Here is a 54,480-nt window from a genome sequence, read left to right on the forward strand (position 1 = left end):
GGGTGTCCTTGCCGAGCTGGGCGGCAGAAGGTGGGTTAGGGTTATGCTGCCGCGTCAAAGGTTTCGGCGTAGGCGATGAGTCTTGCTCTTACCGTCTCCGCGTCCTTTTGCGCCGCCTCTAGAGTTTCGTGATAGCCGCCATAGAAGAATTTCCCGCGGCACTCCATCTGGACGTGCCACCGATTCTTTCGCCCGTCCCAATAAACGCCGTGCGTGCCGCTCGCGCCGCGCCCTTGACTGCTCCTCGCACCGTACTCACGATTGCGGCAGTTCTGAGATGGCGTGACCTCTCTGAGGTTTTCCCATCTGTTGTCGTCCTTGATGCGGTTGATGTGGTCAATCAGTAGGTCGTCGGATGGGTGGCTGCCCGTCATGTAGAGCCACGCAAGCCGGTGTGCCTGGTGCTTGACGCGGTCTACGGCGATTGTGATGTAGCCGTTCTTGTCGAAACGCCCAATTCGCCTTTTGTGGTTGGGTGGGGTGCGAGTGAAAGCGCCTGTTTCCGGGTTGTAATGCAGCTTTTCCAGCAGGCGAGCGTGTGTCAGTTCTCGCGTTTTCATAGGCGAAATCGTCCTCGCCCGCCGCTCACCGGCAGGCATATGGTTAAATAGGAATAATTCTTGTGTGTGAGGTGGGTAATGGAGAGGATTATTCGAAGCCCTTTATTTGCTATCGGGGCGCCGCTTACGATTTGTGGTTTTGGAATTGGCCTCAACTACCTGCTTAGGCAAGGGACCTTCGGCTGCATAGCTGTAGGCCTGCTGGTCGCCGGGCTCGCTTTCATCCTGGTAGGTTGGTTACGGTCGCGCGCATAGACCCGCCGCTCACCGGCAGGCATGTAGGGGGGATTGGGGTTAGACGAGTTCGGCGGGGATATCGATGACGTCGCCCAGTGCGGAGACGGCGATAGCGCGACAAGCTGCAATGCTGATGGTTGGCCCGCCGGCGGTCACCTCTCCGACCCTTGCGGACCATTGATGGCCCGGCATCCGAACATCGAATCGCACGCGGTGCCACAGTATCGCCAGCGTCCCTGCCTTTTCGTCAGTTGCTGGATTGATCTTTCCGAAAGTGCTGCCGCCCAGCGCCAGGCGAACCCCGCTTTTGGTGATCCTGGCCTGCTTTCCTTCGGCCAGGGCCATTGCCCAGTTCAGTGCTTGGCCGGTCAGCTCAGCTGTATTCACTCGGACGTGTTGATTCATGGCCTGGGCCCCTTGTAGATGAACACGTAGGCGAACCAGAGGGTGGCGATCATGGCGTCACCCGCTTGAACTCGACCACCCAGACCCACGGGTTGGCGCTCCAGTCGCCACCGACGCTTTGCCATAGATTGCCGAAGGCGTTGCGGGCCGAGTCGAGGCACTGCTCGTGGCTGGTGGTCCTGTCCCACATCCAGCCATTGCGCTGCGGGTGATGCATTTCGGGGGCCGGGCATTCGCCGACCTCGGTCCAGCCTTTCCCGGAGTGACCGCACTTGCGCCCGTAATCGGTGAAGAAGCAGCCTTCGGCCTGGGCTTGGTCTTCGCTGATGTCCTGCAACCGCTCGACGCGCACTTCGGTGATCTCCAGCAGGATGCGGCAGGCGGCGCGTGGCATATGAATGCTGGGCTTGTACTTCAAGCCGAAGTCTTTCCTTGCCTCGTCGCTGTGCGATCCGGGGCGGCAGTCTGCAGCGTAGGCGTAGCGCTGAAGCGGGCCGTCCGGGTCTGGGCGATGCTCAACACCGGTACCGCGCAGATCAATGAATGTCTCGCGCACCCACATCCGATCACCGCGCCGCCCATATGGGCAGGTGCGGTTGGCAGTTGAGTTGTACGCCACCGAGCAGGGCTTCCAGATCGAGGAGCCGACGTACTCCAATGAGCCAAATGGCCGGCGCACACGGCTCAACCGAGATACGCCCGGCCTGCGGATGCGGCCGCCACCGTATGCGCCGAGCAGGACGCAGTTCGCCGATTACCTGGTGATGCGCGGGCTCACTGTCGTTAATGTGACGAGAAGGAATTGAGTCGAACTCTTTCCCGCTGGTATAAAGCTCTTCTTTCCTGAGGAGCTGAATATGAAAGGGATTGCTGGAGTTGTTCTGCTAGCCCTATGCACAATTTGCGCAATGCTTGGGCTGACTGTTGGCATCACAATGAATCCCCAATCCACAGTAAGATATGTCTGGGACTGGGGGGTCGCTGGAGGCTGGGTGTCGGGTTTGGGCGCAATGCTTGCAGTGGGTTTTGCACTTTTGCAGTCACACAAGCAGCAAATGAAAGAGATGCCTAAAGTTAGCGTAATCCACCGATTCTCTCCTGATGAGTGGCTGGTTCGTGTTGTTTCGGAAGGCGTTGTTCCAGAGAGCATCCTTGCGGCTGACCTCATTATTCATGAGGACGGGTCTAAAATTGACCTTTTTGGCTTCAGTAATATAGCGAAGGGCGGGCGTGACACGAAACTTCAGAGAGGTGACCATCTCGACGTCATCTCCGTTAACAGACAAGGAATCCGCAGGATTGCGGAGCAATGGGTCGCTCCGACAATTGCGAGGTTATTGCGCAATAACATATCTCCTGGAAATTATGACTTTAAACTCGACAAAAGGTTTTTTGACGCTCTGGACGAGCTTTTTGCCCAGCGCAGCTATGTCCTCATAAGGCTAGTTAGTAAAGACTTAGTTATTGAACTGGACGCGAAGTTTGTCTCTTTTGTATCGGAGTACATCTCCAGCACGAGGAAGGCGGAGGAAACTTTACGTATTGCCGCTTTCAGCCCTGATGCTCAAAGAAGGATGGATGCTGGACAGTATCTAGAATTTGGCGATCCACAAGCGTAGAAAACTAACTCAGCAATATCGAACCGCCCAAGAGGCGGTTTTTTTATGCCTGCAAAGCGGGCCGACCAAACCCAAGGGGTGCACCAAGTGGCAGACGAAAACCAGATTGATCTTGAAGACCCGGCAGTTCAGACCGCCATTGCTGCAGCCGTTGAGGCTGCAACCCTGGGCCTCAAGAACAAAAACACCGAGCTTCTTGGCTCGCTCCGGACCACCAAGACCGAGCTGGACGGCTTCAAGTCCCAGTTTGAAGGCCTGGACATCGCTGCCGTGAAAGGGCTGCTGACCAAGGTTGGCCAGGATGAAGAGACCAAGCTGATTGCCGAGGGCAAGCTGGATGAGGTCATCACCCGCCGCACAGAGCGCCTGCGCACCGACTACGATACCAAGCTGGCCGCCGAGAAAGCCCGTGCCGACAAGGCCGAGCAGTTCGCTGCCAAGTACAGCGACAAGGTCCTAGCCGATTCCATTCGCGCTGCTGCCATCAAGGCCGGCGCGCTCCCCGAGGCTGCCGAGGACATCATTCTGCGCGCCCGGGGCACTTTCAAACTCAGTGAAGACGGCGAGGCGATTGCCACCGACCGTGACGGCGAGGTCGTTTACGGGAAGGACGGGAAGACCCCTCTGTCGCCGCTCGAATGGGCGGAATCGCTGCGCGAAACAGCAACACACCTGTGGCCAAGGGCCCAGGGCGCCGGGCAGACCGGCGACAACGGTGGCAAGGCCACGAAAAAGTGGGGTGAGTACACGGAAACCGAGCGCGCTGCAATCGCCCGTGACAACCCTGAGCTCTTCAAGAAAATCCAGGCCACCAAAGGAAACTAATTTATGGCAACTACCCAACTGACCGACATCTTCGTCGGCGACTACTACGCCTCCCTGGCGCCGGTTAACAGCCCGGAAAAGACCGCAGTATACGAGTCGGGCATTGTGACCCGCTCGCCTGTGCTGGACGCCATCGCCTCCGGCAGCCAGGGCACCGCCGAGATCAGCTACTGGCAGGATCTCAACGCCGATGAAGCCCCGAACATCAGCAATGATGACCCGAACGACCAGGGCGAAGTCGGCAAAGTCACCCAGGACAGCATGCGTGCCCGCGTCCTGTACCTCAACAAAGGCTATGGCGTTGCGGACCTGACCGCTGAGCTGGCGAACAGCGAGCCTCAGCAGCAGATCCGCAACCGCTTCGGCACCTACTGGACCCGCCAGTGGCAGCGTTACACCCTGGGCGCCGCTCGCGGCATCATCGCCTCGAACATCGCGAACAACGGCGGTGACATGGTCATCGACGCGGGCGCGACCATCAGCGCGAACGCCTTCCAGGATGCTGCGTTCACCGCGGGCGATGCGGCTGACCAGTTCGGCGCGATTGGCGTGCACTCGGTGGTGATGAACCAGATGGTCAAGCAGGATCTCATCGAGTACCTGCGCGACTCCGACGGCAAGATCATCCTGGCCACCTACCTGGGTAAGCCAGTGTTCATGGACGATGCCCTGGTATATGGCGCGGGCAAGTACCTGTCCGTGTTCTTCGGCCAGGGCGCGTTCGGTTACGGCGAAGGCACGCCGAAGGTGCCGGTAGAGCTGGAGCGTAAGCCGGGCGGCGGTAACGGTGGCGGTGCCGAGGTGCTGTGGGAGCGTAAAACCTACATCCTCCAACCCGCCGGCTTCAGCTGGAAGGGTTCCGAGGCTCAGAACCTCAGCCCAACCGCGACTCAGTACGCCTCCGCAGGCAACTGGGAGCGCGTGTTCAACCGCAAGCAAGTTCCGTTCGCCGCTGTCATCAGCGGTACCACCACGCCGTAATCCGGCCCACACAACCTGGCGCCCTTATGGCGCCGGGAAGCTTTTGAGGTGACTCATGAAAGTGATCTACACGGACAAGCCGGGCAAAGAGCGCGGCGTGTGCTACCGCTTGCTGAGCGAATTCTTCGGCGTCATCGGCTCCGCGACCGAGGTGGTCGTCGATGGCGATGCGCCGGATATCTTCGATGCTTACCAGGCCGCCGGCATCAAGGTTTCCGACGGCAAGGAGCAGGAAGCACCTGAAACCGACCCTCTGAAAATGAAGGTCCCAGAGCTGAAAGAGTGGCTGAACGCGAAAGGCATTACCTTTGACGCGACCGCCAAGAAAGAAGACCTGCAGGCCCTGGTGCCGGCGGAATAAGGACAAGCATATGACCGACTTCATCACCGTTGCCGATGTTGACGCCTCTCTGGGTCCTGGCTGGGCCGGTGCCGGTGATCCGGTCCTTGCTGTGACCATGGCAAACGCCTGGCTCACGGCCAAGATTAAGCGGGCTGTTCCCGATCCGGTTCCGGCCGAGATCAAAACAGCCGGCGCCCAGGTCGCCAAAGAGGCGGCGGCGGGCAAGCTGTACACAGCAACGCAGAAGGAAGTGCAGAGCAAGACCGTATCCGCGCAGTCCGGCACGTCGGTGAGCAAAACGTACGTGGCAGGCTCTACCGAACAGTCGGCGGGCGTCAACTTCGCCCTTGCGCTTCTGGAACCTTGGATCAAGCGCTCTGGCGTGATGATGCTGAAAAGGATCTGATCATGGGCATGCGCGAAGAGATCCAGGCTGAATTGGCCGAGGCGTTCGACGATCCCGATGGGCTGGCCGACGCGGTTAAGCCCGTGACGGGCGCGCGCAAGGTTGCAGGCGAGTATGACCCTGACTTGGGCGGTGAAACGCCTGAGACCACCGTCAATTACATTGGGCGCGGTGTTCTGGGCAGCTACATGTCCAAGGAGATCGACGGTTCGCTCATCCAGACCACCGACAAGAAGCTGCTGGTGTTGCAAAACGAGCTGTTCGTGTCGGAGGCCGGCGTTCCGACGGCGGTACCGGCTGCCCCGGCCATTGGCGATATCGTCAACGGGCTGCGGGTGATGAACGTGTCTGCGGACCCTGCTGATGCAACGTGGACAGCGCAACTGAGGAAATGACATGGCGACCCAATCCGGCAGCTTCGCCCTGAGCCTGGCCGAGTTCGCCGCCCAGGCCAGTGAGGCAATCGACGCGAGCCTGCGCGAAATCATTATCGAGATTGGTAGCAGCATCATCCGCATGTCACCGGTGGGCAACCCTGAGATATGGGCTGCCAACGTTGCTCATCGCGAGGCCAACTCCCGCGCTGCCGATGACTACGACTTCAAGGTCGCCGTACGCAATACGCTCATCAACCTAAACGAATCGAATTTCACGAAGGCGGGCAACCTCAAGCGCGGCGTGAAATATGCCAAACCGCTAACGAAGACCGAGCGCGATCAGAACTTCAGCGTGAATGGCTTGGTGGCTGGCCGGGACTATGTTGGCGGTCGCTTTCGGGCGAACTGGAATTTCTCCATCGGTTCTGTCGACAACAGCTTCCGTATTCACCCAGACCCGACAGGAACCGAGGCAACCGCAAGGCTTGTGGCGGGCGCTATTGAGTTCAAGGCCGGGCAGACAGCTTTCATCGTTAACAACTTGCCCTATGCAATCCCGCTGGAGTTCGGCCATTCCACCCAGGCCCCTGGCGGCATGGTCCGGGTAACCGTGGCTCGCTTTCAGCAGATCGTGCTGGAGGCCATCAGGAACAACCAGATATGAGTCACGCACGAGCCCGCCAGGCCATTGAAACGAAGCTGGCCGCATGGGCGGCTGCGCGCCCGATACGAGTGGCCTACGCAAACCAGCCTTTTACACCAAGCACCTCTGAAACGTACCTGCGAGCCTACCAGCTGCCGGCCAGCACCACCTGCCGCTATCTCGGCGGGGAGGCTTACGAGTACGCCGGTATTTATCAGGTCAGCATCGTCTGCCCCTCTGCGCAGGCCATGGCCACCGCCGAGACGCTAATCGATGAGTTGACGCGGCTGTTTCGCGTCGACACAGCTCTGACCCGCAATGGCTTCGAAGGCTTGATCACCGAGCCATTAGACCAGGGACCAACCATCACAGAGTCGGCGACCTACACGGTCCCGGCCAGCTTCACCTATCTGGGTGTCGCAGACCAACCGCCCGCTGGGGCATAACCTACCGCCGTCAGGCGGGCACTCAAGAGGAAATACACCATGGCCGCACGCTTCCCGCTGCCGAACGGCGCCGTACTGGAGATCGCCAGCGTTATGGGCTCCGCAGTCGCTTTTACTGCCTTGACCAATGCGAAACCGCCAGTCGCTGCGTCCGTTGGGCACAGCATTGAAATGGGCGACGTCTTGTTAATTAACTCGGGCTGGGCGCTGATTAATGATCGCGCCGTGAAAGCGTCCGGCGTAACTGCAGACGCCTTTGCCTTGGCTGGCCTCAATACCACCAACACCGACAAGTACACCGTGGGTGCCGGCGCCGGTTCGGTAATCCCAGTTTCGGGTTGGACGCAGATCTCGAAAGTGACGTCCTTCACATCTTCCGGCGGCGAGCAGCAGTATCAAACTGTCGGCTACCTGGAGGATGACGACGACAAGCAGTTCCCCACCAACCGTAACCCCACCACGATCACTATCGTAGTGGAGGATCAACCCACGGCGCAGTACGTCGAAACCGTCGAAGGCTACGACGACACCAAGGAGCTGGCTGTGGTCCGCATGAAGCTGCGTAACGGCGATCAGATCCTCTATCCGGGCTATGTGAGCATCACACCCGACCCGACCATGGAGCGCAACAACGTCATGACGCGCACCATCAGTATCGGGCTTTCCGCTCGTTCGCTTCGCTACCTGGCTGGCGCATAAGGACTTCCCATGGCAAAGATCAGGATCGCCCAGAACCCAACATTCAAGGCATTCGTGTTGATCCCGATAGTTGGGGAGGAGCCCGAGAAAATCGAGTTCACCTTCAAATATCGGGATCGCCCGGGACTTGCAGCCCTGTTCGATGATTGGAGCGCAAAGGGAAAGGAGATGCGCGCCAGTTTCGGTGAAGGCACCACTCTATCTGATGTCGTTTCGGCCGAGACCGAGCTTCAGGTGCAGCAGATCAAGGATCTCGTTGTTGGCTGGGGCTTTGATGACAAGTTCGACGACAAGAGCATCCAGGCTCTTGTTAAGTCGTGCTATGGCACCGCCGAAGCGGTCGTGAACGCCTATCAGAGCGCTTTTAGCCAGGCCCGCCTGGGAAACTGATATCGGCAGCCAAAGCCATGTACGAAAGTGGCCCATCTGCTGAGCAGTTGGGTGTTCTCGGGCTGACGGCTGCCGATCTTGATGATGAAGATGTCGAGGTCTGGCCCTGCAACTGGCCGGCCTTCCTGCTTTTCAACCGCATGTCCACCCAGTGGCGAGCAGGCTCCGGCGGCGCTATCGGCCTCGACTACAGCAGTATCCGCGACGTGGCCGGCTTCCTCGGCATCAAGAAAAAGAAACTCGCTGAAATCTTCCCTGACCTTCAGGTGCTGGAAGGCGAAGCCCTGCGCGTTATGGCGGAGGAAAGGGAAAACAGCCCGTAACCACGGGCACTTATTCAAGGTGAGTCGATGAACATTGCAGAACTCGGCGTCAAGATCGACTCGGCCGATGCAATCCAGGCAAAAACGAGCCTGGATGAAATGGCGAAGGCAGGTGGCCGGGCCGAGCAGTCCGCCGTTTCGCTGATGAACGAAATGCAGGCGCTGGAAAAGTCACTTTCCACCAGCGCCAAAACCACCCAGGACCTGGCGAAGCAGCGTGACGCTCTCGCCAAGCTGACCAAGACCGGCGCCTATGGCGAGGCCGAGGCGGCGAAGATCTCCGCTCAGCTGGACAAGCAGCAGATCGCCCTGGCCAAGTCTGCCCTCGACGAGCAGAAGGCCCTGAACAGCCTGCTGGGAGCCATCGACCCAGCTCGCGCTGCCCTCGCCAAGCTGGATACGCAGGTCGAGCAGCTTGGCAAACACCTAGATGCCGGCCGTATCAGCCAGGACCAGTACAACAGCGCCCTGGGTAAGATCGACAAGGATTACGCCAAGCTCGAAAAGACCACCACCGGTTTCGACAAGCTGCGCCTCGGTACCCGCCAGGCGCAGGAAAACGTCGTGCAGTTGGGTAACGCGCTGTCGTCGGGTGATTGGGGTAGTGGCGTTCGCGCCGTCGCTCAGTTGGGCGCCGGTGCTGGCGCTGGTGCTGCTGGTCTGCTCGCCATCCTGGCCCCGCTGGCCCTGGCTACTGCCGCCGTGGGTGGCCTCGCCGTTGCCTACTACAAGGGCAGCGAAGAGCAGGACCGCTATAACAAATCACTGATCCTTACTGGCAACTACGCCGGCGTGAGTGCCGGGCAGTTGGGTGACATGGCGCGGCAGGTCAGCGCTACCGTGGGCACCACAGGCCAGGCCGCTGCAGTGCTGGCGATGCTGGCTGAAAACGGCAAGATCGCCGGCGACAGCTTTACCGGCATCACCCAGGCCGCAGTATCAATGCAGGAAGCCACGGGCAAGGCAGTAAGCGAGACGGTTGCTGAGTTCGTCAAGCTCGCCGATGACCCGGTAAAGGCATCTGCTGCGCTGAACGAGCAGTACCACTACCTCACCGCTTCGGTTTACTCGCAGATTGCTGCGCTGGAAGAGCAGGGTGATCACGCGGGCGCCGTGAAGCTGGCCACCGAGTCCTACGCCGACGCAATAAACGAGCGCACTCCGAAAATCCTCGAAAACCTCAGTTTTTGGGAAAGGGGATATAACGCCGTAGCGCGCGCTGCCGACAACCTCAAAAACATCGGCCGTCCGGACATTGGCGCCGATATCGAGCAGGCCCGCCGTGACCTGGCAGAAGCGCAGAAGGGCAACGTTGGCGCCTTCCAAAACAAGCAAGTGATGGTTGATTACTACACCAATCAACTGAACATGCTGGAAGATCAGCGCGACGCCGAAGCCGATATCGCCAAGCAGGAAGGAGAGCGTGCCAAGGCGCAACAATCTGCGATCACCTCTATGCAGAAGGTGGACGCGCTCACCAAGTCCTCATGGACGAATGAGCAGAAGCGAACCGAGGCGATCAAGGATTACAAAAAACAGCTCGACGACATCCGCAAGGTGGCGCCGAGCGACCCGCGCCTGGCCCAGGCTACGGTCGACAAAAACATCTCCAACATCAACGACAAGTTCAAGGATCCCAAGGCCGCAGGCACGCAGGTCGACCTGACCAGCTTCAACGACGCCAAGAACGACCTGGCGGCGATCACCGACACCTACAAAAACTACCAGAAGGAACTGGAAGCGGCTCAAAAGGCCGGCCTGCTGTCCGAGGAAGACTATCTGCTGCGGCGCCAGGCGCTGATGGGCAACCAGCTCGACCAAACCACGGCGGCCTACGAGGCTGAGATTGCCGCACTGGAGGCAGCCAAGGGCAAGAAGACTACTTCGGCAGCGCAAAGCATCCAGCTGGACCAGAAGATCGCTGACGCACGCGCAGGGATGGTCAAGGCGCAGAAGGATGCCGACAGTCAGCTTGAAGTGCTGGCTACCAACGAGACCGGCCGGCTTGCCAAACAGGAGCGGGCGATCAGCACTTACGTGCAGGCGCTGGGGCAGCAACAGCGGGCTTTGGAACTGGCAGGTCAGCGTGCAGTTCTCGGCGTAGGGCAGGGCGATCGCCAGAACGCGCTCAGCGGCGAGCTGAACAGCCAGCAGGACCGGTTTGCTCAGCAGTCGCTGGAGTTGGCCAACCAGAAGTCCGACCCGTCGCGCAACATGTCGGAAGAGGAGTTCAAGCGAAAGTCGCAGGCTCTTGCAGACGCGAACAAGGCCGCTACGGACCAGATCCGGCAGAACTATGCGGATGTGGAGAATGCCCAGGGCGATTGGACCAAGGGCGCGACTGCGGCGTGGGAAAACTACCTGGATTCGGCGCGCAACATTGCTGGCCAGACAAAAAGCCTATTCGGTAACGCCTTCAGTTCCATGGAAGACTCGATCGTCAATTTCGCGATGACCGGCAAAGCGTCGTTCTCAGATTTCGCCAAATCGATCCTGGCGGATATGGCGCGTATCGCTACCCGTCAGGCGAGTTCGGCTTTGTTGGGCAGCTTGGTGGGCGCAGCGGCCAGTTACCTCGGCGGAAGTGCTGCAGGTGGCGGCAATGGCATGGCTGCCGGGTCTGCCGGTGCCACGTCGTCGAACCTCGGGGCGTCATCAGCCGGTTATTCCAGTACCTACTTCCCGCAAGCGAAGGGTGGCGCCTGGTCGGGTGGCGTGCAGATGTTTGCCGACGGCGGCGCCTTCACCAACTCCATCGTCAGCAAGCCGACGGCGTTTGGCATGGCCAACAGCAAGACAGGGGTAATGGGTGAGGCAGGGGAAGAGGCGATCATGCCGCTTACCCGGACGTCCAGTGGCAAGCTTGGGGTTATGGCTGCTGGCGGCGGATCTGGATCAACGCAGATCAATGTCGAGGTGCACATCGATGGCGAGGGCAACGCCTCGTCTTCGGCTGATGCTCCAGGCTATGACCTGTTCGGCAAGGAACTGGCCGCGTTTGTTGAGCAGAAGTACCAGCAGATGCGCAACAAGGACATGGGCCAGGGTGGCGTCATCAACAAAGCAATTAAGGGGCGCTGATGGCTATCGAACGATTCACCTGGGCGACAGAGAAGGGCGCAGAAGGTGATATCACCCAGCGCGTTCGCTCCAAGCAGTTCGGCGATGGATACGAACAGTCGTTAGAGGACGGCCTCAACAACCGGTCGCAATCCTGGCCCGTGACCTTCACGGGCATGAAGGGGCGCATCAAGGACATCATGGACTTCCTCGACCGACACAAGGGGGCGAAGGGCTTCCTGTGGGAGCCGCCCCTGGGTGAGCTTGGTCTCTACAAGTGCAATGGCTACAAGCCCGTGCACCGCGGCGGCCAGGTCTACGCCATCACCGCAACTTTCCAGCAAACCTTTCATCCCTGAGTAACCGCCCATGGCACTTATCACGGACATCCAGAAACTGGAGCCCGGCGGCGAGATTCGCCTGTTTGAAATTGATGGGACTGAATACGGCGCCGATTACCTTCGCTTCCACGGTCACGCCATCCCGCACACGCCAGAAGAATTGCTGGCCTATGAGGGCTCGGAAGAGGACCTGCCCGCCAAGTCGATTATCTGGCAGGGGCATGAGTACGCAGCCTGGCCGGTGCAGATTGAGGGTATTTCCTCCAGCAGCGACGGCACCGCCTCTAGGCCGACTTTTGCGGCCGGCAACGTCAACGGGCGCGTCACAGCGTTGTGCCTGGCCTTCGAGGACATGCTCAAGTTCAAGCTGACGGTTCGCGAGACCCTGGCCCAGTACCTGGACGCGGCTAACTTCCCTGAGGGCAACCCAACTGCTGACCCAACCCAGGAAGCGCTGGAGATCTGGTACATCGACCAGAAAACCAGCGAGGACGGCGAGGCGGTGGTGTGGGAGCTGTCTTCCCCGGGTGAGATCGATAACCACGGGCTGCCTGGCCGGCAGATGACGACCTTCTGCCATTGGGCCATGACCAATGGCTACCGGGGACCTGATTGCGGCTATACCGGTGCAGCGATGTTCGACGACGAGGACAACCCTACGGATGACCCGGCCCTGGACCAGTGCAAGGGCTGCCTGTCGTCCTGCAAGTTGCGCTTCGGCGAGAACAACGAACTGTCCTTCGGTGGATTTCCCGCCGTTTCCCTGATCGCCCGGAGCTGAGCATGCGTAAGTACATCATCGCGGCCATCCAGGCGCACGCGGCGGCCCAGTATCCGAATGAATGTTGCGGCCTGCTGCTGGCCGTCGGTCGAAAGCAGAAGTACTTCCCGTGCCGAAACATCGCCACGGAGCCGAGCGAAGAGTTCAGGCTCGATCCCGAGGACTACGCCGCGGCGGAAGATTTAGGCGAAGTGATCGGCATCGTTCACTCACACCCGGACGCCACCAGCAGGCCGTCACCGCATGACTTGGCCATGTGCGAGGCTACGGCCTTGCCCTGGCACATTCTGTCGTGGCCCGAGGGCGACATGCGCACGATCACGCCAACGGGCAGCACGCCGCTGCTCAAGCGCCCGTTCGTGCATGGGGCCTGGGATTGCTGGCAGGTGTGCGCTGATTGGTACGCCCGCGAGTGGGGTTTGGAGTTCGAGCCATTCCAGCGCGCCGATGGCTGGTGGGAGAGTGCGGAGAACGCAAGCCTGTACGAGCAGCACTACGAGGCGGCCGGGTTTGTGCGCGTAGACCGACCGCAGCGCGGTGACATGATCGTTATGCAGGTTGGCCGGACGGTTCACCCGAATCACGCCGGGATTTACCTGGGCACTGATCCGGCACTTCCTGGCGAAGAGTCGGGCGTGTACGGCCCCGGCCCGTTCCTGCTGCACCACCTGTACGGCAGGCCGTCCGAGATCATCGTCTACGGCGGCCCTTGGCATGACCGAACGTGCCTGATCCTCAGTCACAAAGATGCAAGAAAACCAAGATGACGCGGCATGGCCGCAGGAGTAACTGATGAAAGGTGTAATTGAGTCTGAAGCGAAAACCGCCAGTGGCGAGCCAGTCTGGCGGCTTACCAAGGGTTAATTGCCTTTGTTTTCCAGCAGTTTTTCGATGTCTGCCACGCTTCTTTGTACAACGCTCAGTGGCCATTCATAGGCGTCGAAATCGTCGCCGTCACTGCATCCTCTGGCTGGTATGTCGACGAAAAACTTAGCCGCAGCGTCGAGCGCAGAGCTGTCAAACCCAGGTGATTTTTTCAGAGCGTAAGTTAGGGATGCCAAGGCCATCAGCACCCCATTCTCGAAAGGCTTTATCTCGTATGCCACATTGACCTCCAGGTCATAAACGCGCCGATATTGGCGCAACCCCAGTCCTTGGGCTTGCAGGCGTAGGACTGAGGGAATCCTTGCATGAAGGCATGAGGCTACTATCGGAGCGCGGCGAGGCGTTACTGAGGATTCGTACAGCTAGACGCCCATCGGGCGAGGGCCGTATATTGGATTTAAATCCACCAGTATCGAGGTTAATTCAATGGGTTATGGTAGTGATTTGATGGTGGAGCAGGCTGAGGAAGAGGCCGAGGAGAACCGCGAAAAGTGGATTCGTTCCCAATCTCGTCTCGGCGTGATGAGTACAGACGATCTCCAGCAGCTCTACCACGAGATGCAAAACGACAGATATTCGGGGGATGCGGATATGGAGTTTAGTGACCCCACTATCAATGATCGCCTCGCCTCCCTGAACCAGGCGCGTGCGGATCTAAACGCCAAGAGACGAGCTAAGCGTGCAGCAAAAAAAAATCAAGAAGACGACTTGATCGAATATTAGTCTCTGCTTCGAGGCCCGGCCCAGCGCCGGGCTTTTTTGCATCTGCACGTCCCAGTGCTACAGTCCCGCCAAACCAAAGAGGGAACGACATGCGGATTTTGATAGCGGCGGTAGCGGTGGCGGTTCTGGCGGGATGTGCGTCTTCCGCAATTTCAGTGCGTGACGCGAAGCCGGTGCCTGCGGATGAGGTGTATGCATTCCAGTCCAAGCCAGCCGGTGAAAGCGGAAAAATCACCGTGGTGCGCGACTCCGGCGCGGTCGGCTCTGGTTGCGACATTGTTGTTTATGTCGACGGCCGCAGGGCTGCAAAAATCGGTACTGGTCAGCGAGCTACATTCTACCTTCCGCCGGGATCGCCAAATCTCGGCGCCGGCCTAGCGGGCTCAGGCTTGTGCGCAGGCGCCGCAATTCGAACCATCGCGGCTACGGTGCAGTCAGGCAAGGAAAGCCTATATCGAATCAGCGGAGATATGGCCGGCTTCTACATTGGCCCCTATGTCGACTACAACTGAAAGACGAAAATCATAAAACCGCCTCCGGGCGGTTTTTTATTGCCCGGAGAAAAAGATGCAGGTGTCAGCGATCAACTACCAACCAATGACTACCGTTCGACTGCATGGACAGCTACGTCAGTTCGGGAAGTCCTTCAGACTTGCGGTAAAGTCACCGGCCGAGGCCATCAAGGCGCTGTGTATCCAGATTCCCGGCTTCGAGAGGTTCCTATCGAACGCCAAGTCGCGAGGTCTGGAGTTCGCAGTCTTTCGCGATAAGCGCAATATCGGCGAGAAAGAGCTGAGCTACAGCGGCGCCGGCGACATTCGGATTGCTCCTGTGGTGGTGGGTAGCAAGCGTGGCGGGATCCTTCAGACCATCGTCGGCGCGATCCTGATTGTTGTCGGGGTTATTTTCTCGGCAACTCCGTTCGGCACCCCGTTAATTGGAGCGGGTATCGGACTGGTCGCCGGCGGCTTTATCCAGATGCTCAGCCCGCAGGCCGGCGGCCTGAAGACCAGCGCGGCACCAGAGAACACCCCCGGCTATGCCTTCGGCAGCGCCAAGAACACCACTGCCTCCGGCAATCCTGTGTCGCTGTGTGCCGGCCGCCGGCGCTGGGGTGGCGCGATCATCAGTGCCGCCATTTACGCCGAAGACCAGATGTAGCCAACACCCGAAAACTGAATCCGCCCAAGAGGCGGTTTTTTTATGCCTGGAGAAAAGCATGGGCGCAGCACGCAAGATCGATGTTTATGGCGCCAAGGGCGGTTCCGAGAAGCCTAAAACCCCAACCGAGGCACCAGACAGCCTGCGCTCCGTCGCCATTGCGAAAATGCTTATTGCTGTGGGTGAGGGCGAGTTTGACGGTGCTCCTACCGCCAAGGACATCTTTCTCGACAACACGCCGCTGCAAGACCCGCAGGGGAACATGAACTTCCCGAACGTTAAGTGGGAGTGGCGCAGCGGGGCTGTGGACCAGTCCTATATCCAGGGCATCCCATCGGTCGAGAACGAAACAACCATCAGCACCGAGCTGCGCAGCGGCACGCCATGGGTTCGAGCGATCACCAATACCCAGCTCTCAGCTGTACGGGTGCGTTTTGCCTGGCCTGCGCTCCAATCGGTGGACTCCGGCGGCAACATCAACGGTTACGCGATCGGCTATAAGGTCGAGCTGGCAACGGATGGTGGGACGTACCAGGAGGTTTTGAACGAGGCCGTGTCCGGCAAGACCACCAGCCTGTACGAGCGAACCCGGCGAATCAATCTGCCGCGCGCGACAACCGGGTGGCTGTTGCGCATCACTCGACTGACTGCAAACCAGAACAACAATAAAATCTCCGACACCATGCAGATTGCCGGCTTCACTGAGGTGATCGACGCCAAGATCCGGTATCCGAACACCGCGCTGCTTTACATCGAGTTTTCTGCGGAACAGTTCCGCAGCATCCCAGCAGTGACGATCGAGTGCGATGGTCGGAAATGGCAGGTGCCGAGCAACTACGACACCAGGTCGCGCACCTACACGGGCGTCTGGGACGGAACGTTCAAAGAGGCCTGGACCGACAACCCTGTTTGGCACAATTACGGCATAACCACGAACGACCGTTTCGGCCTTGGCCGTCGTATCAAGCCGTGGATGGTGGACAAGTGGGAGCTGTACCGGATCTCGCAGTATTGCGACCAGCTGGTGCCGGACGGAAAGGGCGGCATGGAGCCGCGCTTCACCTGCAACCTGAACCTGCAAAGCAAGGCCGACGCCTGGTCACTACTGCGCGATATCTCGGCGATCTACCGCGGCATGACCTACTGGGCTCAAGGCCAAGTATTCACGCTGTCGGACATGCCGCGCGCCACCGACTTCGACTTCGCGTACACCCGGGCGAACGTGATCGATGGCAAGTTCACTTACTCCAGCGCATCGGAACGCACTCGTTACAGCCGCGCGCTGGTCAGCTACGACAATCCGCTGAACAACTACGACACCGATGTCACTGCTGTGACTGACGCCAAACTACAACGGCGCTACGGCGACAACCCGTTGGAGATCAGCGCAATTGGTTGCGACCGTGAGTCGGAGGCCCAGCGCCGTGGTAAGTGGGCGCTGCTCACGAACTCGAAGGACCGGGCTGTCACCTTCAAGGTCGGCCTCGATGGGCGCATCCCGCTCCCTGGCTACGTGATCCCGATCGCTGACGAATTGCTTGCTGGCCGGCCGGTCGGCGGGCGCATCTCGGCGGTGAGCGGCAAGGTCATCACCCTGGACCGCGACACCCAAGCCAAGCCCGGCGACAGGCTGATCCTCAACCTGCCTGACGGAAAGTGCGAGGGCCGTACCGTGCAACTGGTCAGTGGCCGGCAGGTCACCGTGACCGTGGCTTATTCCGTGCCGCCGGAGCGTGAACTCGTGTGGGCGCTGGATGCTGACGACCTGGCCATCCCGCTTTATCGTGTCGTAAGCGTGGCCCGGCCGGAGCCAGGCGTGTTTGAAATCTCGGCCGTTCAGTACGACCCGAGCAAGTTCGATCACATCGACACCGGCGCCCGGCTGGAAGAGCGGCCAATCAGTGTTGTGCCGATCACCGTCGTTCCGGCGCCGGCGAGTGTCGACATCACTTCGAACTACTCCGTTGACCAGGGCCTGGCTATCAGCACCATGAATATCTCATGGCCTGCCGTGGCTGGCGCTGTCGCCTATGACGTGGAGTGGCGCAAGGACAGCGGCAACTGGATCAAGCTTCAGCGCACGGGCGCGACAAGCGTTGACGTCACCGGAATTTACTCGGGCGCCTACGTGGCCCGCGTTCGGTCGGTGAGCGCCTTCGAGATATCTTCCATCTGGAAGAGTTCCAACCTGACGAACTTGGAAGGGAAGGTCGGCTTGCCGCCGGCGGTGGCGTTTCTGTCCACCACCAGCGAACTGTTCGGCATCGGCATTCAGTGGGGTTTCCCTGCTGGCGCTGAGGATGCCCAGCGCACCGAGTTGTGGTATGGCCAGGCCAATGACCTGTCAGTGGCCACCAAGCTGGCCGACCTGGCGCACCCCCAGGCGAATTACAGCATGCAGGCGCTCCAGGCCGGCACGCAGTTCTTCTTCTGGGCGCGCCTTGTGGACCGCACCGGCAACGTGGGGCCGTTCTATCCGGTCGGAAACGGCGTGATGGGTATGGCGAGCGCCGATGCGGCGCCAGTGCTGGACTTGATCGCCGGGCAGATCGGCCGCACGGAGCTTGGCCAGGACATCGTCGACGAAATCGACAAGATTCCAGGCCTGCAGGCGCAGATCGATGCGCTCGATGGCCTGTCTGCCTATGACCCTGACTCGGTCTACGCCGAGGGCGACCTGGTGGTGGTCGGCAAGCGGATCTATCAGGCGACCCAGTTGGTGCCGGTGGATACCTCGCCGCCGAACGCCGCGTATTGGGTGGACGTGGGCCAGTTGCTGGTCACGGCAAACGGGCTGGCGCGTCAGGTAGAGCTCAACACCACCAGCATCACCGAGTTGGATGGTGTGGTCACGGCCCAGGCGTCGAGCCTCCAGGCCTTGCAATCGGCCTACAGGGACGACACCGGCGAGGGTGATCTTGCTGACGCGCTCCAGGGCTACAACGCCTCGGCAAGTTTCGCGCAGGAAGTGAAAACGCGTGCCTCGCAGAACGAGGCCATGGTGCAGCGGCAGACGGAACTCACCGCTTCGGTGGGCGATGTCGCCGGCAGCGTGACTGATCTGGAAAGCGTTGTGATCACCGACCGCGAAGCAACCGCCCAGGCCATCCAGCAGATCGGCGTGAAGATCGACGACAACTCGGCGGACATTCAGACGGTGAGCCAGGCCCAAGCCGACACCGATGGCAAGCTCTCGACAATGTGGTCCGTGAAAATGCGCCTAAATCAAAACGGCCAGTACGTCGCAGCATCTGTTGGGCTCGGTATTGAGAACGTGGACGGTGAGTTGCAAAGCCAGTTCTTGGTGAGCGCGGACACCTTCGCGGTCGTGAACGAAATCAACGGGGTTCTTTCGTCGCCATTCACGGTGCAGAACGGGCAGGTCTTCATGCGCTCGGCCTTCATCCAGGACGGCAGCATCACCATGCTGAAAATTGGAGAGGCGCTGCAGTCGGATGACTTCACTGCGGGAGTAAAGGGATGGCGCCTCGATAAGGCAGGCAATCTTGAGTTCAACGGCCCAGCGCCCGGCGGTGGCCGGCTGACCATGACGAACCGCGCTATCAAGGTCTACGACGAAAACAACGTTAAGAGGGTCCAACTTGGAGATCTAACTGCATGAGCTTCGGCATGAGGATATGGGGGCCAACAGGGAAGTTGGAACTGGATGAGAACTCCTTCACCGTAAGGATCATTTATTCAGGCGTTGTCGCGTTCATCACGGGAGGGAACCGGTACATCAATATTTCTATCCCTGGAGTTTCGCCGTCAACACACTCCGCAATCTGCATTCCGATTGGTGCATACCCCCAAGATCCAAACGCTCAGAACAACTATGCGGTTCAGTACGAGCCGGCGGTTTACTCTGGTGGCGTGACTGTATGGTTTGGGAATCGGACTGGAGCGGTGAATGCCATTAACGGACTTGGCCCTCAGAGGCTATTGGTTATGAAGGATAGGTAGATGACATTTGGTTTGACGTTTACCAACAATAACGACGTGGTTACGCTCGACTCTGAATTCTCTAGGCTGGTGATTGTGCAGTCTGGGAGATACTCGGGCGGCGCCGCGTTCTCCCCAGCCATCACTACTGCCGAGCCTCCCCTGGTTTTCGTGCGCCCGGACGGAACGACGACTTTCCAGTACACAACTATCAGTGGCGGCCCTGGAAACTGGACTGGCTTTTCATTCTTGTCGGCTGGATCTGGCAATTACTTTTGTGCTGCGTTCAAGTCACGCGAGCTTGCAACATATGGGCTTAGGCTGTGGGACGGCGAAGCGAATCTGCTATTTGATAGCGGAACGCCTTGCGCTCAGTTCACACGCACGATAACCAGCTGGACATATACAGGTTCAAGTCAAACAGGGCAGGGCACAACTAAGTCGAATTGGACTGCTTATTCGCCGCTGGATACCGGCGACTACATGCTAGTTAATAACATCGGCATGGATGTTGGTGGTAATTCGACGAGAGCAGCAAAGCTTTATGTTGTTTGGAATTACGGTAATAACAGGCTTGAGCCTTACATTATAGGTGTAAATAACTCGGTCAACTTCTTCATTCCCATCGTGTTTGCCAAGCCTATTTCTTAGGGGATTTATATGACCTGGTATAAAACAGGCACAGTTTCTGTGACGCCTGGAAGCAATGCCGTGCTCGGAACAGGAACATCCTTCATTGCCAACTCGCGCGTTGGCGATGCCTTCCGCGGGCCTGAACGGTGAGTGGTATGAAGTAACCAACATCGCCAGCGATACGGCCCTGTCGATCGCACCAGATTACCAGGGCGCAGAAGTGTCGGCAGGTGCTTACTCGCTGGCGCCGATGCAGGGTTACGTCAAAGATTCGGCTGACGCTCTGCGGGCAGCCACACAGGTGATCGCCAGCGGTGTTGCTGACATGCAGGAGCAAGTGGCGGCTGCAACCGAAGCGGCAACGTCTGCCGGCCAGTCCAAGACGGCTGCAACTGAGCAGGCGGTTATCGCAACCGCTGCTGCGGAAGTATCCACTGACAGCAAGGACGCTGCTCAACTGGCCGCTCAGCAAAGCCAGGGCTCGGCACAGACATCTGGTGTGGCGGCTGAACGATCGGAAACAGCCAGGGATTCGATTATTCAATCCGAACAGGCAGCCGCGGCCTCAGCAGCAGCCGCGGCTGATTCTGCTGAGCAGGCGGAAGCTGTCACTGTGGGCAAAGCTGCCAGCGGCGACAACAACGACATTACTTCACTGCGCGCGCTTACTGCTGATGGTTTTGACAGGGTCAGGCAGGGGCTGGCGCCACTCGTGGGTGCAACGGCAAGTGTCGCAGGCGTGAAGGGTTTGGTTCCGGCTCCATCAATCGCTGACCGGCTGAAAGTTTTGAGTGGCGCAGGTAGTTGGGTTGCTCTTCCAACAGGCGCAGCCTGGGGCTCAATTAATGGAACCCTATCTGCCCAGACGGACTTGAAAGCGGCCCTTGATGCCAAGTTGGACGCATCTCTGGTTGGATTCGCTTATGCATACCCAAACGGCGGCTCGGAAGCATCGCCAGCGAATATTTCCGCCAATCAGCGTTATATAGTTGCTAACCCATTTCTAGGTAAACCGGTGGTTTGTGTGGTCGAGGTTCTTTATGCGGGTAACTGGGGCGACCCAGCTTGGGCTTCATTCCCGAGTAATTCGAACTATGGTGCCCGTGCCGGGCAGTTAACCAACTCTGCTGATGGCACGGACGTTCTAATTGTTAAAACTGGCGTTAATGCCGTTCTTATTGCCGGTGAAGCTGGATCGCCTCATTCGAGCGCGCCATCAGCTGGAACGGCATTGCCTGCTCGGGTCAAAGTCTGGAGGTTAAGGGGATGAAGTACTACGCGGAGCCTGGGCAAAACTTGCAGATGGTCGACGATACTGATTTTGGGTGCCCACCCGGATGGATTGAGATGTTGGATGCACGGCCAGAGGACGAAGACACTTTAGACTACACCGCACAGATGGATGGGACCTGGAAAATCACCAAGGACACGCTAAAGGCAAAATTGGTGCCTATCGAAAATGCCTGGCGTGAAAGCGAAATGCCCAAGGCCCAGCAGAACGTCACTGCCATAGAGTACGGAGAGGAAGATATTCCAGGCACCGCCCAGCAATGGCAAAAGTACTGGCTGGCCCTGCGCAAGTGGACTGCCGATAATCCCAACTTTCCCGACAGCAGCAAGCGCCCAGTAGCGCCAAGCTGATCTGCTACCGAATACTGATGCCCGCCATGAGCGGGTTTTTTATTGCCTGGAGAAAGCCATGCCGATCAGCGAGCAGCAGTTGCTGCAGATCCTACCGAACGCCGGTCGCAATGCCGGCGTTTTTGTTCCTGCTCTAAACAACGGCATGAACCGCTACGGCATCGTGGGCACCGCGCGCGCCGCGGCATTCATTGCCCAGATCGGACATGAGTCCGGCCAGTTGCGTTGGGTTCGCGAGATCTGGGGGCCCACGGCGCAGCAGGCCGGATACGAAGGGCGCGCCGACTTGGGCAACACCGTCAAGGGCGACGGCTACAAGTATCGCGGTCGTGGCCTGATCCAGATCACCGGACGCGCGAACTATGCGGCGTGCGGGGAAGCGCTGGACCTGGACTTGATCGGCAAGCCGGAGTTGCTTGAGCTGCCCCAGCACGCGGCGATGTCGGCTGCCTGGTTCTGGTCGACTAAGGGCTTGAACACGCTGGCGGATCAAGTTGAGTTCGTGAAGATCACCCGGCGAATCAACGGCGGGATAAATGGGTTGGTCGAGCGCGTTGCCTTCTATAACGCTGCGCTGAAGGTGCTGACATGAGAGCGATCTGGCTGAAAGCCGTTCCGTTTATAGCAGCAGTGCTGCTGGCCTTTGGTGCGCTGTACGGCGTCTACCACCATGGGGTGTCTGTCACCAACGACGACTGGCAGGTCAAGTGGAGTGATCGCGATACCGCCGATGCGAAGGCAAAAACAGAAAACGAGGCCGCCGAGCGCGCCAAAGAACAGGCCTGGCAACTCAAACTCGACAAGGTGACGGAAGATGGACAGCATGCGATTGATCAAGCGACTGGTGATGCTGTTGCCGCTCGCGCTTCTGCTGACAGCCTGCGCGGGGCGGCAGACGGCCTTGCCGCTCGACTCGCAGCCAGTCAAGCCGGCGGCCATTCCTGCACTGCCGCAGCAAGCGCGGCAGCTTCCCGTGCCGTCATGGTGCTTGCCGACGTGCTCAAGCGCTCTGATGAGATATCGGGCGATCTGGCAGGGTATGCTGATCAAAGCAGGGCCCGAGGAGTGACATGCGTTCAAGCTTATGATGCACTCGCAAGGTGAGCCTACCTAGTATGGTTTGAACTCTTTTAGGCGTGGATGTATCGAAAGCAGGTACAATTACCTGCCCTTGATGATCAAAAAAGTCATAAGGCCTGGATGCTCAATATGACTACCCCAAAGAGCCAACTCATGATCGACGCACAAAATACCAACTTTCGCCATGGTCTTGGAGACTGGCGCTTATATTTAGCTGTTTCACTCCTAGTTATTGCATCTGTGCCACTGCAGATTTTTGCAGTTCCGGGGTTTGAAGTTACTCCTGCCTTGGTTTTGGCGCCGCTGGGATTGTTGCTGTTTAAATCGGATGACAAGCTTAGTCTGTCAGTGATTTTGTTTATGGCGTTCTCTGGGGTTTTAGCCCTGATAGGAACGACAGGGCATGACGGTATTTCTAGAAACTTATTGGGGGCGGCTAGCTTTACCAGTGGCGCCCCTTACTTCCTTGTTGGTATGTTGCTCGCAAATAGGCTGTTCGCATTGGAACGGCTATGCCAGCTTTTTATTCCTTCTGCGATATTGATGGTGTGTGTTTTTCTTGCGGATATTTATATTTTTAATGGTGACTTGTTAAAGGTTTCTAGCTATAGCTCTATATCTTATGTGTCTAATGAAAGCTCGTTTATAGATTCATTTTTTCCTTTTTACGGAAAGTATGCAGTTATAACACTTGCTACGATTGTTATGTTGGTGGGTTGTTTGTCGTTAGCAGCTACGCAATCGTTCGGTAAGAAGGTCGTTTCAATAGCTGTTTTACTCTGTTCCACGACTCTTATTTTTATTTCTTTTAGCCTATGGACTCGGCAAGTAATGCTTGGCATTGTGATTTTTTATATTGCTCTGATAGCGCTGGCATTTAATAGAAGAGAGACATGGATATCTATCGCATTCTTTTTGGCACTCCTCGTGCCATGGGCTTCTGGTATGATTAATGAATCCAGAGCGCCTAGCGAAGGCGTCAACGCTTCGTCTTTTGGCATATATAAAATGTTTCGCGCATTTGGAAACATACAAAGCGGAAATCTTGACGATTTATCTACTGGGCGCATGGCCATTTATCGTGAAGCAATTGATAAGATCAATCCGGAAATATTTGTCGCTGGGTGCGGATTCTGTAACCTAAAAGATGTGATGGGATTTCAGTTCTCTAGCCTGCACAATGTTTTTATGACGGCCGTATATAAGGGTGGGATATTCTACGCTTTGGTTTATTGCGGCACGGCGTTCGTGTCTCTTATTCTTCTATGGTTTTTTAAGAAAAGCTTCGCTAGAGACGTGGTTATGGCTGCTGTCGCGTCCATTGCATTGCAGGGTGCTGTAAACGATACCCTATACTTTCAGGTTGTGCCGGCGATTCTTTTTGCGATCGCCGGTTTTTGCGCAGTTAATTATTGTGTGCGTGGTAGCTCAAGATTGCCGCCCTTGCAAAGTTAGATAATGCAGCCATTGGGGGTGGTAAAATCAAGAGTTGCTCAAGAATGTTACCTAGCCAAGACCATATACTTATGAGCTTGGTTGGGGCGCTAATTTTTATATCAATCTAGACTCCAATAAATATTATTTGCTGTGGAGTGTCTACTCGAAAAGGGCGATGAGCGCGAGAACTGTGCAGAATAGGAGAGAAACAAATGTCGCAAATAATCCAATGTGAAGTACCTGATTTGCCATGTCGCGATAAAGATTTACCTTTTTCGTTTCGCCTTCGGTATTCTTTTCAAGCTCTGAATTAATTTTTTCTACCATGATCGTCAAAGCTTTCGCCATGAATCCTTTCTGTCGTGAGCGCCGAAGTTTACTGGTTGTGGCAGTCGGCGCAAGGCGAATGTTTCAATTGGTTTACAATTCACTGGGGATTGCATCGGGTTGCAGCATGCTCGTCTGATTCGCTCTTGATAGGGGCAAGCGACAGCTTCTTTTCAAGCAGTAGCCGCTGATTCTCCCTGAACAGGTGGTCGCGCTGCTCGGCGACCAGGTGAAGGCTTCGGATCTTCTCATTCAATTGCGAGTTGTCCAGATTGAGCTCTGCAACCTGGGAAAGCGCCTTTTTGAGCGATGCGTCGGCGGTTGCTTTTCCGGTGGCGAGCAGGTCATTCATCTGCACCAGGCCGGCTATATTGGCCCGTGCCTTGCGCAACATGGCCTCGGTTTGGATCAGCTCGTCCTCGAGCAGCGCGCACTGGTGCTGATACATTTCCAGGGGCGTAGGGCAGCCAAGCCACGCCGAGGTGTCTTCGTCGATGTCGTTCATGATTTCTCAACCCAAATACTGTATGCGCATACAGTAATCGAGGTATGGCTGATTTGGGAGTGATGTTCGTCGGCAGGGCGCCGGGGATGGCGCTGTGCCACTCATGAATTAATCGTGATGAGGTCCGCCCACTCCTGCATCATCGGCCTACGCTGCTCCAGGTAGGAGGCGTGGTTGTAAACATCACGGATAATGCTGGCGTCTGCATGCGCGAGTTGTCGCTCTATCCAGTCGCGATTATATCCCCTGTGGTTCATCTCGGTAGAGAACAGGTGTCTGAATCCATGCGGCGACTGTATTCCCGTGAGCCCACAGGAATCCATGACGTTGTTGGCGTAGTTGGTCCCGATCGGTGCGGTGGTGCTGTTGCGGTTGATGAACACGTACCGCTTGTCGCCGGTGATGGGGAGCATGCTCTCGAGTATGGCGATGGCCTGTGTCGATAGCGGGACTGTGTGATCCCTCCGCATCTTCATTTTCGCGGCAGGCGTGGTCCATATCGCTGCGTCCAGATCGATTTCCGACCATTCGGCGTGTCGGACCTCACCCGGACGAGAAGCGGTGTAGATCATCAACATCATCGCGGCTTTCAGCTGTTGGCCTGACGCGCAGTCGCGGATCGCCACCATAATCCTGGGCATTTCGCTGAACGGAAGGAATGGGTGCGGCTTGTGCTGGCCCATCTTCTCGGTCACAGCGTGCATCTCGGCGGTGGGATTCGCCTCAATGACGCCAGTAGCGATGGCATAGCTGAACACCTGGCTCATGCGCTGACGGACCTTCACGGCAGTGGCTACCGATCCCCGCTTTTCCACCCGGCGAATCAGCGCAATGACATCGGCGCGCTTGATAGCGTCGATCTGCCGATCGCCAAGCGTAGGTAGAACATCCAGCGCCATGGCATTGCTGATCACCCTGTAGGTGCCCGGCGAAATGCTCCCCTTCCTGAATGCCAGCCATTCGTCATAGACGCGACGGAAGGTTTGCCCGCCTGCCGCGATCATCCCGGCTTTCTTTTCCCTTCTTGAATCGCGCGGATCTACTCCGTTCGCGATGTCCTCTCGCGCCTCGTCTCTGCGTGCGCGCGCTTCCTTAAGGCCTGTCTCCGGGTAAGTCCCGATCGAGATGCGCACCTGCTTTCCAAGCCAAGTAAATCGAAAATGCCAACTCTTAACGCCGCTTTGCGCTACGTAGAGTGAAAGGCCAAGAGAGTCAGGGATGGTGTATCCCTTTTCCCTGGGCTTTGCCTGCTTGGCTGCTGTGTCCGTGAGTGCCACTAGTACATTGCTCCGTGCGTTGAATTTTTGATGTACTGGATAATGTACTAACTATTTTGCATTGGGAAGGTATTGAGTGGTACGCGGTGATACGCCTAACGTTATGACTTGCGGGCGCTCATGGAGATAATGATTCGAGGTGGTTCTTGGTGGGAGGCAACCGTGGAATTCTTGAAGATTTCCACAGTGTTTTCAGCTCGGTCGGTGTCTGGCAGGCGGCGAGTTTAACAGCTTGATCCCTTGGCGCGCATACCGTCCCTCGCTGTATAGGTATCTACACGACTCGGGGTATGGCGCTGGACCTGTGTTGAGGGAGCTTGCTCCCGCCGGCGGCCTGACAGCCGAGCGCCATCTAACGGTTAGGCTGCGATCCAAATGTGGGAGGGGGCTTGCCCCCGATAGCGGTGTGTCAGTCGATTCATCAGGTGACTGATTCAGCACCATCGGGGCCTTGGTATCTACACAATTCTGGGTATGACGCTGGACCTGTGGCGAGGGAGCTTGCTCCCGCCGGCGGCCTGGTAGACGATCAGGATGTTGGATCAGACCGGGTACATATCCGTTAGTTAGGTAACGGCTGCTATGGGTTCCGCTTTTACAGCGGCTCACTTTTGAAAAGCGCAAAAGTAAGCAAAACGCTCTTGCCCCAACACTCGGCACCTCGCTCACGCTCGGTGTGCCCGTAATCCGACAGGGATTTGGGGGGCCGCCGCCACGCGCCATCCATGGCGCGGGGCGGCTAAACCGGCATCCCTGCCGGTTTACCCCCCAAATCCCTGTCGAATTCCGGCCAGCGTGTTTCACGGGGCGCCTGAGATCAAAAGCTAGATCACGATCAAGAGCGGCTCGCTTCGCATCGTGGTTAGTGGTTGAGGGGCTGCACAGTTGTGTCGATAACGTTGGTTATCGCTGGTAAGCCGCCGTCTACAAGACTTGTAGTCTCTCGCCCAATCCGCCGTTATCCGCCAATGCCAGAAACTCATCCCCTAGCCGCCGGCTTTCGCTCATCGCTGTCTGCCAGTATTTGTTGCGGCTTGGGTCGTCGCCCATGAAGCGCTTGAAGTCGCTGCGGTCCGGGAGTTTGCCGTGGGGCAGACGGGCGAGGTAGTCCTTGGATGGCGCCAGCAGTAACACGTCCTGCAGGCCCTGTGGGTTGCTGCGCCGCCACGGCAGGCCCTTGTCGAACCAGCCGGGGATGACCCGGTCGGTGAAGTGCGGGTACAGCACGATGTCATCGCCGTGGTAGGGCAGGTCGAGGTGGTAGTCCAACAGGCCGCCGTCGCGGTAGGTGCCGGCGCCTGCGCCGGGCAGGTCGCGCACGCCTTGCATGACCATCGGGATTGAGCCCGATGCCAGCAGTGCCTGGCGCAGGTTGCCCAGTTCCAGGGCCAGGAAGCGCGAGGGGAAATCCTTTAGCGGGTGCACGGGCGGGGCCTGGCGCGGGTCGTGGATGATCAGCCGTTCGAAGTGCCGCGACAGCCGCGCGCGGCCGCGCAGGTTGTCGGCGATTACTGAGGACAGGCCCAGCCCGAGGCGCCCACGGTGGTCATCGGCAAGCAGGCCATGGCTCTTGACCACCATGATGTTGAGGCGGTAGTCCGGGTTGTCCAGCACCCGTGCATCGCGGCCGGCCAGCAGGTCGTCGAGCATGCGCCGGCAGCTGTGGCTGACTTCGGCCATGGTCACGCCTTTGGCAAAGCGCTGTTCGTTATATAAGCGGCCAAGGTCCAGCAGGCCTTGCACCGGGTCGGGCAGGCAGGCGCTGGCAAACCGCCAGGAACCGATGGACGCGCCGATCAGCGCCCGCTCGCGTGGTGCGCGGGGCAGCCAGTCGCCGAACAGCGCCAGGTCCAGGCCCTGGATGCCCAGCGCCTTGGGGCCACCGGCCGCGCCGGGCAGGATGCCGACATCGGCAGGCTTGAGGCCTTGCTCGCGAATCCGGGCAAAGGCGCGTTTGCCGGCCTTGAGGGTCAGGGCGGGAAACTTGATGTGGATGGCTGTCATACCGGTCTCTGTTGAAGCGAGCGGGGCAGTATAGAAAATCTCGCGGGATGAGGGAAAAAGGCCTGGGCTGGAATTGCCATGGTGGCAATTCAGTTTCAGTTAAGTTGCAGCGCGTACGGTGGCTGGCGTAGGAAAACATCCTGTAACGGAGACTTATCATGAAGCGCCTCACCGCTCTGGTTGCCGCCGGTATCATCGCTCTCACGGCGACCCAGGCCCGAGCCGTGGACCCCGACAAGCCACTGAAAGTGCCGGCCACTGTTACTATTGTCGCCTTTGACCAACTGGAAGCGGCGGCCCTGGCCCTGCACCCCGGTTCAACACTGCTGGATACCGACCTGGACGAGGCCTATGGCAAGTACGTCTACGAGGTCGAATTGGAAGATGCCCACGGCATCGAATGGGATGTTGAATTGGACGCGCTCACCGGGCAGGTTCTCAAGAATCATCAGGATACGTAATGAAGGTAAATTTACGCGCCGGCAGTCGCGTGGCGCTGGTGCTCATGGCATTTTGCTCCAGCTTGGCGGCCCGCGACCTCAATCAGGATGAAGCCTTGGCACTGCGCCAGCAGGGAATAATCCTGCCGCTCGAACAGCTGTTGCATCAGGCCATGGCGCGCTATCCCGGCTCACGCCTGCTGGAAGCCGAGCTGGAAAAGAAACACGGGCAATATGCCTATGAAGTGGAACTGGTGACCACCGACGGTGTGGTGCGCGAGATCAAGCTGGACGCGAGCACCGGTGTGCTGATCAAAGACGAGGAAGACTGATGCGCCTGCTGCTGGTGGAAGACAACGTACCCTTGGCCGATGAACTGTTGGCTGGCCTCCAACGCCAGGGCTATGCCGTCGATTGGCTGGCCGACGGGCGCGATGCCGTTTACCAGGGGCGAAGCGAGCCCTACGACCTGATCATTCTCGACCTTGGCCTGCCCGGCCTGCCTGGACTCGAGGTGCTGGCACAGTGGCGTGCCGCCGCGTTGGCAATCCCGGTGCTGATTCTCACCGCCCGCGATTCCTGGGCCGAGCGCATCGAAGGGCTCAAGGCCGGCGCGGACGATTACCTGGCCAAACCCTTTCACCCTGAAGAGTTATACCTGCGTATCCAGGCGTTGTTGCGCCGTTCCCATGGCCAAACTAACCAGCCCACGTTGCAAGCCGCCGGCCTGCACTTGGATGAAGGCCGCCAGTGCGTGTTGCGCGATGGCGCCGAGATCCAGCTGACCGCCGCCGAATTCCGCCTGTTGCGCTATTTCATGCTGCACCCCGAACAGATCCTGTCGAAAAGCCACCTGGCCGAGCACCTGTACGATGGCGAGACCGAGCGGGATTCCAATGTGCTGGAAGTGCACGTCAATCACCTGCGCCGCAAGCTGGGCCGCAGCGTGATCGAGACCCGGCGCGGCCAGGGTTACCGGTTTGGCGCCAACCCTGCATGAGGTCGATCCAGCGGCGCCTGAGCCTTGGCCTTATCAGTGTGATGGTGATCGTCGGCGTGGTGCTGGCGCAGACCAGCCTGTGGTTGTTCGAAGCCGGTTTGCAGCGCTACCTGGAAGCCGGTCTGCGCAACGATGCCGAAAACCTGCTGGTGGCTCTGGTGCGCGGACCCAACGGCGTGCAGCTGGATGAACAACGCCTGTCGCCGGCCTATCAGCGGCCGTTTTCCGGGCACTACTTCCGCATCGATTTTGCCGAGACCCACTGGCGCTCCCGCTCCTTATGGGACCAGGAACTGCCGCGCCTGCCCGAGATCGGGCTCAAGGGCAATCTGCAACTGGGCCCGGAAGGCCAGCAATTGCTGGTGTTGCGTTCGGACTACAAACGCTTCGGCCAGTCGATTTCCATCAGCGTGGCCCAGGACTACACCCCGGTGCGTGAAAGCTTCCGCCTGATGCGTCAGATCGGCCTGGTGCTGGGGTTGGCGGCGCTGCTGCTGGTGTTGGTCCTGCAGCGGGTCACCGTACGCCGCGCATTGCGCCCGCTGGAAACCGCCCGCAACCAGATCGCCCAACTGCAGCAGGGCCAACGTTCGCAGCTCGACACCCAGGTACCGCTGGAGCTGGAGCCGTTGGTGGCGCAGATCAACCACTTGCTGGCCCACACCGAAGACAGCCTCAAGCGCTCGCGCAATGCCCTCGGCAACCTTGGCCACGCGCTCAAAACCCCGTTGGCAGTGCTGTTGAGTGCGGCATCGAGCGAGGCGCTCAAAGATCGTCCTGAGGTGAGCAAACTGTTGCGTGACCAGTTGGAGCAGGTGCAACAACGCCTCAACCGCGAACTCAACCGCGCCCGCCTGGCGGGTGAAACCCTGCCCGGTGCGTTGTTCGATTGCGATAAAGAACTGCCTGGCCTGCTCGCCACCCTGACCATGATCCACGGCGAGCACCTGGACCTCAGCTACCACGCTGCGCCCGGCCTGCAGTTGCCCTGGGACCGTGAAGATCTGTTGGAACTGCTCGGCAATCTGTTGGACAACGCCTGCAAATGGGCGGACGCCGATGTGCGCCTGAGCATCATCGAGACTGAGCACAGCTACCGGTTGGCGGTGGAAGATGACGGTCCCGGCATCCCCGAAGCGCAGCGTGACCAGGTGTTCAGCCGTGGCGCGCGCCTGGATGAACAGATAGACGGCCACGGCCTTGGGTTGGGGATCGTGCGGGACATTGTCGAGGTGTGGGGCGGGGTGTTGCAGTTGCACGAAAGTGAGTTGGGTGGGCTGAAAGTGCTGATCGAATTACCCCGTGGGAGGGGGCTTGCTCCCGATGTCGGTGTGTCAGCCAACGCCTCTATCGACTGATTCATCGCTATCGGGAGCAAGCCCCCTCCCACTGTTGATCTGCGTCAGGTCAGGTGGCGTGCAGTCGCTCAGACGCGGAACTGGTCCATTAACCCCTGTTGTTGATTCGCCAGGCTGTTCAACGCCTGGCTCACCCTGGCCGACTCATTCGCCTGCTCCGACAGCGACTCGGTCACATCGCGAATGGTCGCCACGTTGCTGTTGATCTCCTCGGCCACCGCGCTTTGTTCTTCGGCGGCGCTGGCGATTTGCAGGTTCATGTCGCTGATCACTGTGACCGCATCGCCAATCTGACGCAGGGCAGTCACGGCCTCGCCGACTTGTTCGACGCTGCCCTGGGCCTGGCGATAGCTGTTACCCATGGCGCCGACGACATCGACGGTGCCGCTTTGCAACTGCTCGATCACCAGGCGGGTTTCTTCCACCGATTCCTGGGTGCGTTGCGCCAGGTTGCGCACTTCGTCGGCCACCACCGCAAAGCCACGGCCGGCCTCACCGGCGCGGGCGGCTTCGATGGCGGCGTTGAGGGCCAGCAGGTTGGTCTGCTCGGCGATGCCGCGAATCACTTCCAGCACCGAACCGATCTTCTCGCTATTGGCGGCCAGGCCTTCGACTTGGGCCATGGCGGTGCTCATGTCCGCCGCCAGGTGGCCGATGTTGGCGGTGGTGCGGTCGATCACGGTCAGGCCGTCGCGGGTCGCCTGGTCGGCTTCGCGGGCCGCTTGCGCCGCCTGCGCCGCGCTGCGCGCCACGTCCTGGGCGGTGGCGCTCATTTCGTGGGAGGCGGTGGCCACCTGATCGACCTGGCGGTACTGCTGTTCCATGCCAGCGCTGGTTTGCGTGGCAATGGCGGCGGACTGGTCGGCGGTGCCGCGGGCGTCCTGCACCGAGCGTTTCACCTCGGCGATGATCGGTTGCAGCTTGTCGAGGAAACGGTTGAACCAGCCGGCCAGTTGGCCCAGCTCATCCTGTTTGTCGTAGGCCAGGCGGCGAGTCAGGTCGCCTTCGCCGCTGGCGATGTCTTCGAGCATGTGTGCCACGCCGAGGATCGGCCGGGTCACACTGCGCGCCATCAGCCACACCAGGATCAGGCCGACCACGGCTGCAATCAGGCCCAGGCTCAGTTCCAGCAGGGTGCCCTTGGCATTGTCGGCATCCAGTTGGGCTTTCAGCGCTTCGGCGGGGGCCACCAGGACGTTCTCCGGCACGTCCAGCAACACGCCCCACGGTTTGCCCTCCGGAATCGGCGCGAACGGTGCCAGTACCTTGAGCTGATGGTCGCTGCGCAGGCTGCGGATCTGTGTACTGCCGGTCAGGGCGCTGATCAACTGCGCACCGTTGGTGGTGTCGACCTGGTCCAGGCGCTGGCTGAGTTTGCTCGCGTCCGGACTGTAGCCGGCGAGCAAGCCGGTGGGGCTGAGGATGCTGACTTGGGTCTGACCGTCATACAACTTCTGGCTGGCCTGTTGGCTCACGGCCTGCAGGCTGTTGAGGTTGATGTCCACCGACAACGAAGCGATGACGTTGCCATTGACCATCAGCGGGAAGACGATGCTGGTCATCAGCACGTTTTGCCCATCGATCTTGTAGAAGTAGGGCTCGATCACGCAGGGTTTGAGGGTCGTACGCGGGCAGGTGAACCAGGCGTTGGCCTTCTCGCCGCTGGGGCTGAGCTGGGTATTGGACATGTCGCTTTCCGGCAACGCCATCGAGGTCAGCTTGCCCGGCGTCGGTTGCGACCAGTACAGGGCGAAGCGGCCCTTGTCATTACTGCCCAGTTCGGCCTGGCCGGCGAATAACTCATCCTTGCCGTCCAGGGCATTGGCTTCGAACACCAGGGATAAACCGAGCAAGTCCGGGTTGGCCTGCAGGGCGGCCTTGACCTGGCGGGTCAGGTCTTCACGGGTGTCGAAGGCGTCGAGGAAGCGCTTTTCAGCCTGCTCACGCAAAAACAGCACCTGGCGGGAAAAACCGTGGCCGTATTGGTAGGCGTCCATGAATTGGCGACGAATGCCCAATGCTTGCACTTCACCCTGCGCCTCGATGCGCGCCTGGGCGGCTTCATCCAGCATCTGCATGCTGGAGGCTTTGACCTGCTGAGAGCTCTGCGCCATGCGATACAACGAAAGACCCACCAGCAGGGTCACGATCCCCAGCAGGCACAGGCCAGCGAGCAGGGTGATTTTCCATTGAATGGAGAGCTGCCTAAGCGACATCGGAAATCCTTAACCTAAAATACAAACAGAGGCTCTGTATCGGCGGTTTCAGAGGTTTCTTTATTAAAACAGTCATCCTCACCACAGGTTTTTTGACATGCGGGCCCACCTGCTGCAAAGTGCGCGCCCTCTAATAAGACCTCCTTCAAGCCTGCACGCTGGCTGCCATCCGATGGCCGCCTGGGCGCGGGCATGCCTGTTTTTTATGTTTCTGCTTGAGGTAACCATGATTAACGCAGTCATTGCCGCGGTCGGCACCATGCTGGTGCTCAGCCTGTCCCGCGTGCATGTGGTCATCGCCATCATCGTCGGTGCCCTGGTCGGTGGCCTTACCGGTGGCCTGGGTATCGACGCCACGCTCAAAGCCTTCAATGGCGGCTTGGGCGGTGGTGCAACTGTGGCGTTGTCCTACGCCTTGCTCGGCGCTTTCGCCGTGGCGATTGCCAAATCCGGCCTGGCCCACGCCCTGGCCGACAAGGCGCTGCTGCTGGTCGACCGCCAGGAAGCCACCGGCGGCAGTCACGTCAAATGGCTGTTGATTGGCCTGCTGTGGGTGGTGGCGATTGCCTCGCAGAACATCCTGCCGATCCATATCGCGTTCATCCCGCTGTTGGTGCCGCCGCTGCTCTACGTGCTGACCAAGCTGCAACTGGACCGCCGCCTGATCGCCTGTGTGATGACCTTCGGCCTGATCACGCCCTACATGTTCCTGCCGGTGGGCTTCGGCAATATCTTCCTCAACCAGATCCTGCTGGCCAACGTGGCCAAGAGCGGGGTGGATATCAGCCAAGTCAACGTCACTCACGCCATGAGCCTGCCGGCGCTGGGCATGGTGGTTGGCCTGCTGGTGGCGGTGTTTGTCAGCTACCGCAAAAAGCGCGTGTACGACTTGGAGAAAATCGAGCGGGTCGAACAGGTCGCGGTGCAATACAACCCGCTGACCCTGCTGGTGGCCGGCGTGGCGATTGCCTCGGCGTTCATCATCCAACTGTGGCTGGACTCGATGATCATCGGCGCCCTGGCCGGGTTTTTGATCTTCTCGGTGTCGGGCATCGTGCGCTGGCGCGACACCGACGACCTGTTCACCGAAGGCATGAAGATGATGGCGATGATCGGCTTCATCATGATTGCCTCGTCGGGTTTCGCCGAAGTGCTCAAAGCCACCGGTGACGTGCGTTCGCTGGTGGAAACCTCGGCAGCGTTCATCGGCCATAGCCGTGGGGTGGGCGCGCTGCTGATGTTGCTGGTGGGTTTGCTGGTGACCATGGGCATCGGTTCGTCGTTTTCCACGGTGCCGATCCTGGCGGCGATTTTTGTGCCGCTGTGCGTGCAACTGGGCTTCAGCCCGGTGGCCATCGTGTGCATCGTCGGCACGGCGGGTGCCTTGGGCGACGCTGGCTCACCGGCCTCGGACTCCACCCTCGGCCCCACCTCCGGCCTGAACATCGACGGCCAGCACCACCACATCTGGGACACCGTGGTGCCGACGTTCCTGCACTACAACCTCCCATTGCTGGCGTTCGGCTGGCTGGCGGCAATGACCCTCTGACCCTCTGACTTGTAGTGAGCGGGCTTGTCGAATCGTCGCACCGCCCGCGCTGGGGGGCGAAGCCGCCCCAAATAGATCCATCCCATTTTCTCAGGGAGACATCAGTGCCTGGTTTGGGGCGGCTTCGCCCCCCAGCGCGCGGCAAGCCCGCTCACTACAGATATCTCTTGTGCGGCCGATAGCTTTTCAAGTCGCCTAATAAGAGAGAAAAGCCATGCGTCTGAGCCTCAAGGCCAAAGTCCTTTCACTCGCCGTAGTGCCGGTGTTGCTGTTCGCCGTGGTCATCAGCCTGACCACCGTCTGGATCCTGCAGGGTCAGGCGCGCAACGAGGTGGAGGAAACCCGCCAGCGCCTGCTCAACGATGCCAAGGCCACTCTGCAAAGTTATGTCGAAGTGGCCATGACCACCATCAAACCGCTCTACGACGCGGCCGCCCCCGGTGATACCGCCGCGCGTGCCGAGGTGGTCAAGCTGCTGTCCAACACCCGCTACGGCAAAGATGGCTACTTCTTCGGCTACGACTCCGAGACCGTTCGCCTGTTCAAGGGCAACAGCCCCGACGGCGTCGGCAAGAGTTTCAAGGACAACCGCGACCCCAATGGCGTGTACGTCAACCGTGACTTGGTCAAGGTCGGCAAGGACGGCACCCACTACCTGCAATACAGTTCGACCCAGCCGGGGCAGACCGAACTGGTGCCGAAGATGGGCTACACCGAATACCTGCCCAAATGGGACATGGTCATTGGTACGTCGGTGAACCTGGATGGCATCGAGGCCCAGGTCGCCGTGGTCGAAGCCAAGGTTGAGAAACGCATGGAAGGCGTGCTGCTGAGCATTCTCGGCGTGGCCGTGGTGGTGCTGTTGGTGATCGCGGCCGTCGGTATGGTCATGGCCAATACCATCCTGCGCCCGCTGCACCTGATGAAAGCCAACCTCGACGATATCGCCGCCGGAGAGGGCGACCTGACCCGCCGCTTGGCCATCACCAGCCAGGATGAGCTGGGCGATCTGGCGGGCGCGTTCAACCGTTTTGTCGACAAGATCCACGGCCTGGTGCGCCAGATCACCGAGATGACCACCCAACTCACCGGCCTGGTCAGCCAGGTTTCCGACCAGGCCCAGCGCTCCGAGCAGGCCATGGAGCGCCAGCGCCACGAGACCGACCAGGTCGCCACCGCGATCAACCAGATGTCGTCCGCCGCGCAAGAAGTGGCGCGCAGCGCCCAAGGCGCTTCGGTGGCCGCCCAGCAAACCGATGCCGAAGGCCAGGCCGCCAAGCGCGTGGTAGACGGCAGCATCGCGCAGATCCATGCGCTGGTGAACGACATCCGCAGCAGCGGCGTGTCCCTCGACAGCTTGCAGCAGGACGTGTCCTCCATCGTCAGTGTGCTCAGCGTGATCCGCTCTATTGCTGAACAGACCAACCTGCTGGCGCTTAACGCCGCGATCGAGGCCGCACGGGCAGGGGAGGCCGGGCGTGGTTTTGCGGTGGTGGCGGATGAAGTGCGCGCGCTGGCCAGCCGCACGCAGACCAGCACCCAGGAAATCCAGGGCATGATCGACCGCCTGCAAAAAGGCACCGAAGCCGCCGTGGACGCCATGCGTCGTTCCAGCGATGCTGGCGACGGCACCTCGGCCAAGGCCAACGAAGCCGGGGCGTCCCTGGACACCATGGCGCAGTTGATCGGCACCATCAATTCGATGAACGCGCAGATCGCCAGCGCCGCCGAAGAGCAGACCGCCGTGGCCGAAGAGATCAATCGCAGCGTGCATCAGATCGCCGTGGCGGTCGACAGCGTCGCCGATGAGACCCAACTGGGTGCCCAGACCTCGCGCAGCCTGGCGGATCTGGGTCAGCGTTTGGGGCAACTGGTCGGCCAGTTCAGGATCTGATCAGCCCTAGCTTCAGCGTATGTTGGCCTAACGTTAATACGAATATACCTATCACCGCCCCTCAGTGAGACGTGAGCCCTTACCACAACAGGGGCTCATCTCATGTCACTTGCCGACCTTGCCGAGCCGCTTCAACGCCTGGCTGAACTCGACACCCACACGCTTTCCGATGCACTGGATTTCCTGCAACTGCCTGGCGCCGTACCTGCGGATCGCCTACGCCTTGGATGAGGATTCGTTGCGCCAAGCCTGCGCGGCGATCCACCGGTTCTGCGCGGCGACCCGTTAGACGTCGCGCATCAGCAAACCAAAGCGCACGTCCATCTCGGCCGGAAGCGGCACATACACCGTGTGCCCATCCCCCGGCGCCACGTCGATGGCCTCGCCCTTGAGGTTGTGCAAGGTGGCCAGGTCAAAGTGAAAGTTCCCGGCGGGCGTCATCAATTCCAGATGATTGCCCACGGCAAAACGGTTCTTCACCTTGACCTCGGCCAACTCGCCCCGACGCTCGCCGGTCAGCTCCCCGACGAATTGCTGGCGCTCCGACACCGAACTGCCGTTCTGGTAGTTCTGGTATTCGTCGTGCACATGGCGGCGCAGGAAGCCTTCGGTGTAGCCGCGCTGGGCCAGGGATTCGAGGTCGGTCATCAGGTGGCGGTCGAAAGCGCGACCGGCTACCGCATCGTCGATCGCCTGGCGATACACCTGGGTGGTGCGCGCGCAGTAGAAGTGCGATTTGGTGCGGCCCTCGATCTTCAGCGAATGCACGCCCATGTGGGTCAGGCGCTCCACATGCTGCACGGCGCGCAGGTCCTTGGCGTTCATGATGTAGGTGCCGTGCTCGTCTTCGAAGGCGGGCATCTGTTCATCAGGGCGGTTGGCTTCTTGCAGCAGGAAGACGTGGTCGGTGGGCGCGCCTATGCCCAGCGTGGGCTGACATTCCTGGACGATATCGCCCGTGGCGTTTTCCACCGCTGGGGTCGCCTGGTACTTCCAGCGACAGGCGTTGGTGCAGGTGCCCTGGTTGGCATCGCGCTTGTTCATATAGCCCGAGAGCAGGCAGCGCCCGGAATAAGCCATGCACAGGGCGCCGTGTACAAACACTTCCAGCTCCATGGCCGGTACTTGCTGGCGAATCTCGTCGATTTCTTCCAGGGACAATTCCCGTGACAGGATCACCCGGCAGATCCCTTGCTGCTGCCAGAACTCCACGCTCGCCCAGTTGACCGTATTGGCCTGCACCGACAAATGGATAGGCACCTGCGGGAAGTGCCGGCGCACCAGCATGATCAGCCCCGGATCGGACATGATCAGTGCATCCGGGCCCATGGCGATCACCGGGGCCAGGTCCTTGAGGAAGGTCTTCAACTTGGCGTTGTGGGGTGCGATGTTGACCACCACGTAGAAACGCTTGCCCAGGGCGTGGGCTTCCTGGATGCCGAGGGCCAGGTTGGCGTGGTCGAACTCGTTGTTGCGTACCCGCAGGCTGTAGCGCGGCTGGCCGGCGTACACCGCATCGGCGCCATAGGCGAAGGCGTAGCGCATGTTTTTCAGGGTGCCGGCGGGGGCGAGCAATTCGGGAGCGAGGATGGGAGGCATGGGCACGGGTCGCAAAAGGTCGCGAAGGTAGCCGAGCGGCAGCGGCGGTTTATTGATCCAAGTCGTCCTTTGGGCTTTTTGTATCGCTGTGTATCGACGGGCGGCGTGGATACGTGGGGATTTACACGCACGGGTTTTCGACACAGGCGCGATACCTGCGGGCCTTCTAATGGATTCCAGCGAGGCACACCGCCTCTCGTCATCGAACCCTGGAGCCTAACGCCATGAACACCAACGCCATGTACGCCGCCTGCCTGTGTGCTGCCCTGAATGTCTGCACCTTGTCGGCCCGCGCCGAAGCCAGCGTCACTGCGCACACCTACGACTACAGCACTCACTTGGACATCAAGCAGGTAGTGTCCATGACTCAGGATCCCACGCCAGCCTGCGGCGTGGTCAATGCGCGCATGACCTACCTGGACTCCCACGACAGGACCCAGGTGCTGGACTACCTCAAGTTCGGCGACGGTTGCATCGGCGATAACTGATTGCTTGCGGCCATAAGGTGAACATCATGCTACTGATCGCATTCCTGGGCGGCATCCTGACCGTCCTCAGCCCTTGTATCCTGCCGGTGGTGCCGTTTCTGTTCGTCGGGGTTGGTCGAGCCCGCCGTTCGATCCTGCTGACGCTTGGCGGCATGGTCCTGACCTTCGCGCTGGTGTCCAGCCTGGCGGTGACCAGCAGTGAGTGGGTGGCACAGGCCAGTAATACCGGCCGCCAAGGGGCGCTGATGGTGATGGTGCTGTTTGCGCTGTCGTTGATCTCGGCGCGGGTTGGCGCCTGGTTGGCGCGGCCGTTCGTGCTGTTGGGCAACCGCATTGACCCCGACCACCGTGCACAGTCCGGCCCGCTCAAATCGCTGTTGATCGGCGTCGCCACCGGCTTGCTGTGGGCGCCGTGTGCCGGACCGATCCTGGGCGTCATCCTGACCGGCGCGATGCTGCAAGGCGCGAATGCGCAGACCAGCGTGTTGCTGGTGGCATATGGTTTGGGCAGCGCGTTGTCGCTGGGCACCTTGATCGTTGCGGGACGCGGCCTGGTCAACCGGCTCAGGGCCTCGATTCCGGTCACCGGCTGGCTGCGCCGTGGGGCAGGGGTGGCGGTACTGGCGGCGGCGGTGGTGATGTCCACCGGGGCCGACAAAACCCTGCTCGCGGGTACGTCGTCCGAAGGCGTCAGTAGCTTGGAAAAAGGCGTGCTGGAACAGGTTCCCAAGGGGGTGGATGACCGGGTGAGCAAGGTCAAGGCCGTTCCGGTACCGGCTAACGCGCAGGGCGCGATGCCGTCGCTGTCCGGCGCGGTCGAGTGGCTCAACTCACCCGAACTCACGCGCGAATCCTTGAAGGGCAAAGTGGTGCTGGTGGATTTCTGGACCTACGACTGCATCAACTGCCAGCACACGCTGCCCTATGTGAAGCAATGGGCGCAGAAGTATGGGCAGCAGGGCTTGGTGGTGATCGGCGTGCACACCCCGGAATACGGCTACGAGCGCATCCTCAGCAACGTCAAGGACCAGGTGCGCAAGCTGGGTATCACTTACCCGGTGGCTGTCGACAACCACTACGCGATCTGGCGCAGCTTCGACAACCAGTACTGGCCCGCCCATTACCTGTTCGACGCCGACGGGCAACTGCGTTACACCCACTTTGGCGAAGGTCGTTATGAGGTTCAGGAACAGATGATCCAGGCGTTATTGGACGAAGCTAAAGCACTCAAGTGAGGCGGTCTATGCTTGTTCGATAACCCAGGGGCACTCCCAGGTTTCGCTGCGGACTAAGCAACGGGGCCTACACGGGGCTGCTGCTTTTCTGACATGGATCGGACATGAATCAAACCAACCTGCAATTCAAAACCCTGCTGTTGCTCCTGGGCCTGGTGACCATCGCCTTCATCTGGATATTGCTGCCGTTCTATGGAGCAGTGTTCTGGGCGGTGATCCTCGGCATCATCTTTGCCCCGATGCAGCGTCGCCTGCAGCAGCGCTTTGGCTGGAACCGCAACTTCACCTCCCTGGCGACCTTGAGTGCCTGCCTGATCATCGCGATCCTGCCGGTGATCATCACCAGTGCCTTGCTGGTGCAAGAGGGCGCGACGCTTTATAAAAATGTGGAAAGCGGCAAGCTGGACGTGGCGGGGTATATCGAGCAGTTCAAGAACGTGCTGCCGCCGTACTTCCAGCACCTGCTCGACCGCTTTGGCATGGGGAACCTGGAAGGCTTGCGGGAGAAAATCGTCAAGAGCGCAATGCAAGGCAGCCAGTTCTTTGCGACCCAGGCGTTCAGCTTCGGCCAGGGCACGTTTGATTTCCTGGTGAGCTTTTTCATCATGCTGTATCTGCTGTTCTTCCTGCTGCGCGATGGCCCGGAGCTGGTGCGCAAGGTGCGCACGGCGGTGCCGTTGGCCGAGCCGCAGAAGCGCCGGTTGCAACTCAAGTTCAATCGGGTGGTGCGTGCCACGGTCAAGGGCAACGTGCTGGTGGCCGTGACCCAGGGCGCGCTGGGCGGGTTGATCTTCTGGTTCCTGGATATCCCCAGTGCGTTGCTTTGGGCGGTGCTGATGGCGTTTTTGTCGTTGCTGCCGGCGGTGGGCGCCGGGATTGTGTGGGGGCCGGTGGCCGCTTACTTCCTGTTGAGCGGTTCGATCTGGCAGGGCGTCGTGCTGGCGCTGTTTGGCGTGTTTGTGATCGGCCTGGTGGACAACGTGCTGCGCCCGATCCTGGTGGGCAAGGACACCAAGATGCCGGACTACCTGATCCTCATCTCGACCCTGGGCGGCCTGTCTGTGTTTGGCTTGAACGGCTTTGTCATCGGGCCGCTGGTGGCGGCGCTGTTCATGTCCAGCTGGGCGTTGTTTGTGGAAAGCAAGCCGCGAGTCAAATTGCCACTACCTTAAACCTCAGGCATGCAGCCTGAAGGTCGAGGCTTGTTGCAGCTGTTTTTCGGCTGCCGACAAGGACGTGAGCGGGCCGCTGATGGCCTCGCCATCGCGAACTACGTACCAGCACGCGAGCAAACCCAGCTCCCGAAGTGGGGCGGGGACGGCGCTGCCGATGACGGACATGATCTGAACAGTGGGCATAAGGACCTCCAATCGCTATGGGGGTCACCTTACGGGGCTGGGCGGCCGAGGAAAAATCACCTGGCTCGATAGTCGACATCGACGCGAGGCGTCAGTCCACGACCTGGTCGAGCATGTTCACCACTTCCTGCTCGCTGAGCAGGCCTTTGCGCACCAGGTTTTCCGCCAGCAGCGCGAGGAACTTGGCGCTGCGGTGGCCTTCCAGGTGCTTGAGCTCGGTGAGGGCGCTGTAGACCTTGCTGGATGTACAAAGGCCGGCGGTGCGGTGTGGGTTTTGCGTGGGCATGGTCAGTCGTCCTTGTTGTTATTGGGTGGACAGAATCGATAGTGGAAGTACGTCGTGACATAAACATGACAGCGCGAGGCCCGTTCGGGCAAGTAGACATTCAATGTCGATGATGTGCGAATACGCGCCTGGCATTGTCCTCGGAACGACCTTGGCGCGATAAATCCAGACTTACCAGACAAAATCCAGGCAAAAAAAGGCCCCGCAACCTGCGAGGCCTGTTTCAGAACAGTCGATTACCAGCCGCGGCCGTAGTAGCCGTGGGGAGGGCCGTAGTAGCCACGCGGTGGGCCGTAATAAACCGGCGCCGGACGGTAGTAAACCTGTTGTTGCACATACACCGGTGGCGGCGGTGCGTAATAGACCGGCGGCGGAGCGGCATACACCGGCTGCGGTTGCACATACACCGGCTGCTGCACATAGACCTCACGCGGCTGGCTGGCAACCACGGAGCCCACGACTGCGGCGCCGACTAAAGCACCCAATACGGCCGGGCCACCCCAACCACCACCGTGGGCGGAGGCTTGGCCTGCCATAGCGAGTGCGCCAACAAGCAAGGCGATCTTGGGGATTGTACGAATCATGGTCATTCCTCGGTTAGCCCCTGCGCTTGTGGTCTGTAATCAATAGACTCAAGTAATGTCGCGGGGATACTTTTAAGACAACGTATTTCTGAAAAACAGCACAGCCGCTAGGTAAAGGTTGTGTAAGGTCTGTACCGATTTGCTTACTCAAAGGAGTTACCCATGCAGATGCACCCCAACAAGGACACTCGGCTGTGCATGTCACTGTCGGCGCGCCCTGGTAATTTCGGCCTGCGTTTTCATAACCATCTGTACGAACAGCTGGGTCTGAACTTCTACTATAAAGCCTTCAGCAGCCAGGATTTGCCCGGCGCGATCGGTGGTATCCGGGCGCTGGGCGTACGCGGCTGCGGGGTGTCCATGCCGTTCAAGGAGGCCGCCATTGCCTTAGTGGACGAACTCGACGATTCGGTTCAAGCCATCGATTCCCTGAACACCATCGTCAACACCGACGGGCACCTCAAGGCCTACAACACCGACTACATCGCCATCGAGCAGTTGCTGAAAAAGCACGCGGTGCCGAAGGACTCCACTTTTGCCCTGCATGGCAGCGGTGGCATGGCCAAGGCCGTGGCCAGTGCCTTGCGCGACGGTGGTTACGCCAATGGCGTCATCGTCGCGCGCAACGAGGCGGCGGGCCGGGCGTTGGCAAAGCATTTGGGTTACGAGTGGCAAGCCGAACTGGGGGACTTGCGCCCGCAGATGCTGATCAACGTCACGCCCATCGGCATGACCGGCGGGCCCGAGGCGCAGGCGTTGGCATTTGAGGCGAATGCTATCGACGCGGCCGACACCCTTTTCGATGTCGTGGCGATCCCCTCCGAAACGCCGCTGATCGTGCGCGGGCGCGCCAAGGGCAAGCGAGTGATCACGGGGTTGGAAGTGATAGCAATCCAGGCGTTGGAGCAGTTTGTGCTTTACACCGGGGTACGACCGACGCAGGAGCAGTTCGAAAAAGCCGTGGCATTCGCCCGAACCTAAAGAGCACTGAAAATCAACTGTGGGAGGGGGCAGGCTCCCTCCCATATTTTTTCCGCGTTACAGCGGCTCCAATTTGGCCAGCCGCTCTTCCAGCAGTGCAATCCGCGCTTCCAGTTCTTCGATGCGTTCCACAGACACGCCACTGCCAGCCCCGCGCTCCACCGGACTCCCGCGTGCCGCGATAATCACCTCGATATCCGCCGGGTCCCCCAACGCATGGGTATAACGATCTTCTCGCTGCCCCGCCTGACGCGGCACCAGTAACGCCAGCCCCCGTGCAATCAGGCGCTCGAGCTGGTGCACCACCTGCTCGGCATCTTCGAAGTCGTGCATGCGCCCGCTGCGGGTCAGCAGTTCATTGACGGTCTGTGGCCCGCGCAAAAACAGCAGCCCGGTCAGGATCACCTGGGCCGGCACCAGTTCCAGCGCCTTGTCCACGCGATGCTCCCAGCGGTCGGCACGGCTGCCCATGACCAAGCGGGTAAAGCCTTGGCCTTCGAGCACACGCAGGCTCTGGCCGACCTGGCCCTGGCTGAGGTTCATCACCGGCTCGCGGCTGGTTTTCTGGTTGCAGGCCAGCACCAGGGCGTTGAGGGTCAAGGGGTAGGTTTCCGGGTTGGTTGCCTGTTTTTCGATCAGGCAGCCCAGGATGCGGATTTCCGTGCTGTTGAGGCGCGGCTCAGGCGTGTCGGTGTCGTGCTCGGCGGTCATCGCGCTTTCCCTATGCTGTGAAGGTCCTTAGCCTAATCCCGAAAAAATAAAAGACAAGCGGCGAGCATGTCTATAATCGCCGCTGGTTCAAACCGTGCCATAACCATGAGACTGCCATGACTATTTCCCTGTACGCCGCCTCCATCCCGGTCTTCAAGCAAATGCTCACCGCCCTGAGCGGCGTGTTGACCAAGGCCGAAGCCCACGCCACCGCCAAGAACATCGAGCCGAACGCCCTGCTGCAAGCGCGCCTGTTCCCGGACATGTTCCAACTGGTGCGCCAGGTGCAGATCGCCGTCGACTTCGCCAAGGGCGTTTCCGCACGCCTGGCCGAGATCGAAGTGCCGAAATATGAAGACACCGAAGTTACCTTCGCCGACCTGCAGGCGCTGATCGCCAAGGTGCTGGCGTTTGTCGATACCATCAAGCCAGAGCAGATCGACGGCAAGGAAGGCATCGAGATCATCACCCGTCCCGGCACGCCGAAAGAGAAGCGCTTCAGTGGCCAGTCCTACCTGCTGACCTACGGCCTGCCGCAGTTCTTCTTCCACGTCACCACGGCTTATGCCTTGCTGCGCCATAACGGTGTGGAAGTGGGCAAGCGCGATTACATGGGCGCTTTCTAAGCATCCAGTCACAAAAAAGCCCGGGGTCGTTCTTCAGTGAACGCCCCCGGGCTTTTTTTCGCCTGGCATTTAAGCCGGTTGTTCTTCCTTGCCCAGGCAAGCAGCCGCGGTGAACAACACGTCAGTCGACGAATTTAGCGCGGTTTCCGCCGAATCCTGCAGCACGCCGATGATGAAACCGACAGCCACCACCTGCATGGCAATCTCACTGGGGATGCCAAACAGGCTGCACGCCAGCGGAATCAGTAGCAGCGAACCGCCAGCCACGCCGGAAGCGCCGCAGGCGCAGATGGCCGCGACCACGCTGAGCAGCACGGCGGTCGGCAGGTCGACGGCAATGCCCAAGGTGTGCACGGCCGCCAGGGTCAGCACGGTGATGGTGATCGCCGCACCGGCCATGTTGATGGTGGCGCCGAGCGGGATCGATACCGAGTAGGTGTCTTCATGCAAGCCCAGGCGTTTGCTCAACGCCAGGTTGACCGGGATGTTCGCCGCCGAACTGCGGGTGAAGAACGCGGTGATCCCGCTTTCGCGCAGGCACATCAGCACCAGTGGGTAGGGGTTGCGGCGCAGCTTCCAGAATACGATGGCCGGGTTGATCACCAGTGCCACGAACAGCATGCAGCCGATCAGCACCAGCAGCAGGTGGGCGTAGCCGAGCAGGGCGCCGAAACCGGAGGTGGCCAGGGTCGATGCCACCAGGCCGAAAATGCCCAGCGGCGCAAAGCGGATCACCACGCGCACGATCAGCGTGACGCCGTTGGACAGGTCGTCGAGCACCGTGCGGGTGGTTTCGCCCGCATGGCGAATGGCAACCCCCATACCGATGGCCCAGGCCAGGATGCCGATAAAGTTGGCATTCATCAGCGCGCTGACCGGGTTGTCCACCACGCTCAGCAGCAGGCTTTGCAGCACTTCACCAATGCCGCCCGGCGCGCTGACAGTCGCGTCATGGGTCGCCAGCACCAACGAAGAGGGAAACCACATGCTCGCGATCACCGCGACCACGGCCGCGGCGAAGGTGCCCAGCAAGTACAGGAACAGGATCGGCTTGATATGGGTTTCCTGGCCGTGCTTATGGTTGGCGATCGACGCCATCACCAGCACAAACACCAGGATCGGTGCCACGGCCTTGAGCGCCGCGACGAAGACCTTGCCGATAAATCCGGTGGCCTTGGCGGCCTCGGGCAACAGCAAGGCCAACAGGATGCCGGCGATCAAGCCAATGACGATTTGCGTGACCAGGCTGACGCGCGCGAGTCGATGCAGGAGGGAAGGGGCAGCAGTCATAAACACTTGTCTCTAGTTTTTGGAGGCACAGCGGCACAGGCGAAAGGGCTGTAGGACGCGGATCGCGAAGTCTAGCATGCTGTAGGAAAAGTCCTTGGTGGTGCGGCATCGCGTCACCCAGGAGCCCAAGCTCTCGCAAAATCCTGTTAAGATTGCGTCCTCTCATTTTTCCTATCCTTCAGCGAGCCCTCAGGGCTGTCGTTGATGTCGTCGTTTCTGGAGTTTTCATGTTGTTTCCCATCCTGCTGCTGTCGGCCGCCGGCTTTACCGTGCTGACCACAGAATTCGTCATCGTCGGCCTGCTGCCGTCCATCGCCCGTGACTTGAACGTCAGTGTGTCCCAGGCTGGGCTGCTGGTGACGTTGTTCGCGTTTACCGTGGCGGCCTTTGGTCCGTTTCTCACGGCGTACTGCGCGCGCTTCCCACGCAAGCGGCTGTTTATCAGCATCCTGATCATGTTTGGCGTGGCCAATACGGTGGCGGCGCTGGCACCGAATATCTGGGTGATGGCGCTGGCGCGGTTGATTCCGGCGTTGGGCTTACCGGTGTTCTGGGCCTTGGCCAGTGAAACCGCAGTGGACATCGTCGGCCCTGAATACGCCGGGCGCGCCATCGAAAAGATCGGTTTCGGTATCGTCTGCGCCACGGTGTTCGGCATTCCGGTCGGCACGCTGATTTCCGATATGTTCGGCTGGCGCAGCGCGTTTGCCATCCTTGCGATCGTGGCGGTGGCCAAGGCCTTGCTGCTGTTTATCTACCTGCCGGTGACCCAACCTAAGAACGATCAAGTGACGTTGCGCTCGCAGTTCAAGATCCTGCGCAATCCGTTGATGCAGGGTCATATCCTGCTGTCGATCCTGGTGTTCAGTGGCATGTTCACGGCGTACACCTACCTGGCCGACATCCTTGAACGCCTGGCCGGTTTCGACGGCACGTTGGTGGGCTGGTGCTTGATGGGCTTTGGTGCAGTCGGGTTGATCGGCAATTCCTTGGGCGGGCGCGCGGTGGACCGCCATCCGTTGATTGCGTCCATGGTGTTCTGCGGCTTTATGATCGCCGGCATGGTCGCGCTGGTGCCGGCGATTCACTCCACCGTCGGCCTGGCGGCGGCGATGGCCGTGTGGGGCGTGACCCAGGCGGCGATGTTCCTGGTCAGCCATGTGCGCTTGATGAAGGCCGCGCCCCACGCGCCGGCGTTTGCCGCGTCGCTGAATATCGCCGGTGCCAACCTGGGGATCGGCCTGGGCGCGATGGTCGGTGGCCATGTGATCGACACCCTCGGCCTGGGCAGCCTGGGCTTTGCCGCGTCCGGGTTTATCCTGGTGTCGATCCTGCTCGCATTGTGGCTGATGACCGCGAAATCGATGTCGACCTGTGCCTGACTCATGTGGGCGCGGGCTTGTTGTGGTGAGCAGGCTTGCCCGGCGCTGGGCCGCGAAGCAGCCCTTGGGTCGGCGGTGAACCCGTCGGGGGACAAGCCCCACTCACCGCAGCACGCCCACATTATGCTCAGGGCAGGGTGGTAAACAGCTCCCGTCGAGCGCCCTCGGTAATCGCCACGATGCCAGGGTGCTTGACCTTGCGCTCCACCGAGATCGCGTAGAACGACTCGGTCACGGCCACGGTCTGGCCAATCAGCGCCACGCCGTACTGGCGCACCACTTCATCGGCAATCACGCTGGGGGCGATAAAGATCCCACTGCCGGATTGACCGAATGCCTGCATCAACGCGCTGTCATCGAACTCGCCGATGATCTTCGGTTGAATCTGCTGCTCGGCAAACCAACGCTGCAAACGGCTGCGCACGACGGTTTCCGCACCCGGAATCAACAGCGGTGCGCCGTGCAGGCACTGTGGGAAATCACCACCGTATGCGTCAGCCAGCGCCTGGGTGGCGAAAAAGCTGATGCCACATTCGCCCAACTTCTGGCTGTAGCCCTTGATGTCCAGATGGGTGGGCATAGGGCTGTCGGAAATCACCAGGTCCAGGCGCTGGATCGCCAGGTCGGCCAGCAGGCGTTCGAGTTTGTCCTCGCGGCAGGTGATACGGATCGGCTCACTCAATTCCATGGTCGGCGCGATCAGCCGGTAGACGATGGACTTGGGCACCACGTCCGCCACGCCGACACGGAACAGGATCTGCTGCTCATCGGGTTGTGCACGCAGCAGGGCCTCCAGTTCGTTGCCGGTCTGGAACATCTGCTCGGCATAGGGCAGGGCCCGGCGCCCGGCTTCGGTCAGTTCAAGCTGGCGCCCGACCCGCTGAAACAGCGCGATACCAAAGGTCTGCTCGAGCAGGCTGATCTGCCCGCTGATCGTCTGGGGCGTGAGGTTGAGTTGCTCACAGGCGCGCACGATGCTGCCGGTCTTGGCCACCACCCAAAAGTAGTGCAGTTGTCGGTAATTGAGCATGACGGCCATCACTTCGTAAAAACCGAAGTATACGCGAGAAAAATACGAATTTTACTGAACTGTTCACCTGCATAGAATGCCTCGCTATCGCGGGGCCACTATTTGGACCCAATGGTTCTAACGAGGAAGACATCATGAAACTCAATTCCCTGGGCACGGCAGCGCTGCTTGCGCTTTCATTGGTGGTGATCAGCGGTTGCGATCAGGTCGAGAAAAGTGCGCAGCAGGTGCTGGGCAAAGCCACCGAGTCGGCCAAGCAAGCAATCGATGACACCCACAAGGCCGCCGAGCAGGCGTTGAGTGAAGCGACAAACGGCCTGATCACGCCACAAAAAAAGGATGATCAGGAAGAAAACGAGTCTGAATCGAACAGCAAAGAAGCCTAACTTCCCCGTACAACGTCAGGACTGACCTATGGATTACCTTTTACAACTGGCTGCCAGCCCCACTGCCTGGATTGCCCTGGCCACCTTGATCGTCATGGAAATCGTGCTGGGCATCGATAACCTGATCTTTATCTCGATCCTCACCAATAAATTGCCGGAGAAGCATCGGGCCAAGGCGCGCCGTATTGGTATCAGCATGGCGTTGATATTGCGCCTGGGCCTGTTGAGCACCATCGCGTTCATCGTGCAACTGACCACGCCGGTGTTCGAAGTGTTCGGCCAGGGCTTCTCGTGGAAAGACATGATCCTGATCGCCGGTGGCTTGTTCCTGGTGTGGAAGGCGACCACCGAGATCCATCACAGCATGGACCCGGAGCCCGAAGAGAAAGCCAGCGTCGGCAATACGGTCGCCATCGGCTTCGCCGCCGCCATCGGGCAGATCCTGCTGCTCGACCTGGTGTTCTCCATCGACAGCATCATCACCGCCGTGGGCATGACCGAGCACCTGCCGATCATGATCATTGCCGTAGTGACCTCGGTGATCGTGATGCTGGTGGCGGCTGAGCCGTTGGCCAAGTTCATCAACGACAACCCGACCGTCGTGATGCTTGCCCTGGGCTTCCTGATCATGATCGGCATGACCCTGATCGCCGAAGGCTTCGGTGCCCATGTGCCTAAAGGCTACGTGTACGCGGCCATGGCGTTCTCCGCAGCGATCGAATGCTTGAACATCGCCCGCCGCAACCGCCACAAACGCTTGCTCGCCGCCCGGCAGTAACAGCAGAAACAGACGGCTCGCTACGCTAACCACGATGCGAAGCGAGCCGCTCTTGATCTTGATGTTGACCCTGCTTTTGATCTCAGGCGCCCCGTCAAACACGCTGGCCGGAATTCGACAGGGATTTGGGGGGTAAACCGGCAGGGATGCCGGTTTAGCCGCCCCGCGCCATGGATGGCGCGTGGCGGCGGCCCCCCAAATCCCTGTCGGATTACGGGCACACCGAGCGTGAGCGAGGTGCCGAGTGTTGGGGCAAGCGCGTTTTGCTTACTTTTGCGCTCTTCAAAAGTGAGCCGCCGTAAGGGCGGAACCCATAGCAGCCGTTACCTAAATAACGGATAGGTACCCGGTCTGATCCAACATCCTGGTCGTCTGCAAGGCCGCCGGCGGGAGCAAGCTCCCTCGCCACAGGTCCAGCGCCATACCCAGGGTGGTGTAGATACCGAGGCCCCGATGGCGCTGAATCAGTCACCTGATGAATCGACTGACACACCGCTATCGGGGGCAAGCCCCCTCCCACATTTGGATCGCGGTCTAACCGTTAGATGGCGCTCGGCTGTCAGGCCGCCACGGGAGCAAGCTCCCTCGCCACAGGTCCAGGAATACCTAAGCTCCCAGAAGCCCAGCCGGCCCTTTGCCGTCAGGATTCCGCGCTGACCTGCGTAGGGTCCGGGCAGCTCTGATCGCCGTTGTTCAAGCCTTGCTTGTAGTTGCGGCTCAGCAGCGAGGCCTTGCCGTTGTGCCACGTCAGCGTCAACACATACAGCGTGTCGTAGTCGCTGCCGGACCAGTCGTGGGTGATGGTGTGTTTTTCCCCCGACGCTTCACTGGCCACCTTGTTGATCAACTCCGGCAGGTAGCCGTGGGACCAGGCGGTGTAGATGATGGAGTTGTGGTATTTGTCCTCGACCAGTTCGTCGGCGAGGGCGCTGGTGTCATTCGCGGAAAACTTGATGTTCACCGGCAGGCCCAACTTGATGGCGCTGGGGCTGATGGTCATCAGGGGCCGAATATAGCTGTAGGAATTGTCTAGCTCGCCTTCCTCGACATTCCGTGTCGGGTTGGCCGCAAAGACGAAATTGGCTTTGCCGAATTTTTCCGGGAGCACCGTGGCCAGGTTCATCGCACGGTTGAGGCCCTGGCAATTGAGTTGGCCCAGGCCACCGGCGGGTTTTTCGCCGTGGCGTAGGAAAACCAGGGTTTGTACCCCATCCACCGGTTCGGCGCTGCTGATGCGCGATTCCAGGGTCAGGCCAACAGCGCCGCCTGCCAGCAGCAGCGGTAACATAATGTATGAATATCGTTTCAGGCGCAGCGCAAGGCACAGAGGCTTGATTGTCATGAGTGTCGAGTCTTCAGTGCATCGGATTAAGGCGGACAAGCCCGGCCCAGTACGCATCCAGCGTCCTGCGGTGTTCCCTGTCGATGTAGCGAGGTGCCTCCATTCACCGGACGAGCGCACTTGAGAGTGCCCATAGGCGTATTGGTTCGCCTGCGAGGGATAATAGCCAGCCGATGTTGCGCATTGATGACCCATGCAGGACACCGTGCGGATGATTATGATGGGGCTTTCTGCCCAGGGACTTCCCAATGAACCCGCTTGCCGCTTTCCCGATCAACAGCAAATGGCCGGCTCAACATCCCGAGCGTTTGCAGCTGTACTCGCTGCCCACGCCCAACGGGGTGAAAGTGTCGATCATGCTCGAAGAACTGGGCCTGCCCTATGAGGCGCATAAAGTCAGCTTCGAGACGCAGGACCAGTTGTCTCCCGAGTTCCTGTCCCTGAACCCCAACAACAAAATCCCCGCCATCATTGACCCCAATGGCCCCAGCGGCCAGCCGCTGGCGCTGTTCGAGTCCGGTGCGATCCTGATCTACCTGGCAGAGAAAACCAGCCAACTGCTTTCCGAAGACCCGGCCACCCGCTATGAAACCATCCAGTGGCTGATGTTCCAGATGGGCGGTATCGGCCCGATGTTCGGCCAACTGGGGTTCTTCAACAAATTTGCCGGCAAGGCCTACGAAGACAAGCGCCCTCGCGACCGCTACGCCGCTGAGTCCCGGCGCCTGCTGGACGTCCTGGAAAAACGCCTGCTGGGCCGCACCTGGATCATGGGCGACGCCTACAGCATCGCCGATATCGCCACCTTTCCGTGGGTTCGCAACCTGATCGGCTTCTATGAATCCGGCGACCTGGTGGGCATTGCCGACTTCCCCAATGTACTGCGCGCGCTGGACGGTTTTGTTGCGCGGCCAGCCGTGATCCGTGGCCTTAATATTCCGAGTTGAAACATGCAGACTTTCGATTTCAAACAGCTGGACGTATTCAGCCACGTGCCGCTCAAAGGCAACCCACTGGCGGTGGTGTTCGATGCCGACAGCCTGTCCGACCGGCAGATGGCGGATTTTGCCAACTGGACCAACCTCAGCGAAACCACGTTCCTGCTGACCCCCCGCGACCCCAGGGCTGACTATCGGGTGCGAATTTTCACCACCCTGCAGGAACTGCCCTTCGCCGGGCACCCGACGCTCGGCAGTTGCCACGCGTGGCTGCAGGCAGGCGGTATTCCACGCGGCGAGGAGATCATCCAGGAGTGCGAAATCGGCCTGGTGCGTATCCGTCGCCAGGGCGATGAACTGGCGTTTATCGCACCGCCATTATTGCGTTCCGGGCCGGTCGAGGCCGCCGTGATAGAGCGCGTGCGTCAGGCGTTGCACGTGGCGCCCGACGCCATTGTGCGCAGCCAGTGGGTCGATAATGGCGCGGGCTGGCTGGCGGTGATGTTGGCCGATCGAAACCAGGTGCTGGACCTGCAACCGGATTACTCGCAACTGCTCGGTTTGGCGGTGGGCGTGATTGCGCCGTGTGACCCCGCTCGCGACGATGTGGACGCGCAGTTCGAAGTGCGTGCCTTTATCGCAGGCGATGGCGCGCAGGAAGACCCGGCCACTGGCAGCTTGAACGCCGGGCTGGCCCAATGGTTGCTCAGCGAGAGCCTGGCGCCCGAGCGCTATGTGGTCAGCCAGGGCACGGCCATAGGACGGGCGGGGCGGATTCACGTTGAGCGCCAGGGCGATGAAATCTGGGTCGGTGGCGCGGTGGCGGTGTGCATCGAAGGGCATGTACGGCTCTAGATCAATAAATTGTTACGGCACACGCAATACACTGTTGGCCCCTTGGCGTTTGTGCTGCCGGGGCCTGGGGCATAAGCTTTCGCCCTAAAGTTTTCTGCCACTTTTTCAGGATATCCATGACCAGCCAGTTCCCCCAAGCCCGTCCACGCCGCCTGCGCCGCTCTCCGGAGCTGCGTGGTTTGTTCCAGGAAAGCGAGTTCACCCTCAACGACCTGGTGCTGCCGATTTTCGTCGAAGAAGACATCGACGACTTCGTGCCCATCACCAGTATGCCGGGCGTGCTGCGTATTCCTGAGAAGAAACTGGCCGGTGAAATCGAGCGCTATGCGCGTGCCGGTATCAAGTCGGTGATGACCTTTGGCGTGTCCCACCACCTGGATGCCAGCGGCAGTGACACCTGGAAAGAGCGCGGCCTGGTTTCGCGCATGTCTTCGATCATCAAGGACTCCGTGCCGGAAATGATCGTGATGTCGGATACCTGCTTCTGCGAATACACCGACCACGGCCACTGTGGCGTGATGCACGGCGCCCATGTCGACAACGATGCGACCTTGGTCAACCTCGGCAAGCAAGCCGTGGCCGCTGCGCGTGCCGGTGCCGACGTCATCGCCCCGTCGGCGGCGATGGACGGCCAGGTCCAGGCGATTCGCCGTGCCCTGGATGACGCGGGCTTCACCCATATCCCCATCATGGCGTATTCCACCAAATTCGCCTCGGCCCTCTACGGCCCGTTCCGCGAAGCCGGCGGCAGTGCGCTCAAGGGCGACCGCAAAAGCTACCAGATGAACCCGATGAACCGCCGCGAAGCCGTGCGCGAATCGCTGCTCGACGAGCAGGAAGGCGCGGATGCGCTGATGGTCAAGCCGGCCGGTGCCTACCTCGACATCATCCGCGACATCCGCGAAGCCTCGCGCCTGCCAGTGGCGGCGTATCAGGTGAGCGGCGAGTACGCGATGATCAAGTTCGGCGCCCAGGCCGGTGCGATTGATGAAGACCGTGTGGTGCGGGAGACCTTGGGCTCGATCAAGCGCGCGGGCGCGGACTTGATCTTCACCTACTTCGCGATGGACCTGGCGTTGGCGGGGATCTAAAGCCACCGCATACTCAAATGTGGGAGGGGGCTTGCTCCCACATTTGCCTGCGTCGTTTGTGGGGTAGTATTTCAATTCCGCCGCCTCAGGAAGCTTTGAATGTCTTCGTCCCGTCTTCCCCTTTTACTCTGTTCGCTACTGGTACTGGCCGGTTGCTCCACCACGCGCAACCCGCAACAGCCGGAGCGTAGCGAGGCCGAGGTGAAGGCGCAGATCGTGCGCTTGCTGCCGGCCAAGGTGTCCGATCGCAATGGTTGGGCCCAAGACATCTACACCGCCTTCGACACCCAGAAAATCTATCCCAGCACGGAAAATATCTGCGCCGTGCTGGCGGTGACCGAGCAGGAATCTACGTACCAAGTCGACCCGCCCGTGCCGAACATGGGCAAGATAGCCCAGGATGAAATCCTGCGGCGTGCCGGAAAAATCCACGTGCCGGCGTTTGTCGTGCGCAGTGCGCTGCAACTGAGTTCGCCCACCGGCAAGACTTACGCCGACCGCCTGAACGCGGCGCGCACGGAGAAGGACCTGAGTGGCATCTTCGATGACTTCATCAGCATGGTGCCCCTGGGTAATACACTGTTTGGCGGTTTCAACCCGGTGCACACCGCAGGCCCGATGCAGGTGAGTATCGACTTCGCGCAGAAACAGGCACGCGGTTATCCCTACACGGTGGACGGCACTATTCGCCGCGAAGTTTTCACCCGCCGTGGTGGCCTGTACTTCGGCATCGCGCACTTGCTCGGTTACCCGGTGAACTATGACCAGCCGCTGTACCGTTTTGCCGACTTCAATGCCGGTTGGTACGCCAGTCGCAACGCCGCGTTCCAGGCCGCCGTCAGCCGTGCCTCGGGTACCGAGTTGGCGCTGGATGGGGATTTGATTCGCTATGGTTCATTGCTACCCGGCACCACCGAACTGGCGGTGCGCTCATTGGGCGCGAAGCTGGATATGCGCAACCCCAGCATCCGCAGCCAACTGGAGCAGGGTGAGCAACTGGATTTCGAGGACA

At 59.8% G+C, this 54,480-nt stretch carries 59 protein-coding genes and 4 pseudogenes (1 of these 63 cut by a window edge); 45 read left to right on the forward strand and 18 right to left on the reverse strand.

The features are described 5' to 3' along the window. Positions 1–41: 41 nt before the first annotated feature. The 3 genes and pseudogenes from QCBJ_RS13280 to QCBJ_RS30695 all read right to left on the reverse strand — a co-directional run. Positions 42–560 (reverse strand): HNH endonuclease signature motif containing protein, encoded by a 519-nt coding sequence (locus QCBJ_RS13280; RefSeq protein ID WP_158242099.1) that lies wholly within the window; start codon positions 558–560, stop codon positions 42–44. 294 nt (positions 561–854) lie between these two features. Continuing rightward, the gene (locus tag QCBJ_RS13285; protein WP_102060986.1) at positions 855–1,202 is read right to left on the reverse strand and encodes a phage protein NinX family protein; all 348 of its coding nucleotides are present in this window, start codon (positions 1,200–1,202) and stop codon (positions 855–857) included. Positions 1,203–1,251: 49 nt separating this feature from the next. Then, a pseudogene (locus tag QCBJ_RS30695) lies at positions 1,252–1,617 on the reverse strand (hypothetical protein); the annotation flags it as partial. A 442-nt stretch (positions 1,618–2,059) separates the two neighbouring features. Here QCBJ_RS30695 and QCBJ_RS13300 point away from each other — a divergent pair. The 15 genes from QCBJ_RS13300 to QCBJ_RS13370 all read left to right on the forward strand — a co-directional run bounded on the left by QCBJ_RS13300 (position 2,060) and on the right by QCBJ_RS13370 (position 13,203). Beyond that, positions 2,060–2,821, forward strand: a complete 762-nt coding sequence (locus tag QCBJ_RS13300; RefSeq protein ID WP_102060987.1) for a hypothetical protein — start codon at positions 2,060–2,062, stop codon at positions 2,819–2,821. 87 nt (positions 2,822–2,908) lie between these two features. Continuing rightward, on the forward strand, positions 2,909–3,646 hold the full coding sequence (locus QCBJ_RS13305; RefSeq protein ID WP_102061059.1) for a hypothetical protein: 738 nt from the start codon (positions 2,909–2,911) through the stop codon (positions 3,644–3,646). A 3-nt stretch (positions 3,647–3,649) separates the two neighbouring features. After that, a complete protein-coding gene (locus QCBJ_RS13310) occupies positions 3,650–4,627 on the forward strand; it encodes a phage coat protein (RefSeq protein WP_102060988.1) in 978 nt (325 codons plus the stop codon). 55 nt (positions 4,628–4,682) lie between these two features. Then, entirely contained in the window at positions 4,683–4,988 is a 306-nt protein-coding gene (locus QCBJ_RS13315; RefSeq protein WP_102060989.1) for a HeH/LEM domain-containing protein, read from the forward strand. Positions 4,989–4,998: 10 nt separating this feature from the next. Beyond that, positions 4,999–5,376: a hypothetical protein gene (locus tag QCBJ_RS13320; protein ID WP_102060990.1), complete on the forward strand. Its 378-nt coding sequence runs from the start codon at positions 4,999–5,001 to the stop codon at positions 5,374–5,376. Between the two features lie 2 nt (positions 5,377–5,378). Beyond that, positions 5,379–5,771, forward strand: coding sequence for a hypothetical protein (locus QCBJ_RS13325; RefSeq protein WP_102060991.1), 393 nt, complete (start codon positions 5,379–5,381; stop codon positions 5,769–5,771). 1 nt (position 5,772) lies between these two features. After that, the gene (locus QCBJ_RS13330; protein ID WP_102060992.1) at positions 5,773–6,417 is read left to right on the forward strand and encodes a hypothetical protein; all 645 of its coding nucleotides are present in this window, start codon (positions 5,773–5,775) and stop codon (positions 6,415–6,417) included. Beyond that, on the forward strand, positions 6,414–6,842 hold the full coding sequence (locus QCBJ_RS13335; protein WP_102060993.1) for a phage tail terminator-like protein: 429 nt from the start codon (positions 6,414–6,416) through the stop codon (positions 6,840–6,842). Before QCBJ_RS13330 ends, QCBJ_RS13335 begins: the two co-directional genes overlap by 4 nt. A gap of 39 nt (positions 6,843–6,881) precedes the next feature. Beyond that, complete coding sequence (locus tag QCBJ_RS13340; RefSeq protein WP_102060994.1) at positions 6,882–7,541, forward strand: phage tail protein; 660 nt, start codon at positions 6,882–6,884, stop codon at positions 7,539–7,541. A 9-nt stretch (positions 7,542–7,550) separates the two neighbouring features. Further along, on the forward strand, positions 7,551–7,931 hold the full coding sequence (locus QCBJ_RS13345) for a phage tail assembly chaperone (RefSeq protein ID WP_102060995.1): 381 nt from the start codon (positions 7,551–7,553) through the stop codon (positions 7,929–7,931). A gap of 17 nt (positions 7,932–7,948) precedes the next feature. Continuing rightward, the gene (locus QCBJ_RS13350) at positions 7,949–8,254 is read left to right on the forward strand and encodes a DUF1799 domain-containing protein (RefSeq protein WP_256581505.1); all 306 of its coding nucleotides are present in this window, start codon (positions 7,949–7,951) and stop codon (positions 8,252–8,254) included. Positions 8,255–8,281: 27 nt separating this feature from the next. Continuing rightward, a complete protein-coding gene (locus tag QCBJ_RS13355) occupies positions 8,282–11,335 on the forward strand; it encodes a phage tail tape measure protein (protein WP_102060996.1) in 3,054 nt (1,017 codons plus the stop codon). Beyond that, positions 11,335–11,673, forward strand: a complete 339-nt coding sequence (locus tag QCBJ_RS13360; RefSeq protein ID WP_102060997.1) for a phage tail protein — start codon at positions 11,335–11,337, stop codon at positions 11,671–11,673. Before QCBJ_RS13355 ends, QCBJ_RS13360 begins: the two co-directional genes overlap by 1 nt. A 10-nt stretch (positions 11,674–11,683) precedes the next feature. Then, positions 11,684–12,436, forward strand: a complete 753-nt coding sequence (locus tag QCBJ_RS13365; protein ID WP_102060998.1) for a phage minor tail protein L — start codon at positions 11,684–11,686, stop codon at positions 12,434–12,436. Positions 12,437–12,438: 2 nt separating this feature from the next. Continuing rightward, positions 12,439–13,203, forward strand: a complete 765-nt coding sequence (locus tag QCBJ_RS13370) for a C40 family peptidase (protein ID WP_102060999.1) — start codon at positions 12,439–12,441, stop codon at positions 13,201–13,203. Positions 13,204–13,296: 93 nt separating this feature from the next. On the opposite strand, the gene QCBJ_RS13375 is transcribed toward QCBJ_RS13370, so the two are convergent. After that, positions 13,297–13,542 (reverse strand): hypothetical protein, encoded by a 246-nt coding sequence (locus QCBJ_RS13375; protein WP_145994229.1) that lies wholly within the window; start codon positions 13,540–13,542, stop codon positions 13,297–13,299. Between the two features lie 205 nt (positions 13,543–13,747). Here QCBJ_RS13375 and QCBJ_RS13380 point away from each other — a divergent pair, with 205 nt between their 5' ends. The 10 genes and pseudogenes from QCBJ_RS13380 (at position 13,748) to QCBJ_RS13430 (ending at position 23,956) form a co-directional block, all read left to right on the forward strand. After that, positions 13,748–14,044: a hypothetical protein gene (locus QCBJ_RS13380; RefSeq protein WP_102061001.1), complete on the forward strand. Its 297-nt coding sequence runs from the start codon at positions 13,748–13,750 to the stop codon at positions 14,042–14,044. A gap of 89 nt (positions 14,045–14,133) precedes the next feature. Beyond that, positions 14,134–14,556: a hypothetical protein gene (locus QCBJ_RS13385; protein WP_102061002.1), complete on the forward strand. Its 423-nt coding sequence runs from the start codon at positions 14,134–14,136 to the stop codon at positions 14,554–14,556. A 55-nt stretch (positions 14,557–14,611) separates the two neighbouring features. Further along, positions 14,612–15,205 (forward strand): tail assembly protein, encoded by a 594-nt coding sequence (locus QCBJ_RS13390; protein WP_102061003.1) that lies wholly within the window; start codon positions 14,612–14,614, stop codon positions 15,203–15,205. 58 nt (positions 15,206–15,263) lie between these two features. Further along, on the forward strand, positions 15,264–18,827 hold the full coding sequence (locus tag QCBJ_RS13395; RefSeq protein WP_102061004.1) for a phage tail protein: 3,564 nt from the start codon (positions 15,264–15,266) through the stop codon (positions 18,825–18,827). A gap of 341 nt (positions 18,828–19,168) precedes the next feature. Next, the gene (locus QCBJ_RS13405; protein WP_102061005.1) at positions 19,169–19,798 is read left to right on the forward strand and encodes a hypothetical protein; all 630 of its coding nucleotides are present in this window, start codon (positions 19,169–19,171) and stop codon (positions 19,796–19,798) included. A 9-nt stretch (positions 19,799–19,807) separates the two neighbouring features. After that, positions 19,808–20,076 (forward strand): annotated as a pseudogene (locus QCBJ_RS13410) (hypothetical protein); the annotation flags it as partial. A 970-nt stretch (positions 20,077–21,046) separates the two neighbouring features. Further along, complete coding sequence (locus QCBJ_RS30385) at positions 21,047–21,421, forward strand: hypothetical protein (protein ID WP_256581506.1); 375 nt, start codon at positions 21,047–21,049, stop codon at positions 21,419–21,421. A 58-nt stretch (positions 21,422–21,479) separates the two neighbouring features. Next, complete coding sequence (locus QCBJ_RS13420) at positions 21,480–22,013, forward strand: glycoside hydrolase family 19 protein (RefSeq protein ID WP_102061006.1); 534 nt, start codon at positions 21,480–21,482, stop codon at positions 22,011–22,013. Continuing rightward, positions 22,010–22,525, forward strand: a complete 516-nt coding sequence (locus QCBJ_RS13425; RefSeq protein WP_102061007.1) for a DUF2514 family protein — start codon at positions 22,010–22,012, stop codon at positions 22,523–22,525. Before QCBJ_RS13420 ends, QCBJ_RS13425 begins: the two co-directional genes overlap by 4 nt. A 129-nt stretch (positions 22,526–22,654) precedes the next feature. Next, positions 22,655–23,956 (forward strand): hypothetical protein, encoded by a 1,302-nt coding sequence (locus QCBJ_RS13430; protein WP_102061008.1) that lies wholly within the window; start codon positions 22,655–22,657, stop codon positions 23,954–23,956. A gap of 141 nt (positions 23,957–24,097) precedes the next feature. Here the strand turns inward: QCBJ_RS13430 and QCBJ_RS13435 are convergent, their stop codons facing one another. The 4 genes from QCBJ_RS13435 to QCBJ_RS13450 all read right to left on the reverse strand — a co-directional run bounded on the left by QCBJ_RS13435 (position 24,098) and on the right by QCBJ_RS13450 (position 28,051). Beyond that, on the reverse strand, positions 24,098–24,286 hold the full coding sequence (locus QCBJ_RS13435) for a hypothetical protein (protein WP_102061009.1): 189 nt from the start codon (positions 24,284–24,286) through the stop codon (positions 24,098–24,100). A 79-nt stretch (positions 24,287–24,365) separates the two neighbouring features. Further along, positions 24,366–24,770, reverse strand: coding sequence for a hypothetical protein (locus QCBJ_RS13440; RefSeq protein ID WP_256581507.1), 405 nt, complete (start codon positions 24,768–24,770; stop codon positions 24,366–24,368). Positions 24,771–24,871: 101 nt separating this feature from the next. Further along, positions 24,872–26,047 (reverse strand): tyrosine-type recombinase/integrase, encoded by a 1,176-nt coding sequence (locus QCBJ_RS13445; protein WP_102061010.1) that lies wholly within the window; start codon positions 26,045–26,047, stop codon positions 24,872–24,874. 924 nt (positions 26,048–26,971) lie between these two features. Continuing rightward, a complete protein-coding gene (locus QCBJ_RS13450) occupies positions 26,972–28,051 on the reverse strand; it encodes a hypothetical protein (RefSeq protein WP_102061011.1) in 1,080 nt (359 codons plus the stop codon). Positions 28,052–28,209: 158 nt separating this feature from the next. On the opposite strand from QCBJ_RS13450, the gene QCBJ_RS13455 reads away from it, so the two are divergent. The 4 genes from QCBJ_RS13455 to QCBJ_RS13470 are packed head-to-tail and all read left to right on the forward strand — an operon-like array spanning position 28,210 to position 30,849. Next, positions 28,210–28,512 carry a PepSY domain-containing protein gene (locus QCBJ_RS13455; RefSeq protein WP_012723360.1) on the forward strand — a complete coding sequence of 101 codons (303 nt, stop codon included), beginning with the start codon at positions 28,210–28,212 and terminating at the stop codon, positions 28,510–28,512. Further along, positions 28,512–28,823 carry a PepSY domain-containing protein gene (locus QCBJ_RS13460; RefSeq protein ID WP_012723361.1) on the forward strand — a complete coding sequence of 104 codons (312 nt, stop codon included), beginning with the start codon at positions 28,512–28,514 and terminating at the stop codon, positions 28,821–28,823. Before QCBJ_RS13455 ends, QCBJ_RS13460 begins: the two co-directional genes overlap by 1 nt. Then, entirely contained in the window at positions 28,823–29,491 is a 669-nt protein-coding gene (locus QCBJ_RS13465) for a response regulator transcription factor (protein ID WP_012723362.1), read from the forward strand. Before QCBJ_RS13460 ends, QCBJ_RS13465 begins: the two co-directional genes overlap by 1 nt. After that, positions 29,488–30,849: a sensor histidine kinase gene (locus tag QCBJ_RS13470; RefSeq protein WP_102061012.1), complete on the forward strand. Its 1,362-nt coding sequence runs from the start codon at positions 29,488–29,490 to the stop codon at positions 30,847–30,849. The genes QCBJ_RS13465 and QCBJ_RS13470 overlap by 4 nt, the downstream gene beginning before the upstream one ends. Before the next feature lie 68 nt (positions 30,850–30,917). Here the strand turns inward: QCBJ_RS13470 and QCBJ_RS30700 are convergent, their stop codons facing one another. Further along, a complete protein-coding gene (locus tag QCBJ_RS30700) occupies positions 30,918–31,673 on the reverse strand; it encodes a methyl-accepting chemotaxis protein (protein WP_371916673.1) in 756 nt (251 codons plus the stop codon). A gap of 102 nt (positions 31,674–31,775) precedes the next feature. Beyond that, positions 31,776–33,065: pseudogene (locus QCBJ_RS30705) on the reverse strand (HAMP domain-containing protein); the annotation flags it as partial. 229 nt (positions 33,066–33,294) lie between these two features. Between QCBJ_RS30705 and QCBJ_RS13480 the strand changes: the two are divergent. The 4 genes and pseudogenes from QCBJ_RS13480 to QCBJ_RS30390 all read left to right on the forward strand — a co-directional run bounded on the left by QCBJ_RS13480 (position 33,295) and on the right by QCBJ_RS30390 (position 36,739). Beyond that, positions 33,295–34,614 (forward strand): Na+/H+ antiporter family protein, encoded by a 1,320-nt coding sequence (locus tag QCBJ_RS13480; RefSeq protein ID WP_162471077.1) that lies wholly within the window; start codon positions 33,295–33,297, stop codon positions 34,612–34,614. A 214-nt stretch (positions 34,615–34,828) separates the two neighbouring features. Then, a pseudogene (locus tag QCBJ_RS30710) lies at positions 34,829–35,650 on the forward strand (cache domain-containing protein); the annotation flags it as partial. Between the two features lie 102 nt (positions 35,651–35,752). After that, positions 35,753–36,508: a methyl-accepting chemotaxis protein gene (locus QCBJ_RS30715; RefSeq protein ID WP_371914030.1), complete on the forward strand. Its 756-nt coding sequence runs from the start codon at positions 35,753–35,755 to the stop codon at positions 36,506–36,508. Positions 36,509–36,610: 102 nt separating this feature from the next. Beyond that, positions 36,611–36,739 (forward strand): hypothetical protein, encoded by a 129-nt coding sequence (locus QCBJ_RS30390; protein WP_256581509.1) that lies wholly within the window; start codon positions 36,611–36,613, stop codon positions 36,737–36,739. A gap of 54 nt (positions 36,740–36,793) precedes the next feature. Here the strand turns inward: QCBJ_RS30390 and yegQ are convergent, their stop codons facing one another. Continuing rightward, positions 36,794–38,107, reverse strand: coding sequence for a tRNA 5-hydroxyuridine modification protein YegQ (yegQ, locus tag QCBJ_RS13490; RefSeq protein WP_102061015.1), 1,314 nt, complete (start codon positions 38,105–38,107; stop codon positions 36,794–36,796). A gap of 224 nt (positions 38,108–38,331) precedes the next feature. On the opposite strand from yegQ, the gene QCBJ_RS13495 reads away from it, so the two are divergent. The 3 genes from QCBJ_RS13495 to QCBJ_RS13505 all read left to right on the forward strand — a co-directional run bounded on the left by QCBJ_RS13495 (position 38,332) and on the right by QCBJ_RS13505 (position 41,002). Beyond that, positions 38,332–38,595, forward strand: a complete 264-nt coding sequence (locus QCBJ_RS13495; RefSeq protein ID WP_012723368.1) for a DUF2790 domain-containing protein — start codon at positions 38,332–38,334, stop codon at positions 38,593–38,595. Between the two features lie 26 nt (positions 38,596–38,621). Continuing rightward, positions 38,622–39,830, forward strand: coding sequence for a cytochrome c biogenesis protein DipZ (locus QCBJ_RS13500; RefSeq protein WP_102061016.1), 1,209 nt, complete (start codon positions 38,622–38,624; stop codon positions 39,828–39,830). Positions 39,831–39,934: 104 nt separating this feature from the next. Further along, positions 39,935–41,002 (forward strand): AI-2E family transporter, encoded by a 1,068-nt coding sequence (locus QCBJ_RS13505; RefSeq protein WP_012723370.1) that lies wholly within the window; start codon positions 39,935–39,937, stop codon positions 41,000–41,002. Positions 41,003–41,005: 3 nt separating this feature from the next. Here QCBJ_RS13505 and QCBJ_RS13510 read toward each other — a convergent pair whose 3' ends face one another. From QCBJ_RS13510 to QCBJ_RS13520, 3 genes are all read right to left on the reverse strand, one after another. Further along, complete coding sequence (locus tag QCBJ_RS13510) at positions 41,006–41,188, reverse strand: hypothetical protein (RefSeq protein ID WP_012723371.1); 183 nt, start codon at positions 41,186–41,188, stop codon at positions 41,006–41,008. 91 nt (positions 41,189–41,279) lie between these two features. Continuing rightward, positions 41,280–41,474, reverse strand: coding sequence for a hypothetical protein (locus tag QCBJ_RS13515; protein ID WP_010211349.1), 195 nt, complete (start codon positions 41,472–41,474; stop codon positions 41,280–41,282). A gap of 236 nt (positions 41,475–41,710) precedes the next feature. Then, on the reverse strand, positions 41,711–42,064 hold the full coding sequence (locus QCBJ_RS13520) for a hypothetical protein (protein WP_012723373.1): 354 nt from the start codon (positions 42,062–42,064) through the stop codon (positions 41,711–41,713). Positions 42,065–42,220: 156 nt separating this feature from the next. Here QCBJ_RS13520 and QCBJ_RS13525 point away from each other — a divergent pair, with 156 nt between their 5' ends. Further along, positions 42,221–43,039 (forward strand): shikimate 5-dehydrogenase, encoded by an 819-nt coding sequence (locus tag QCBJ_RS13525; RefSeq protein ID WP_046036840.1) that lies wholly within the window; start codon positions 42,221–42,223, stop codon positions 43,037–43,039. A 57-nt stretch (positions 43,040–43,096) separates the two neighbouring features. On the opposite strand, the gene QCBJ_RS13530 is transcribed toward QCBJ_RS13525, so the two are convergent. Then, entirely contained in the window at positions 43,097–43,750 is a 654-nt protein-coding gene (locus QCBJ_RS13530) for a YceH family protein (protein ID WP_012723375.1), read from the reverse strand. 116 nt (positions 43,751–43,866) lie between these two features. Between QCBJ_RS13530 and QCBJ_RS13535 the strand changes: the two genes are divergently transcribed. Further along, positions 43,867–44,376: a DUF1993 family protein gene (locus tag QCBJ_RS13535; RefSeq protein ID WP_010211342.1), complete on the forward strand. Its 510-nt coding sequence runs from the start codon at positions 43,867–43,869 to the stop codon at positions 44,374–44,376. A gap of 69 nt (positions 44,377–44,445) precedes the next feature. Here QCBJ_RS13535 and sstT read toward each other — a convergent pair whose 3' ends face one another. Beyond that, the gene (gene sstT, locus QCBJ_RS13540) at positions 44,446–45,666 is read right to left on the reverse strand and encodes a serine/threonine transporter SstT (protein WP_046036838.1); all 1,221 of its coding nucleotides are present in this window, start codon (positions 45,664–45,666) and stop codon (positions 44,446–44,448) included. 227 nt (positions 45,667–45,893) lie between these two features. On the opposite strand from sstT, the gene QCBJ_RS13545 reads away from it, so the two are divergent. Then, on the forward strand, positions 45,894–47,048 hold the full coding sequence (locus QCBJ_RS13545; protein ID WP_012723379.1) for an MFS transporter: 1,155 nt from the start codon (positions 45,894–45,896) through the stop codon (positions 47,046–47,048). 127 nt (positions 47,049–47,175) lie between these two features. On the opposite strand, the gene nhaR is transcribed toward QCBJ_RS13545, so the two are convergent. Then, the gene (gene nhaR / locus QCBJ_RS13550) at positions 47,176–48,078 is read right to left on the reverse strand and encodes a transcriptional activator NhaR (protein WP_012723380.1); all 903 of its coding nucleotides are present in this window, start codon (positions 48,076–48,078) and stop codon (positions 47,176–47,178) included. 134 nt (positions 48,079–48,212) lie between these two features. Between nhaR and QCBJ_RS13555 the strand changes: the two genes are divergently transcribed. Both QCBJ_RS13555 and QCBJ_RS13560 read left to right on the forward strand, forming a co-directional pair. Next, positions 48,213–48,464: a hypothetical protein gene (locus tag QCBJ_RS13555; protein ID WP_012723381.1), complete on the forward strand. Its 252-nt coding sequence runs from the start codon at positions 48,213–48,215 to the stop codon at positions 48,462–48,464. Positions 48,465–48,492: 28 nt separating this feature from the next. Next, a complete protein-coding gene (locus QCBJ_RS13560) occupies positions 48,493–49,242 on the forward strand; it encodes a TerC family protein (protein ID WP_012723382.1) in 750 nt (249 codons plus the stop codon). Positions 49,243–49,882: 640 nt separating this feature from the next. Here QCBJ_RS13560 and QCBJ_RS13565 read toward each other — a convergent pair. Further along, positions 49,883–50,584 carry a hypothetical protein gene (locus QCBJ_RS13565; RefSeq protein ID WP_043205131.1) on the reverse strand — a complete coding sequence of 234 codons (702 nt, stop codon included), beginning with the start codon at positions 50,582–50,584 and terminating at the stop codon, positions 49,883–49,885. Positions 50,585–50,832: 248 nt separating this feature from the next. Between QCBJ_RS13565 and QCBJ_RS13570 the strand changes: the two genes are divergently transcribed. The 4 genes from QCBJ_RS13570 to QCBJ_RS13585 form a co-directional block, all read left to right on the forward strand. Further along, entirely contained in the window at positions 50,833–51,531 is a 699-nt protein-coding gene (locus QCBJ_RS13570) for a glutathione S-transferase N-terminal domain-containing protein (protein WP_012723384.1), read from the forward strand. Positions 51,532–51,534: 3 nt separating this feature from the next. Further along, positions 51,535–52,377, forward strand: a complete 843-nt coding sequence (locus QCBJ_RS13575; RefSeq protein ID WP_102061017.1) for a PhzF family phenazine biosynthesis protein — start codon at positions 51,535–51,537, stop codon at positions 52,375–52,377. Between the two features lie 116 nt (positions 52,378–52,493). Next, entirely contained in the window at positions 52,494–53,468 is a 975-nt protein-coding gene (gene hemB / locus QCBJ_RS13580; protein ID WP_102061018.1) for a porphobilinogen synthase, read from the forward strand. A gap of 99 nt (positions 53,469–53,567) precedes the next feature. After that, positions 53,568–54,480, forward strand: the 5' portion of a protein-coding gene (locus QCBJ_RS13585) for a DUF1615 domain-containing protein (RefSeq protein ID WP_046035917.1). It continues 173 nt past the right edge of the window; the window shows 913 of its 1,086 coding nt (coding positions 1–913); it begins with the start codon at positions 53,568–53,570; the stop codon falls past the right edge of the window.

Origin of the sequence: Pseudomonas sp. QC2 (genome assembly GCF_002859085.1) — a bacterium.
Lineage (GTDB): Bacteria > Pseudomonadota > Gammaproteobacteria > Pseudomonadales > Pseudomonadaceae > Aquipseudomonas > Aquipseudomonas petroselini.

Coding starts and splice junctions, on each gene's coding strand:
- QCBJ_RS13280 (WP_158242099.1), bottom strand. CDS start 560: ATGAAAACGCGAGAACTGACACACGCTCGCCTGCTGGAAAAGCTGCAT.
- QCBJ_RS13285 (WP_102060986.1), bottom strand. CDS start 1,202: ATGAATCAACACGTCCGAGTGAATACAGCTGAGCTGACCGGCCAAGCA.
- QCBJ_RS13300 (WP_102060987.1), top strand. CDS start 2,060: ATGAAAGGGATTGCTGGAGTTGTTCTGCTAGCCCTATGCACAATTTGC.
- QCBJ_RS13310 (WP_102060988.1), top strand. CDS start 3,650: ATGGCAACTACCCAACTGACCGACATCTTCGTCGGCGACTACTACGCC.
- QCBJ_RS13315 (WP_102060989.1), top strand. CDS start 4,683: ATGAAAGTGATCTACACGGACAAGCCGGGCAAAGAGCGCGGCGTGTGC.
- QCBJ_RS13320 (WP_102060990.1), top strand. CDS start 4,999: ATGACCGACTTCATCACCGTTGCCGATGTTGACGCCTCTCTGGGTCCT.
- QCBJ_RS13325 (WP_102060991.1), top strand. CDS start 5,379: ATGGGCATGCGCGAAGAGATCCAGGCTGAATTGGCCGAGGCGTTCGAC.
- QCBJ_RS13330 (WP_102060992.1), top strand. CDS start 5,773: ATGGCGACCCAATCCGGCAGCTTCGCCCTGAGCCTGGCCGAGTTCGCC.
- QCBJ_RS13335 (WP_102060993.1), top strand. CDS start 6,414: ATGAGTCACGCACGAGCCCGCCAGGCCATTGAAACGAAGCTGGCCGCA.
- QCBJ_RS13340 (WP_102060994.1), top strand. CDS start 6,882: ATGGCCGCACGCTTCCCGCTGCCGAACGGCGCCGTACTGGAGATCGCC.
- QCBJ_RS13345 (WP_102060995.1), top strand. CDS start 7,551: ATGGCAAAGATCAGGATCGCCCAGAACCCAACATTCAAGGCATTCGTG.
- QCBJ_RS13350 (WP_256581505.1), top strand. CDS start 7,949: ATGTACGAAAGTGGCCCATCTGCTGAGCAGTTGGGTGTTCTCGGGCTG.
- QCBJ_RS13355 (WP_102060996.1), top strand. CDS start 8,282: ATGAACATTGCAGAACTCGGCGTCAAGATCGACTCGGCCGATGCAATC.
- QCBJ_RS13360 (WP_102060997.1), top strand. CDS start 11,335: ATGGCTATCGAACGATTCACCTGGGCGACAGAGAAGGGCGCAGAAGGT.
- QCBJ_RS13365 (WP_102060998.1), top strand. CDS start 11,684: ATGGCACTTATCACGGACATCCAGAAACTGGAGCCCGGCGGCGAGATT.
- QCBJ_RS13370 (WP_102060999.1), top strand. CDS start 12,439: ATGCGTAAGTACATCATCGCGGCCATCCAGGCGCACGCGGCGGCCCAG.
- QCBJ_RS13380 (WP_102061001.1), top strand. CDS start 13,748: ATGGGTTATGGTAGTGATTTGATGGTGGAGCAGGCTGAGGAAGAGGCC.
- QCBJ_RS13385 (WP_102061002.1), top strand. CDS start 14,134: ATGCGGATTTTGATAGCGGCGGTAGCGGTGGCGGTTCTGGCGGGATGT.
- QCBJ_RS13390 (WP_102061003.1), top strand. CDS start 14,612: ATGCAGGTGTCAGCGATCAACTACCAACCAATGACTACCGTTCGACTG.
- QCBJ_RS13395 (WP_102061004.1), top strand. CDS start 15,264: ATGGGCGCAGCACGCAAGATCGATGTTTATGGCGCCAAGGGCGGTTCC.
- QCBJ_RS13405 (WP_102061005.1), top strand. CDS start 19,169: ATGACATTTGGTTTGACGTTTACCAACAATAACGACGTGGTTACGCTC.
- QCBJ_RS30385 (WP_256581506.1), top strand. CDS start 21,047: ATGAAGTACTACGCGGAGCCTGGGCAAAACTTGCAGATGGTCGACGAT.
- QCBJ_RS13420 (WP_102061006.1), top strand. CDS start 21,480: ATGCCGATCAGCGAGCAGCAGTTGCTGCAGATCCTACCGAACGCCGGT.
- QCBJ_RS13425 (WP_102061007.1), top strand. CDS start 22,010: ATGAGAGCGATCTGGCTGAAAGCCGTTCCGTTTATAGCAGCAGTGCTG.
- QCBJ_RS13430 (WP_102061008.1), top strand. CDS start 22,655: ATGATCGACGCACAAAATACCAACTTTCGCCATGGTCTTGGAGACTGG.
- QCBJ_RS13435 (WP_102061009.1), bottom strand. CDS start 24,286: ATGGCGAAAGCTTTGACGATCATGGTAGAAAAAATTAATTCAGAGCTT.
- QCBJ_RS13440 (WP_256581507.1), bottom strand. CDS start 24,770: ATGAACGACATCGACGAAGACACCTCGGCGTGGCTTGGCTGCCCTACG.
- QCBJ_RS13450 (WP_102061011.1), bottom strand. CDS start 28,051: ATGACAGCCATCCACATCAAGTTTCCCGCCCTGACCCTCAAGGCCGGC.
- QCBJ_RS13455 (WP_012723360.1), top strand. CDS start 28,210: ATGAAGCGCCTCACCGCTCTGGTTGCCGCCGGTATCATCGCTCTCACG.
- QCBJ_RS13460 (WP_012723361.1), top strand. CDS start 28,512: ATGAAGGTAAATTTACGCGCCGGCAGTCGCGTGGCGCTGGTGCTCATG.
- QCBJ_RS13465 (WP_012723362.1), top strand. CDS start 28,823: ATGCGCCTGCTGCTGGTGGAAGACAACGTACCCTTGGCCGATGAACTG.
- QCBJ_RS13470 (WP_102061012.1), top strand. CDS start 29,488: ATGAGGTCGATCCAGCGGCGCCTGAGCCTTGGCCTTATCAGTGTGATG.
- QCBJ_RS30700 (WP_371916673.1), bottom strand. CDS start 31,673: ATGGAACAGCAGTACCGCCAGGTCGATCAGGTGGCCACCGCCTCCCAC.
- QCBJ_RS30715 (WP_371914030.1), top strand. CDS start 35,753: ATGGAGCGCCAGCGCCACGAGACCGACCAGGTCGCCACCGCGATCAAC.
- QCBJ_RS30390 (WP_256581509.1), top strand. CDS start 36,611: ATGTCACTTGCCGACCTTGCCGAGCCGCTTCAACGCCTGGCTGAACTC.
- yegQ (WP_102061015.1), bottom strand. CDS start 38,107: ATGCCTCCCATCCTCGCTCCCGAATTGCTCGCCCCCGCCGGCACCCTG.
- QCBJ_RS13495 (WP_012723368.1), top strand. CDS start 38,332: ATGAACACCAACGCCATGTACGCCGCCTGCCTGTGTGCTGCCCTGAAT.
- QCBJ_RS13500 (WP_102061016.1), top strand. CDS start 38,622: ATGCTACTGATCGCATTCCTGGGCGGCATCCTGACCGTCCTCAGCCCT.
- QCBJ_RS13505 (WP_012723370.1), top strand. CDS start 39,935: ATGAATCAAACCAACCTGCAATTCAAAACCCTGCTGTTGCTCCTGGGC.
- QCBJ_RS13510 (WP_012723371.1), bottom strand. CDS start 41,188: ATGCCCACTGTTCAGATCATGTCCGTCATCGGCAGCGCCGTCCCCGCC.
- QCBJ_RS13515 (WP_010211349.1), bottom strand. CDS start 41,474: ATGCCCACGCAAAACCCACACCGCACCGCCGGCCTTTGTACATCCAGC.
- QCBJ_RS13520 (WP_012723373.1), bottom strand. CDS start 42,064: ATGACCATGATTCGTACAATCCCCAAGATCGCCTTGCTTGTTGGCGCA.
- QCBJ_RS13525 (WP_046036840.1), top strand. CDS start 42,221: ATGCAGATGCACCCCAACAAGGACACTCGGCTGTGCATGTCACTGTCG.
- QCBJ_RS13530 (WP_012723375.1), bottom strand. CDS start 43,750: ATGACCGCCGAGCACGACACCGACACGCCTGAGCCGCGCCTCAACAGC.
- QCBJ_RS13535 (WP_010211342.1), top strand. CDS start 43,867: ATGACTATTTCCCTGTACGCCGCCTCCATCCCGGTCTTCAAGCAAATG.
- sstT (WP_046036838.1), bottom strand. CDS start 45,666: ATGACTGCTGCCCCTTCCCTCCTGCATCGACTCGCGCGCGTCAGCCTG.
- QCBJ_RS13545 (WP_012723379.1), top strand. CDS start 45,894: ATGTTGTTTCCCATCCTGCTGCTGTCGGCCGCCGGCTTTACCGTGCTG.
- nhaR (WP_012723380.1), bottom strand. CDS start 48,078: ATGCTCAATTACCGACAACTGCACTACTTTTGGGTGGTGGCCAAGACC.
- QCBJ_RS13555 (WP_012723381.1), top strand. CDS start 48,213: ATGAAACTCAATTCCCTGGGCACGGCAGCGCTGCTTGCGCTTTCATTG.
- QCBJ_RS13560 (WP_012723382.1), top strand. CDS start 48,493: ATGGATTACCTTTTACAACTGGCTGCCAGCCCCACTGCCTGGATTGCC.
- QCBJ_RS13565 (WP_043205131.1), bottom strand. CDS start 50,584: ATGACAATCAAGCCTCTGTGCCTTGCGCTGCGCCTGAAACGATATTCA.
- QCBJ_RS13570 (WP_012723384.1), top strand. CDS start 50,833: ATGAACCCGCTTGCCGCTTTCCCGATCAACAGCAAATGGCCGGCTCAA.
- QCBJ_RS13575 (WP_102061017.1), top strand. CDS start 51,535: ATGCAGACTTTCGATTTCAAACAGCTGGACGTATTCAGCCACGTGCCG.
- hemB (WP_102061018.1), top strand. CDS start 52,494: ATGACCAGCCAGTTCCCCCAAGCCCGTCCACGCCGCCTGCGCCGCTCT.